The organism is Castellaniella hirudinis (genome assembly GCF_042651965.1).
Lineage (GTDB): Bacteria > Pseudomonadota > Gammaproteobacteria > Burkholderiales > Burkholderiaceae_B > Castellaniella > Castellaniella hirudinis.
The window spans coordinates 278501-333861 of sequence record NZ_JBHSDY010000010.1 but is presented as its reverse complement, the minus strand read 5'-3'; the positions used below and the strand labels follow the sequence as shown (position 1 = coordinate 333861).

Genomic DNA, 55361 nt, shown 5'->3' with positions numbered 1-55361 from the left:
GCGTCTGCCCAAGGATCAGGCGCCGGTTTATATGGCGGCACTGAAACACATCAAACAGGAGAAAAAAATGGGCCATATCCTAATCGCGGAGCGTATAGGGATGGAGAAGGGCCAAGCCAAGATGCTGCTGCAGCAGCTCCAGCACCGTTTCGGCCCGGTGGATGCCGAAACCACAGCACGTGTCCAGTCTGCGGAGCTTGACGAACTGGAAACCTGGTTGCTGAATATCCTAGATGCCACAACGCTGGAAGATGTGTTCCAGGGTTGATGTGTGGCATACGCCAGATGCGCAACGCCGTCGCGCATGGCTACTTCAAAGTGGACTTTGAAATCGTCTGGAAGACGATACACCTCGACCTTCCAGACGTGCGCTCAAAGGTTGAGAACGCGCTGGCCGGCATCCTCGACCAGTCAGTCGTTCAGCCCCGCGCCTGCGCGATCAAGCGATCCGCATACGCCTTCCAGCCGCCCGCCGCCTCGACGTCGGCGAACAGGCCTTGGGCGGCCAGCCCGGCGACCCAGTCCTGCTTTTCGGCCGTTGCGGCGGCCATCCAGGGTTCGAAACCGGCCTCGCGTACGGTGTTGGCGACTTCGCGCATTTCTTCGGCGCGGCGGCGGCCGTGCTGGACGACGCGGCTGTAGAAATAACGGCCCTGCTCCGTCCAGTCGATGGACGGGAACGTTTCCTGCAGCGTGGGCAGCACGTAGTCCTCGACGCCGTAGGCGCGTGCGGTCGTGTAGCTTTCGATCACCAGGGCCTCCAGGCCCTTGATCATCACGCTGCGGCACATCTTGATGGCCGAGGCCACGCCCAGTTCGGCGGACACGGCGGCGGCGTCCATGCCATAGGCGCGCAACTGCCCGGCCAGGGCCTCGGCGTGCGGGCCGCCCAGCAGCATCGGCACCCGGATGCCATAGGGCGGGACCGAGGTCATCACACCGGCCTCGACGTAGCGCCCGCCTGCGGCCTCGATCAGGCCGGCAGCCTCGCGCTTGGCCCCGGGCGACGCCGAATTCAGGTCCAGGAACACGGCGCCCGGCTGCAGGTGCGCGGCCGCTTCGCGGGCCACCGACACGGTGTTCGAGGCGGTCACGGCGGAAATCACCAGATTGCCGGCCGCGCACAGCGCCGCCGACGAATCGCACAGCGTCACGCCGTCACGCGCCGCGCGTTCGCGCAGCGGTGCGGCCGAGGCGGCGTCGGCCAGTTTCAGATCCCAGGCATGGACGCTGTCCACCTGCGTCTTCAGGCCGGCGCAGAAAATGCCGCCGACTTCACCGTAGCCGATCAAACCCAGTCGAGTGCCTTGCATCGCTTTCGAAGCTCCATTCAACGTTCAATGATGCCGATTCACACACCCATCGCATGAATCGCGCGCGCGGCCCGGCGCAAGCGCCCGGCCGTGAGGCGTCCTCAGGACGCCGGAAACTGTTCCGTATCGACGTCCGCCTGGGTGGCGGGGGTGTAGCGTTCGCCCGCGACCCGGTCACGGCCGAACAGCCGCGCCAGTTCAGCGCACGCCCCGGCATCCAGCCGCACGCCGGCCGCCCCGAGGTTTTCCTCCAGGTGCGCCAACCGGGTCGTGCCGGGAATGGGAATGACGTGTTCGCCCTGATGCAGCAGCCAGGCCAGCGCCAGTTGGCCGGGCGTGCAGTGATGGTCCTGCGCCATGCGCCGCAACGGTTCCAGCAGCGTCAGGTTGTGGGCGTAGGCTTCGGGCAGGAAACGCGGCATGCGCCGCCGCAGATCGTCGTCGCCCAGGACCGCCACGTCGGGCAGGCCGTCGGCCAGGAAGGCGCGCGCCAGCGGACTGAAGGCCACCAGGGCCGCGCCCAGTTCGCGGCAGGCGTCCAGGACGGCGATCTCGACCTCGCGCGACCACAGAGAATATTCGCTTTGGACGGCGGCGATCGGATGCACGGCATGCGCCCGCCGCAAGGTGTCCGCCGAGACCTCGGACAGGCCGATGGCGCGGATCTTGCCGGCCTGAACCAGGTCCGCCAGCGCGCCCACGCTGTCTTCGATGGGCACGGCTTTGTCCCAGCGATGCAGGTAATACAGATCGATCACGTCGGTGCGCAGGCGGCGCAGGGCATCCTCGCAGGTCCGGCGCAGGGTTTCGGGTCGGCCGTCGATGCGGCGCTGGCCGTTCACGTGGAAGATCCCGCATTTGCTGGCCAGCATGAAGCGGCTGCGATGCGGGGCCAGGATTCGGCCCAGCAGTTCTTCGTTGTGGCCGAAGCCGTAGAGCGCCGCCGTGTCGAACAGCGTCACCCCCCGGTCCAGCGCCCCCAGCAGCAGCGCCTCGGCAGCGGCCGGGCTCGCTGCCGGACCGTAGCCGTGGCTGAGGCTCATGCAGCCCAGGCCGATGGGAAAGACCGGAAACCCGGCGAGTGTGCGCGTCGTCATCATCGTCATAGCTTCCGATTATCCCCGGTTCCGGACGGCCCGGTAAGACCGGGCCCGTCACTAGCAGCTATGCCGGATTGCGATGGACGCCACGCACGGCTCGCACCCGGTTATTGCTTGCCCGGGTCCTTGACGGCCTGGATCGTGGCGAACTCCACGTTCTGCAGCACGCCATCCACCTTCTCGACCTTGCGGATGTAGACGTTCTGGATGATGTCGCGGGTCTGCGGATCGATTTCCACCGGGCCGCGCGGGCTGGTCCATTTCAGGCCCTTGACCGCCTCGATGAAAGCATCGCCGCCGGCGTCGCCCTTGGTCTTTTCCAGGGCTTCGCGGATCAAGCGCATGCCGTCGTAAGCCGCCACGGCCACCATATTCGGCCGCATGCCGGGATAGGCCTGGGTATAGGCTTTGACGAAGGCCGCGTTTTCCGGCGAATCGTGCGCCTGGGAATAATGGAACGAAGTGATCATGCCCAGGGCGTTGTCGCCCATGGCCGCGAGCACGTCTTCGGTAACCACGTCGCCGGTGGCCAGCAGCCGGATGCCGGCATCGGCCAGGGCGCGTTCCTTGTAGCTCTTGGCAAAGGCGACGCCTTGTTCGCCGTTGGGCACGAACAGGAAAATCGCGTCCGGCCTGGCGTCCTTGATCTTCTGCAGGAACGGCGCGAAATCGGGGCTGGTGAGCGGCGTGTGGACTTCGCCCACCACCTCGCCGCCGGCCTGGGTGAAGGTCTTCTTGAACTGGGCCGCCGCATCGTGGCCCGGACCGTAGTCGGCCACGGCGACGTAGACCTTGTGAATCCCGTTGGCCGCCGCCCAGCTTGCCATCGGAGCGGCCACTTGCGGCAGGGTCATGGACGTGCGCACGATGTAGGGCGACTTCTCGGTGATCGAGGACGTGGCGGCGTTCAGCACCACCATCGGCACCTTGGCCTCGGTCGCCAGCGGCGCGACGGAAAACGCGCCCGGGGTCAGGCCGAAGCCGGCCAGCACCTCGGCCTTGTCCTGGATCAGCAGGGTCTGCGCCTGGCGCTTGCTGATCGACGGAGACACGCCGGTGTCGTCTTTTTCGATCAGCACGATCTTGCGACCCGCCACCGTGTCGCCATGCTCTTGCAGGTAGAGCCTGGCGCCGTTCACCATCTGCTGCCCGGTCGAGGCGAACGGCCCCGACAGCGGCAGAATCATGCCGATTTTCAGATCCTGGGCCTGGGCCGCGCCCAGCCCTCCGGCCGCGAAAATGCAAGTGGCCAGCAGTTTACCGATCGTATGCTTCACGAGTGTCTCCTTGTCTTGTCGTCGTGAAATGCGGGAAAGCGGGATGAAGGCGCCGGCCCGTCTACAGGTCCAGCACCAGCATGGAGGTCCGCGCGCGCGAGCAACACGGGGTGAATTGGTCGTTGGCCGCGTGTTCGTCGTCGGTGAGATAGCTGTCGCGGTGATCGGGGACGCCTTCGCTGACACCGGTCAGGCAAGTGCCGCAAATGCCTTCTTCGCAGGACACCGGAATGAACACGCCCTGCCGGTCCAGGGCCGAGGTGACGGTCTCGTCGGCGGGGATGTCGAAGACTTCGCCCGTGCTGGCCAGCTTGACCTGGAAGGCCACGTCCCCTTCGACCGGGGCCGAGGGGTGTTCGTCCTCGCCCAGGGCGAAACGCTCGAAGTGCAGGCGTGCTTCGTCCACGCCGGCCGCGCGCCCCTGGTCCAGGATGTAATCGATGTAGCCCGACGGTCCGCAGACGTAGACATGGGCCTGCGGACCGGCCGCCGCCAGAACGGCCCGCGCGTCCAGCGCCGTTTCAGGTTCGTCATCGAAATGCACCTGGGCATGCGCGGCCAGATCCGGCCCCTGGATCTCGTCCAGAAAGGCGGCGCGGGTGCGGGACCGGCAGCTATAGTGCAGATCGAAGGCGGCGCCCGTCGCCTGCAGGCGGCGCGCCATGCACAGCAGCGGCGTGATCCCGATCCCGCCGGCGAACAGCAGGCTGCGTTCGGCGGCGACCAGCGGAAAGCGGTTGCGCGGCGCGCTGATGCGCAGCACATCGCCTACATGCACCTGGTCGTGCACGGCCGTCGAGCCCCCCCGCGACTGCGGCTCGCGCAGCACGCCGATCAGGAAATGGGACCGCTGCACGCAATCGTTGAGCAGGGAATATTGGCGGATGAAGCCGCCCGGCAGATGGACGTCGATGTGCGCACCGGGCGTGAATTCAGGCAGCGGGCCGCCGTCAGGGTCCACCAGTTCGAGGCTCACGACGTCCTGGGCCGCCTGGTGTTTGCCGGCGACCTGCACGGACAGGAGTTCGGTGATCATGTTGTGCTCTTTCCTATCGTCCGGTGAACAGGCCGGACTGTCACTCAATATTATGACGCGGCCGGGGCCTCGGCCTGGAGCAGGCCGTCCAGCACACGGCGCGCCCGCACGCCGCCGGCGTCGATATCCAGGGCCAGCAGCCGGCGGTCGGGGAAAAGGCTTTGGTTGCGCTGCTGCGCCTCCAGCACGGCCAGGTCCTGGCTGAAAATCCTGCCCTGCCCTTCGCGGATCGCGTCGGTCAGCGCGGCATCGTCAGGCTGGAAGTGACGCGCCATGCCCCAGAAATACCAGTGCGAGGATTCGGTTTCGGGCGTCATGAAGTCCACCACGATCGCCGAGACCTTGTCGTGGGGATCGGCGTCGTAGCCGCCCTTGCCCGCCAGCGCCACGCCCACGTCGATCAGCACGTGGCCCGGTGCGTGGAAGCGCGACATCTGCCAGCGGTCGACCGGCGCCTGATCATCCAGGCCGTGAGCCCGCATGGCCGCCTGCCAGAATGGCGGCGCAATGATGCCGTGCATGACGCGGCTGGTGACGACCTGATCACCTTCGACCCGGGTCTTGACCGGCGCCTCGTCGATCTCGCCCTGGCCGATGCTGTCGGTGTGCACGTAGGCTTCGTGGGTCAGATCCATCAGGTTGTCGATCATCAGCCGGTAATCGCAGCCGATATGGTACAGCCCGCCGCCATAGGCCCATTCCGGATGATCGGCCCAGAACAGATCGGGAATGGCCGCCTCGTCGGCTTGCCCAAAATCACCCGGCCAGATCCAGATGAAGCCGTGCCGCTCCACCACCGGGTAGCTGCGGATACAGGGGAACCCGCCTACCCGCTGCTTGGGCATGGAGACGGCCTTGCCGTCGCAGCCCATGACCAGGCCGTGATAGCCGCACATCAGATTGCCGTCCACGACCGAACCCAGCGACAAGGCTGCGCCCCGGTGAGGACAGAAGTCCTCCACCGCCGCAACGCGGCCCTCGGCGCCCCGGTAGAGCGCGACGGGCTGGCCGCAGATCGTGCGGCCCAGGGGCTTGTCCGCGATTTCGTCGGGCGTACAGGCCACGTACCAGGCATTCTTGGGAAACATCGTCAACCTCCCGGCCGGCCGCCCGGCAATCGCGCGGCCCGGTCCATCATTCATGAATTCATACGTCCAGATTGACATTCAGTACACTGAACATTCAGGCATATCCTATTTTTTCGGACGGCGCCGGCCTAGTGGTATTTACCCTTAGACCTTATTTGAAATGGGGTTTTTCGCAGTCGTCAGCGGCGCCCGGCTCTGGTGATTGTTCACGTCCACCAGTTTCTGCAGCAATTCCATGAACCGGGCTTCTTCCTGGGGCGAGAATTTTTCGAAGATGCGCTGGTGCAGTCGGCCGATGGCGTCGTTGAGCGCCTGCAACAGGTCCCGCCCCTGGTCGGTCAGCGTCAGGATCCGCTGGCGGCGGTTCGCCGGATCCACGCGCCGGGACAGCAGGCCTTTTTCCTCCAGCCGCGTCGCCACGCTGGCCGCCGTGGACGTGTCGATGGCCGCCAGACCTGCCACGGACACCTGATCGACCCCCGGATTGTCCAGCAGCACGCACAGCACGGCATACTGCATGGGCGTGACCTGACTGCCGATCTCGTCGTGGAAGATCGAGGCGGAAATCTGCTGCGCGCGGCGCAGCAAGTGGCCGGGCTGGGTATAAAGGGATTCTCGCAGGATCGGATCGGACATGCGGACATCTCGCCGGAAACCGCCGGGCATGCGGCCGGAAAAGGACACGGACGGGCGCCGCCCCTGCGCCCCGGGAAACGCACCCGACCCGTGCTCGGCGTCCGATCCGGTTCAGTGCATCCCTTGAAGGTTTCGATTATCGTTCAGACCGCGCCCGACGCGCGAACCGGCCCGTACAGCCCGGCGCCTGCCCTGCCCCGCCGCCCCCGTTTCAGGAGACTCCATGAATCACGAACGCCCCACCTTCGTCCTGCTGCACGGCCTGCTGTGCGACGCGGATACCTGGGCCGATTTCATCGGCCCGCTGTCGCGCCTGGGCCACGTCCTGTGCGCGAACCTGAGCAGCATCGACTCCCTGCCCGATGCGGCACGCAGCGTGCTGGCGCGCACGACCGGGCCGCTGATCGTCGTGGGACATTCGATGGGCGGGCGCGTCGCACTGGAGATGGCGCGTCAGGCGCCGGAACGCTGCCAGGCCCTGGTGCTGATGAACACGGGCTACCGGGGATTGGGCGAAGGCGAAACCGAAAAACGCCAGGCCCTGGTGAACGCGGCGCGGGCCGGCGGCGTGGAAGCCATCCTCGAGGACTGGCTGGACGGCATGATCGCGGACCTGACCCGGGACGACGACGCGCTGATGGCCCGGATGCGCGCCATGGTGCTGCGCTCGACGCCGGATTCCTTCGCCGGCCAGATCCAGGCCCTGATCGGCCGGCCCGACGCGACGGACCTGCTGGGCCGGATCGCCTGCCCTGTCCTGTTCATGAGCGGCACCGAGGACCGCTGGAGCCCGCTCGACCGTCATGCGGACATGACGGCCCGGGTGCCCGACGCAGCCCTGGAGGCCGTCCAAGGCGCCGGCCACATGGCGCCGTTCGAGGCGCCCGCGGCCTGCCTGTCCGCGATCACGGGCTGGCTGGCGCGGCGGGAGTTGGCGGCTTAAGCGGGCTCTAAGACCAGCAGACCCGTCGCCGTATTGGAGATCGGCACGTGGTAGTGCGCGTGGTGCTGTTTGACCGGCGTCTCGTCCAGCACGCCGCGCGCCGCCACCCACATCAGCAGTTCGATGCCTTGGGTGCCGGTCAGTTCGACCAGTTCTTCGTTGGAATACTGGGTGATCCAGGTCGGATCGGCCACCAGGCTGTCCATGAATTGCAGGTCGAAGGGCTTGTTGATGAAGCCGGCTCGTTCGCCGTCCAGTTGGTGCGACAGGCCGCCGCTGGCGATGATGAGCACGCGCCGGTCATCGTCCCAGGATTCGATGGCGCGGCGCAGCGACTGTCCCAGCCGGTAGCAGCGCGAGGCTGAAGGGTACGGCGCCAGCACGGTGTTGATGCAGACCGGCACGATTTCCACCGGCCATGCCCCCGCGTCCTTGCCTTCCGGCCAGAGCAGCGCCAAGGGCAGCGACACGGAATGGTCGACCAGCGCCTCCTGGCAGGTGGTGATGTCGAACTCGTCCTCGATCAAGGTCTCGACGATCTGCCAGGACAGGTCCACGCAGCCGCGCGCCTCGGCCAGCGGCGGAATGCCCCAGCCTTCGTCGGCGTTTTTGTAGACGTCCGCCGCACCCACCGCAAAGGTCGGCATCTTGTCGAGGAAGAAATTCAGGCCATGGTCGTTGTGCAGGATGACCACCACGTCCGGGCGCTCGCGTCCCAGCCATTCGCGCGCCTTGCCGTAGGCGTCGAAGAAGGGCTTCCAGTACGGGTCCTGCTGCTTCTGACGGGCCAGCGCGCCGCCGATGGCCGGCACGTGGGACGTGCTGATGCTGCCGATGATGTGTGCCATGTTCAAGCTCCTGCCGCAACGAGTTTGGCCTGGAAGGCCTCTTTGGTGACGCCGGTCTGCTGGGCGCCGATGTCCTGCATGTCCAGGCCGAAGATCCCGGCCAGCTTGGCCAGGTAATAGGGGTGTCCCCCGGCGGCGATCATCTGCAGGACCTGGCGGCTGCGCACGGCGTCTTTCTGCGCGTCCGTCAGGCGGTAGCGCGTCATGTAGGCTTCTTCGTCGCGCTGAAAGGCCTCGCGGCATTCGGCGGCATTGAAGCTGAAACACATGCGATTCAGGGCGTAGCCGATGCGGGCCAGGTCGCCGTCGAAGATCGCGGTGCCGGGGATGGACCGCCGGCACTTGCGGGTGGCTGTTGTCATGAGAAGTCTCCTTGAGATCGAAGCCGCCGCGCCGAAGTCGCGGCGTGCACGGACAGACTCATGATGGGCCCGGGCGCCCTGCCGGAGAATGGACTTTTATTCTTTAAAAATGTACATTTCGCAGATATCGTCCCCCACCCCAAAGAGCACGTCATGGAGCCTCTGACCCCGGCGCCGCCGGCCCGCGACCATACCGCCATCCCCATCTATAAACTGTATGGCTACGGCAATGTCTGGACGGCCTCGGACCCGCTCTACTGCGAAACCATCGCAGCACAGGAAAAATTGCACAATTGGCATGTGACGGCCCACAAGCACACGGACCTGTTCCAGGTCCTGTTCCTGGAGTCGGGCGGGGTCACGGTGCTGCTGGACGGTCAGGCGCGCGCGCTGGAACCCGGGCAACTGGTGCTGGTGCCGCAGCGGGTGGTCCACGAATTCATCTTCCGCCCGGGTTCGGGCGGCTACATCCTGACGCTGACCTATGCGCTGCTGCACGGCTTGTGCGCACGCTTCGGGCTGGCCCTGAGCGCCGCCACCGACCCCGTCGTGCTGACGCTGGACGCGGACGAGCCCGGCCGGCATGCGGCCCTGAGCTTCCACGCACTGGACCGCGAATACCGCAGCCTGCACAGCCCGCAACGCGGTCCGCTGCTGGAGTCGCTGCTGGCGGGCATCCTGGTCTGGATCCACCGCCAGGGTTATCCGGCCGGCACATCCGCCCCCGAGACCGATCCCGGCAGCCAGCATCTGGCGCGCTACGCCCGGATGATCGAGGCACATCACACCCGCCAGCACCAGGTGGCCTGGTACGCGCAGCGCATCGGTGTGACGCCCGCCCATCTGAACGCCATCGCCCAGGCCCTGGCGGGCAAGTCGGCGCTGGAACTGGTCCACGAGCGGCTGCTGCTGGAAGCCCGCCGCGAACTGATCTACACGACGCGCACCATCGGCGCCATCGCCGATTCGCTGGGATTCGCCGACCCCGGCTATTTCACGCGCTTCTTCAAACGCCTGGCGGGCGTGTCGCCCAAGGACTTCCGCCGCCGGGCGCTGGCGCCCGGCGAACACGCCCCGGCGGATCAGACCACCGGCTCGTAGGGCAGGCCGACGTAGTTTTCGGCAATCGTGGTCAGGCCGGCATGGGTGCTGGTGTAGTAGTCCTGCTCGGCCCGCTGGATGCGCTGGCTGAAGGCGTCGTCGTCGAAGGTGTGCAGCAGCATGCTCATCCACCAGGAAAAACGCTCGGCCTTCCAGACGCGGCGCAGGGCGATTTCCGAATAACGGTCCAGCAGCTCGGGGCGGCCTTCCAGGCAGGCGCCGCGCAGCGCGTGGTACAGCGTGTACACGTCGCTGGAGGCCAGGTTCAGGCCCTTGGCGCCGGTAGGCGGCACGATGTGCGCGGCATCGCCCACCAGGAACAGATTGCCGAACTTCATCGGCTCGGCCACGAAACTGCGCAGCGGCGCGATGCTCTTTTCGATGGAAGGACCGGTGACCAGCTTGCCGGCGACGTCTTCGGGCAAGCGGGCCGCCAGTTCCGTCCAGAAACGGTCGTCGGACCAGTCCTCGACGTGCTCGGCCAGGCTGCACTGGACGTAGTAGCGGCTGCGCGTGTGCGAACGCATGCTGCACAGCGCGAAGCCGCGCGGGTTGTGGACGTAGATCAGTTCATCTTCCACCGGCGGCGTGTCGGCCATCAGGCCCAGCCAGCCAAAGGGATACACGCGCTCGAATTCCTTGAGCTTGTCCTTGGGCGCCGACTTGCGCGACACCCCGTGAAAGCCGTCGCAACCGGCGATGTAATCACAGTCCAGCGTCTTTTTCTGCCCCTGGTGGGTGAAGGTGACGCGCGGCTTGCCGTCCAGGAAATCGTGCAGTTGCACATCCTCGGCTTCATAGTAGATGGGCGCGCCGCTGGCCTGGCGCGCATCCATCAGGTCACGCGTGACTTCGGTCTGTCCGTAGACCAGCACCGACTTGCCGGTCAGCGTCTTCATGTCGATATGCTGGCGCCGCCCCTGGAAAGCCAGGGTGAAGCCGTCGTGCACCAGGCCCTCGCGGTCCATGCGTTCGGACACGCCGGCCTCGCGCATCAGGTCGACGAAGCCATACTCCAGCACGCCGGCGCGGATGCGGCCCAGCACGTAGTCGGGCGTGTGGCGCTCCAGGATCACATTGTCGATGCCGCAGCGATGCAGCAATTGGCCCAGCAGCAGCCCCGAGGGACCGGCGCCGATGATGGCGACGCGCGTCTTGATGTTCATGGGAGATCTCCTCTGTTCTTGGTCATGGCGGCCGGACGGACGCCGAAGCGATGGCCTGCATCCGATGCCGGTCTTTCCCGGGACCCGGGCATGGTCTGAATCATGCGCCGCCCGGTGCGCTTTTTGAATGGATTTTTGAGGATTAAACTTGCCCATATGACATATTTCGATCATGCGCCGATCTTCAAGCTCTATGGCGGCCAGGAAGAATGGTCCCGGGCGGAGCGGGTGCACTGCGAGACCATCGCCTCGCGCAGCCGATTGCACAATTGGCATATCCGACCCCACCGCCATTCGGGCCTCTACCAGATCCTCTACCTGCATCGGGGACGGGCCGTCGTCTGCCTGGACGAGGCGCGGCACGCCGTCGCGGGCCCGGCGATCGTCGAGGTGCCACAGGCCTTCGTGCACGGATTCGAGTTCGACGAGGACTGCGCCGGACACGTCGTGACGATCGCCTATCCCCTGCTGGCGCGCCTGGTCCAGTTGCTGGGACCGCGCGCCGTCCTGCCCGCCCAGCCCCTCATCCATACGCTCGGGCGCGGTGCGGGCACGGGCCTGCGCGATGCCTTCGCGCACCTGAACGCCCAGTATCTGTCCCGCGACGATTTTCGCGACGCACGCATCGAGGCCTGGCTGACGCTGATCTACGCGCGGCTGCGCAGCCGCCGCGCCGCCACGGCACCGGATGGCCCGCCCCGCGCCCGGGGCCTGGAGCACCACGGCCGCTTCGGAGAACTGCTGGAAGCCAGCTACGCCGCGCACCACGACGTGGCCTGGTACGCGGACCGGATGGGCATGACGGCCGCCCACCTGAACGTGATCACCCGCGCCCACGCGGGCAAATCCCCGCTGCAACTGATCCACGAGCGGCTGGCGCTGGAAGCCGGACGCAGCCTGGTCTATACCTCCATGACCATCGGTGAAATCTCGGACGCCCTGGGATTCTCCGAACCCGCGCATTTCACGCGTTTCTTCCGCAAGACGGCAGGAGAGTCGCCGCGCGCCTTTCGCCAGCGGGCCTGGGACCAGGGGCGGCGCGCGGCGGGCCGGGATCAGATCCCGGCATCCTCCACGGGCGTCTCGGCCCCGGCATCGCCGCGCGCATAGACCTGCCGGTCGATGCCGTAGCGGCGCAGCTTGTCGTAGAACGTCTTGCGCGGCAGCCCCAGGGTTTCAAGCGTGCCCCGGATATCGCCCCCATGCGCGGCCAGGGCTTCGCGGATCAGGTCGGCCTCGTAGCGATCCACACGCTCAGGCAGGCTGCCGGCGTCCGCCGCCCGCGCGGGCGGATCCCCGGCCGGCGCCTGCTGCACGCCCAGCACGCAGCGATCCGCGAAATGCGCCAGTTCGCGCACATTGCCGGGCCAGTCGTGGCCCATCAGATGGCGCCACAGCGCGGGATCCGCCGGTGGCACCGGGCAGCCGAAGCGGCGGGCGGCCAGGCCCGCGAAATGGGCGAACAGCACCGGGACGTCCTCGCGGCGCTCGCGCAACGGCGGAATATTCACCGTCACGACATTGAGCCGGTAATACAGGTCCTCGCGAAACCGCGCGCGCATGGCCGGATCGCCCAGGTCAGCCTTGGTGGCCGCGATCACCCGCAGGTCCACGGCCCGCAGCTCGTTGGTGCCCAGCGGCGCGACTTGCCGCGTTTCCAGCACTCGCAGCAGCCGCACCTGCATCGCCGGCGACATGCTTTCGATCTCGTCGAGGAACAGGGTGCCGCCGTCGGCGTGCTCGATGCGGCCCACGCGGCGCTTCTGTGCGCCGGTGAAAGCGCCCGCCTCGTGGCCGAACAATTCGCTCTCGATGACCGTCTCGGGCAGCGCGCCGCAATTGATGGCGACGAAGGGCGCATCGCGCCGGCGGCTGAGCCGGTGCAGGACCTGGGCCACGACTTCCTTGCCGCTGCCCGTCTCGCCGCGCACCAGCACGTCCACATCCGCGTCGGCCACGTGCCGCAGCAGTTCGCGGATCCGCACGATGGCGGGCGCACTGCCGATCAGCAGCGATTCGGCGGCATCCCCGGGACCCGCGGCCTGCGCCCGCAACCGGCGGTTTTCCAGGACCAGCCGCCGCTGCGCGGTGCCATGGCGGATGGCGGCCAGCAGCCGCTCGGGCGCATAGGGCTTGGACAGGAAATCGTAGGCGCCCTCGCGCATGGCGCCCACCGCCATCTCGATGTCCCCGTGGCCGGTGATGAGGATCACGGGGATCTCGGGGTCCAGGCGCCGCACGTGGCGGAACAGCGTCAGGCCGTCCATCTCGGCCATGCGCACGTCCGTGACCAGCACGCCCGAGAAGGTGTCCGTCAGGATGTCCAGCGCCTCTTGCGCGCTCGCGCAGGCCCGCACGGACACGCCCTGGAGATCGAGCGCCTGCGCGTTGGCGTCCCGCACGTCCTCGTCGTCGTCCACGAACAGCACTTCCATCGGACTCATTCCGTCTCCTCCATCGGTTCCAGCACCACCTCGAACGCCGCGCCCGCCGGGACGTCCAGGGCCTCGAGCGTCCCGCCGAACTCGGCCAGGATGTCGCGCGAGATCACCAGGCCCAGTCCCACACCCTGCGCCCGGGTGGTGAAAAAGGGCGTGAACAGGCGCTCGCGCGCCGCCGGATCGACACCCGGCCCGTTGTCCTCGATCCGCACCCGGACCCGCTCACCGTCGCGTTCGACGCTCAGGCGGATGCGGGGCCGCGCGGTGTCCGCGAGCGCCTCCAGCGCGTTGTGCAGCAGGTTGACGAAGACCTGCTCCAGGCGCATGGCATCCGCCCGCACCCGGGGCGACGGCCGCCCGGCGCGCCCGTCCTCCAGGCGCACGCCCTGCCGGTCCAGGCGCGGCCCGGCCAGCATCAGCGCCCCATCCAGGGCCGCGTCGAGTTCGACGGCGCCGACGCTCGCCGCCCGCTTGCGCGAAAAAGCCCGCAATTCCTGCGTGATGCCGCCGATCCGCTCGGTCAGGCGGGCGATCGTCGACAGGTTCTCGCGCGCACGGTCGGCCTGGCCGCGCCGCAGGAATTCGCCGGCATTGTCGGCATAGGTCCGGATCGCCCCGACCGGCTGATTGATTTCGTGCGCCACCCCTGCGGCCACCTGCCCCAGCAACGACAGCTTGTTGGCCTGGACCAATTCGTCCTGCATCTCGTGCAGGCGCGCCTCGGTCCGGCGGTGTTCGTCCATCTCGGCGCACAGCCGTTCGTTGGCGTGCCGCAGCTCGCCGGTGCGCACACGGACTTCGGCCTCGAGCGCATCCCGAGCGGCCAGCAGCGCCCGGGCCCGGCGCCGGCGCTGCGCGGCCCACCACCCGGCCATGCCCAGAGCGGCCAGCGCCAGCAGGGTCAGCGCCTGGGCGGTCAGCGCGGCCTGGGCCAGATCGACCGACACGGGCTTGAGCAGATGCAGGTGCCAGCCGCTCATGCGCGCCACCGGCTGCTCGATGTGCAGGACGCGCGCGCCCTTTTCCAGGCCGGCCGCCGCGCGGGTCAGGCGCAGCAGGGGCGCCGGGGAGGCAACCCCGCTCACCGGCATCGGGTCCAGAGGCAGCGGGTCCAGGGGCGCCGCGCCGAACTGCAGACTGGCCCGGACCTGGACGGCCTCGGCCGGCGACATCGGCCGCGCCACCCGGTAATGCCAGTCCTGCGGATAGCCCAGCAGCACCACCTGGCGGTCGTCGGTGACGAATTGCGGCATGCCGCTGCGGGCCCAGGCGGATTCCAGGTCCCGGAAGCCGATCTTGAGCACGACCACGCCCAGCGGGCCCCGCGTTCCGTCGATCCGCCGCGACAGGTACAGGCCCGCCTCGTGGCTCACCACCCCGAGCGCGAAATGGGCTGCGTTCCGGGCGTCCATGGCGTCCCTGAAATACGGCCGGAAACGGTAATCGTGTCCCACAAAGGAGTCCGGCTCGCGCCAGTTGCTCGACGAGACCGTCCAGCCGGACGCGTCCAGCACGTAGAGGACGGAAGGGCCCAGTTCCCGGCCCAGCGTCTCCAGCCGGCGGTTCAGGTCCTCCAGCGCGCCCGGCGAGGGGGATTCCAGCACGGCTTCCAGCGCCGTGTCCTGCGCCAGCACGAGCGGAATGGCGCGGAACTTGTCGAGCTTGTGGCCCAGCGCGGTCAGGCTCAGTTGCGCCGACACGCGAGCCTGCGCCTCCAGATCCCGCAGGGCGCGGTCCCGCGCCCAGGCGCCGGCGCCCCAGAGCGCGCCCGCCAGCAGGGCCATGCCCGCGATCGACAACAGCCAGCGCACCGCCCAGGCAGAGCAGCGGCGCGTCAAGACGCGCGGATCGGCGGATGGACTCTGGAACGGCATATTCAACGTGGCGGATTTCCAGACATTCTACCTCATGAATGTGCGGAAATCCGCCAAGCCGGACACTCAAGCCGTGCCTGAGCACGCCCCAAGAACAAGAAAACACTTTTCCAATCAAGCAGATAAGAAATCATCTGAAAACCGGCGAAAACTGGCACGAGGTTTGCTTTGCTTTCTTCAGACGGGCCTGGACACAGGCGCCGCCTTCCTTTGAAAAAAATGCCGGCGCCGACGAAACAGACGCGTCCCGCCCGGCCTTGTCTGGAGACACAGTCATGCTCGACATCCCGTCCCCCGCCGCTCCCGCGCGCAAACTCCCGTTCTACCGGATCCTCTACGTCCAGGTGCTGTTCGCGATCGCCGTCGGCATCCTGCTCGGACACTACGCCCCCCAACTGGGCGAGTCCATGAAGCCGCTGGGCGACGGCTTCATCAAGCTCGTCAAGATGATCATCGCCCCGGTGATCTTCCTGACCGTCGCCAGCGGCATCGCCGCCATGAGCGACTTGAAGAAGGTCGGTCGCGTCACGGGCAAGGCCATGCTGTACTTCCTGACCTTCTCGACGCTGGCCCTGGTCATCGGCATGATCGTCAGCCACCTCGTACAGCCCGGCGCCGGCATGCACATCGATCCGGCGTCCCTGGACCAGGGCGCGGTGGCCACCTACGTGGCCAAAGCGCACGACTCCACCATCAGCGGCTTCCTGATGAACATCATCCCGGCCACGATGTTCAGCCCCTTCGTCAGCGGCGACATCCTCCAGGTCCTGTTCATCGCCGTGCTGTTCGGCATCGCCCTGGCCATCATCGGCGAGCGCGCCAAGCCCGTGCTGGACCTGATCACCGCCCTGGCCGGCCCGGTCTTCAAGATCGTGGAGATCCTGATGAAGGCCGCCCCGGTCGGAGCCTTCGGCGCCATGGCCTTCACCATCGGCAAGTACGGCATCGGCTCGGTGCTGAACCTGGCGATGCTGGTGGGTACGTTCTACGTCACGGCCGTGCTGTTCGTCCTGGTCGTCCTGGGCGCGGTGGCCCGCTACAACGGGTTCTCGATCCTGAAACTGGTGCGCTACATCCGCGAGGAACTGCTGCTGGTGCTGGGGACCAGTTCCTCGGAAGCCGCCCTGCCCACCCTGATGCAGAAGATGGAAGGCGCCGGCTGCTCAAAATCGGTCGTGGGCCTGGTGATTCCCACGGGCTATTCCTTCAATCTGGACGGCACCAACATCTACATGACCATGGCGGCGCTGTTCATCGCCCAGGCCTGCGACATTCCCCTGAGCCTGGGCGACCAGATCCTGCTGTTGCTGGTGGCCATGCTCAGTTCCAAGGGCGCGGCCGGCGTCACCGGCGCCGGCTTCATCACGCTGGCGGCCACGCTGTCGGTCATCCCCTCGGTGCCGGTGGCCGGCATGGCCCTGATCCTGGGCGTGGATCGCTTCATGTCCGAATGCCGCGCCCTGACCAATCTGGTGGGCAACGCCACCGCCACCGTGGTGGTGGCCCGCTGGGAAGGCGAACTGGACAAGCGCCGCCTGGACGCAGCCCTGTCCTCGGGCGCGGCGCCGCTGACCACCGACGCCCACGCCCAGCCGATCGTCCCCGCCGGGTCCGAAGGCCAGGCCCAGGCCGCCTGATCCGCCTGCCCGCCCAGGCGGGCGCAGGCGGCAAAACGCCGGCCCCGGGCCGGCGTTTTGCATGGCGTCCCGATCTGCTCGAACGTCAGAAGAACCCCAGCGCATCCGGGCTGTAGCTGACCAGCAGGCACTTGGTCTGCTGGTAGGCGTTCAGCGCCATCTTGTGGTTTTCGCGGCCGATGCCGGACTGCTTGTAGCCGCCGAAGGCGGCGTGCGCCGGGTACAGGTGATAGCAGTTGGTCCAGACCCGGCCGGCCTGGATCCGGCGTCCGGCGCGGTAGGCTTGCGCGCCGTCGCGCGTCCACACCCCGGCGCCCAGGCCGTAGTAGGTGTCGTTGGCGATGGCGATGGCCTCGTCTTCGTCCTTGAAGGTCATGACCGAAGCCACCGGGCCGAAGATTTCCTCCTGGAAGACGCGCATGTCATTTTCGCCGAACAGCAGCGTGGGCTTGACGTAAAAGCCTTCGTCCAGGCCTGCGCCGGGGGCATTGCGCGCCCCGCCCGTCAGGCAGCGGGCGCCTTCGTCGCGGCCAATGTCGATGTAGCCCAGGATCTTGTCCATCTGCGCCTTGGACACCTGCGCGCCCACCATGGTGCTGGCATCCAGGGGATGGCCGGTCTTCATGGATTCGACCCGCTTGATGGCGCGTTCGATGAAGCGTTCGTAGATCGATTCCTGGATCAAAATGCGTGAGGGGCAGGTGCAGACCTCGCCCTGGTTCAGGGCGAACATGCTCAGGCCTTCCAGCGCCTTGTCGAAGTAGGCATCGTCCTGGTCCATGACGTTGGCGAAGAAGATATTGGGGCTCTTGCCGCCCAGTTCGACCGTGCTGGGGATCAGGTTGTCGGCGGCCGCATGCAGGATCTGCTTGCCGGTCGGCGTGGAACCGGTAAAGGCGATCTTGGCGATGCGCTTGCTGGTAGACAGCGCCACACCGGCTTCCTTGCCAAAGCCGTTGACGATGTTCAGCACGCCCGGAGGCAGCAAGTCGCCGACCAGTTCCATCAGCACCAGGATCGAGGCCGGGGTCTGCTCGGCGGGCTTGAGCACCACGCAGTTGCCCGCCGCCAGGGCCGGACCGAGCTTCCAGGCGGCCATCAGCAGCGGAAAATTCCAGGGGATGATCTGCCCCACCACGCCCATGGGCTCGTGGAAATGGTAGGCCACCGTGGTCTTGTCGATTTCGGAGATCCCGCCTTCCTGGGCGCGAATGCAGCCGGCGAAATAGCGCAGGTGGTCGATGGCCAGCGGCAGGTCGGCCGCCATGGTCTCGCGCAGCGGTTTGCCGTTGTCGATGGTCTCGGCCACCGCCAGCAGGCGCAGGTTCTGCTCCATGCGGTCGGCGATGCGCAGCAGCACGCCGGCGCGTTCCGCCGCCGAGGTCTCCCCCCAGGCCTGGCGCGCCGCATGGGCGGCGTCCAGCGCGGCATCGACGTCGGCCGCATCCGAACGCGGGACTTCACAAAACACCTGTCCGGTGATCGGCGACAGATTGTCGAAATACTGCCCCGAGACCGGCGCCACCCAGCGCCCGCCGATGTAGTTTTCGTAGTGTTTTTTGTAGGGAAAGCCGATATCGATGCCAAAGTGCTTCAGGTCGGTCATGTCCATGTCTATCTCCTGGTCGATGAGCCGGACCCCGATCGGGCGGGACCCGGGCGCGACGCCGCGGCACGCGGCGGGCTCTCTTTCATCCAAGCAAGGAGCATGCCAACTGGGGGCGGATGCAGGGGGAAAGCGAGGCTTTCAAAGGCCGGACGGCGGTGGCATACTGGCACGAAACGGCTTTTAAAACATGGGCTTGTCGCATTTTGCGACACTTCACGCCGCATTCGGCGACAGTCTTTGCCGCGAACCGCGACAGGTTTGCGACACCCTCGGACGGAGGACTCCATGCAGACACCGCCCACGATCCATCTGGCGCCGGGCGCCCGCCCCCAGGCGGCGACGCGCGTCCACCAATCCTGGGCGCGCTGCGCCGAGCTGGACCCCGCCCTGCTGGCCGATCCCAATCCCCTGCCCCGCGCCGATCTGGATCTGCGCCGCGAGGCGCATCAGCACCTGATGCGCCTGGCCGAGCCCAGCCTCAGCGCCCTGGGCGCGCTGGCGGATTCGGCGCACAGCGTCGTGCTGCTGGCCGACGCCAGCGGTCTGATCCTGCACGAACGCGGCAGCCACAGCTTCCAGGACAAGGCGCGCCGCGTGGCGCTGCAGCCCGGCGTCAGTTGGGCCGAACCCGCGCGCGGCACCAATGCCATCGGCACCGCCCTGCATGACGGCCGCGCCGTGCGCATCCACGGCGCGGAACATTTTCTGGCCTGCAACAGCATCCTCAGTTGCCATGCCGCCCCCATTTTCTCGGCCACGGGGGACATCCTCGGCATCCTCGACCTGTCCGGTCCCGCCGATGATATGCACGACTATGTGTTGGCGCTGGTGCAGCGCATGGCGCGCGGCATCGCCGACCAGATACTGGGCGCCAGCCCGCTGCGCCGCCTGGACTTCCGCCTCGGCCAGGGGCCGGAGGACGACGGCCGCGCACTCCTGCTCCTGGATGACGACGCCCGCATCGCCGGCGCCAACGAGGCCGCGCTGCGGGCGCTGGACGCGGATTGGGGACGGCTCATCGGCACGCCCTGCGCGCAATGGATCGACGGCCCGCTGCACGCCCGGGACACCGCGCTGCACCGCCATGACGGCCGGCCGCTGACCGGCCGCCTGATCGCGCCGCCGCCTGCCCCCGCGCGTCCCCTCGCCGTCCCGCAGGCCCCCAGGGCCGCCCGGGCGGACGCACGCCCGGCGGCCCGTCCGCTGCCCGAACCCGACGCCGTCAGCAGCCCCCTGCTGGATCAGGCCGTACGCGCCCTGGATGCGGGCCTGGCCGTGCTGCTGTGCGGTGAAACCGGCACCGGCAAGGAAGTCCTGTCGCGCCACATCCATGCGCGCAGCGCCTGGCGCACCGGCCCCTTCGTCGCCATCAATTGCGCCGCCCTGCCCGAGCACCTGGTCGAATCCGAACTCTTCGGCTACGAGCCGGGCGCCTTCACCGGCGCGCGGCGCGAAGGCGCACGCGGCCTGCTGCGGCAGGCGCAAGGCGGCGTGCTGTTCCTGGACGAGATCGGCGACATGCCGCTGGCGCTGCAGACCCGCTTGCTGCGGGTGCTGCAGGAACGCGAGGTCCAGCCCCTGGGGTCGGACAAGCGCGTCCCGCTGGAGTTCGGCCTGGTCAGCGCCAGCCACCAGGACCTGAAGGCGCTGGTGGCCCAGGGCCGGTTCCGCGCCGACCTGTACTACCGGCTGCAAGACATGCCGCTGCACCTGCCGCCGTTGCGCAAGCGGCCCGATCTGGCGGCCTTCATGGACGAGGCCTATCGGGCGCTGGGCGGAACGCTGGCCGGGGACGCCCTGGCCGCGCTGGCCCGCCATGACTGGCCGGGCAACTACCGTGAACTGTTCAGCGTGTTGCGGCGGCTGCGCTGCCAGTATCCGGGGCCTGAATCCGTCACGGCCGGCGATCTCTCTCCGGACCCTGCACCGCCCGACGATATCCCCGACGCAGCGCCCTCGTTTCAGCCAGATCATCGCTCAGCAGACACTGCCGACCTGCGCGCCCTGGAACGCCAGGCCATCGAACAGGCCCTGCACGCCTGCCAGGGCAATGTCAGCCGCGCGGCGCGCCGCCTGGGCATCCATCGCAGCACGCTGTATCGCAAGCTGCAATGAAGACGGGCCGCCTGATGGCGGCCCGTCCCAGGGTCATCCGACGGCTGGAATCACTGCCCTTCGAGGAAGGACTTCAGCTTGTCCGCGCGGCTGGGATGACGCAGCTTGCGCAAGGCCTTGGCTTCGATCTGGCGGATGCGTTCGCGGGTCACGTCGAACTGCTTGCCGACTTCTTCCAGGGTCTGATCGGTGCTCATCTCGATGCCGAAGCGCATGCGCAGGACCTTGGCTTCGCGCGGGGTGAGCGAATCCAGGACTTCCTTGACGACATCCTGCATGGAGCCATGCAGGGCCGACTCCGACGGCGAGAGCGTGCCGGTGTCCTCGATGAAATCGCCCAGGTGGGAATCGTCATCGTCCCCGATGGGGGTTTCCATCGAGATCGGTTCCTTGGCGATCTTCAGTATCTTGCGGACCTTGTCTTCCGGCATGTCCATCTTCTGCGCCAGGGTCGCGGGATCGGGCTCGGCGCCGGTTTCCTGCAGGATCTGGCGGTTGATCCGGTTCATCTTGTTGATCGTTTCGATCATGTGCACCGGGATGCGGATGGTGCGCGCCTGATCGGCGATCGAACGGGTGATGGCCTGACGGATCCACCAGGTGGCGTAGGTCGAGAACTTATAGCCGCGCCGGTATTCGAACTTGTCCACGGCCTTCATCAAGCCGATATTGCCCTCCTGGATCAGGTCCAGGAACTGCAGGCCGCGGTTGGTGTATTTCTTGGCGATGGAAATCACCAGGCGCAGGTTGGCCTCGGTCATTTCGCGCTTGGCCTTGCGGGCCTTGGCTTCGCCGGTGGCCATGCGCTTGTTGACGTCCTTCAGGTCCTTCAGGGGCAGCACCACGTTGCGCTGCAGTTCGATCAGCTTCTGCTGGACTTCCTGGATCGCCGGGGCGTGGCGCGCCAGGGTCTCGGCATAGTCGTGGCCGGCGGCGATTTCCTCGTTCACCCACTCGAGATTGGTCTCGTTGCCCGGGAAGGCCTTGATGAAGTGGGTGCGCGGCATGCCGGCGCGGGTCACGCAGATCGACATGGCGGCGCGCTCCTGGGCGCGGACTTCCGCAACCTGGACGCGCAGGGCGTCGGCCAGGCGCTCGACCATCTTGGCGGTGAAGCGCACGCCCATCAACTGGCCGTGGATGGCTTCGCGCGCCTGGATGTAGGCGGTGGAGCGGTAGCCTTCGGATTCAAAGGCCACGCGCATCTTGTCGAACCAGGTCTCGACCTCGTCGAAGATCTTGAGGGCCTTGGCGCGCAGGTATTCGAGCTGCTTGCTGCTCATGCCGCCGGCCGGACCGTCGTCCTCATCCGAGGCCACGCCTGAACCGGCGTAGTCCTCGCCTTCCTCGTCGATCAGGCCGTCCACGACCTCATCGATCTGGGCGGAACCTTCACGCACGCGGCGCACGTGTTCCAGGATTTCGTTGACCGTGGTCGGGCAGGCCGCAATGGCCATGACCATGTGCTTCAGGCCGTCTTCGATGCGCTTGGCGATTTCGATTTCGCCTTCGCGGGTCAGCAGTTCGACCGTGCCCATTTCGCGCATGTACATGCGCACCGGATCCGTGGTGCGGCCGAAATCCGAATCCACGGTGGTCAGGGCGGCCTCGGCCTCGTCCTCGACGTCGTCGTCGCTGGCGGCCGAAGGCACGTTGTCGCTCATCAGCAGGGTTTCGGCGTCCGGAGCCTGGTCATAGACCGAGATCCCCATGTCGCTGAACGTGCTGATGATGCCGTCGATGGCCTCGGCGTCCACCAGGTCATCGGGCAGGTGGTCGTTGATTTCGCCGTAGGTCAGGTAGCCGCGATCCTTGCCCAGCTTGATCAGGATCTTCAGGCGGTTGCGCCGGGCTTCCTGTTCTTCGGGCGTCATCTGGCTGCGCGAGGGGCTGTCCTTTTCACCCTTGGCGCGCTTGCCGCCGCGCTTGGGCAGCGGCTTGAGGTCGGGGATGACTTCGCCGTCCTCGACATCGTCGTCCACGTAGTCGCCGCCGTCACCGCCGGCGTTCTTGGCCGGACGGCCGGGCTTGCGCCCCGAAGGCACGGCCTTGGCGGCCTTCTTGGCGGCCACGGGTTTTTCAGCAGCGGTCTTTGCGGCCGCTGTCTTGGTGACCGTCGACTTGCGGACAGCCTTTTTCGCCACGGCGGCTTCCGGCTCCGCAGCCACCCTGGCCGACTTCACCTCGGCCTCGGGCGCGACGCCCGCCGCCTTGGTTTTCTTGGCAGTCGTTTTTTTGGCAGCCGCAGGGGCCTTGCCAGTTCCTTGGGTCATGTGTGGGTTCCGTTCCGTAGACTTGAAGTCTGATTGCTGGACAGCGTATTGCTTAAAGCCTCAACGCATTGATCGCGACAGCGTATTGCGAGACAACTTATTGAAAACCATATAGTTTACTGCATTCATCAGCTTAGGACATCTTCAATCGGGCCAGGCGGCGGCTGAGCTCCTGGTAGCGGCGGCGGTCGTCGTCCGTCGTCAGCCCGGAAGCGATCAGCCGATCGCACTGTTCCTGCACCGACTGGCGCTCGATGGCGCGCAAGGCATCGTCCCATTCGGCCTGCGGGTCGGGCAGGTCCTGAGCCATCAGCTCGGTGGACAGATCCTGGATCGCCCGCGCCAGATCCGATTCCGGATCGGCCGCCTGCAACAGCGCCCCCGCGTGCGCGGCGCCGCAGGTGCTGGCCAGGCCGACAAGCTGCCTGACCAAGCCCAGATGGGGATGGTGGGCCAATAATTCAAGCTGCTGGTCCCCCAGCCCCGCCACCAGGGCGGGATGCGCCAGCAGCAGCCGCAACAGCCGGCGCGCCATGGGCGTGACCTGCCGCGACCCGCCGCCGCCCCGGCGCGACGCCCGGCCTGCGCCTCGCGGCGCCTGCGATGATGCGGCATCCGCCCAAGGCGGCGCCATTTCCAGATCCATGCCTGCGCCCGGGTCCTCATGGCCCGGCCACGGCATGCCCTCCGCCTCCGGCGCATGGCCGCTCTCCGGGCGGGGAAACCGCGCGGCGCCCTGCGTGCCGGGTCCCGCCGCACCGCTCTGCCCGGCCGGCCGCACCGCACCGGCAGACGGTCCGCCCCCCCCAAATCCCGGGCCTGCAGCGGCCAGCAACTGCGCCAGTTCCTCCGGCGTCAGGCGGACCTGGCGGGCGAATTCGCGCTCCAGCTGCAGCCGGAACCCGCCCTCGGGCATCTGCGCAAATAGCGGCCGGGCCTCGTGCACGCAGGCGGCGCGGCCCTCGGCCTCGTCCAGATCGTGGCGCGAACCGAGTTCGTCGAGCATGAAGCGCGACAGCGGCGCGGCCTCGTCCAGATAGGCGCGCAAGGCCTGCACGCCGTAGGCCCGCACATAAGAATCCGGGTCGTGGCTTTCCGGCAGGAACAGAAAGCGCATGGAAATGTCTTCGGCCACCCAGGGCAGGCAAGCTTGCAGGGCGCGCCAGGCGGCCTTGCGCCCGGCGCTGTCACCGTCGAAGCTGAAGATGATGCGATCGCTGGCGCGGCGCAGCTTGCGCAGGTGTTCCGGCGTAGTGGACGTGCCCAGCGTCGCCACGGCGTTGTTCAAGCCGTACTGGGCCAGAGCCACCACGTCCATATACCCTTCGACCACCAGCACGCAGTTCTCGGCGCGGATGCCGGCGCGCGCCTCGTGCAGGCCGTAGAGCTCGTGGCCCTTGGAAAACAGGCTGGTCTCGGGGGAATTCAGGTATTTGGGCTCGCCCGCTTCGATCAAGCGGCCGCCAAAGCCGATCAACTGGCCGCGCTGGTTGTGGATCGGGAACATGACCCGGCCGCGAAAGCGGTCGTGGCGCCGCCCGTCCTCGGACTCGATCACCAGGCCGGATTCCAGCAGCGCAGGATCCTCGTAGTGCGAAAACACCGTCGCCAGCCCACGCCGGTCGCGGCCGGCCCAGCCCAGGCCGTAACGGGCGGCGATCTCGCCGCTCAGGCCCCGGCGCTTCAGGTATTCGATGGCTTCCGGCGCCTGCTTCAGGGCGGCACGATAGTGCGCCTGGGCCTGGTCCAGGATGCGGTGCTGGCGCGAGCCTTCTTCGCGGCGCTCGCGGTCGGCGGCGCGCTGGCGGGGGCTGCGGGTTTCTTCGGGCACCGGCATGCCGACGCTGGCCGCAAGGCTGCGTACGGCCTCGGGGAACGGAGCCCCGGTGTGTTCGGTCAGGAAGCGCAGCGCGGTGCCGTGCGCGCCGCAGCCGAAGCAATGATAGAACTGCTTGGTCGGGCTGACGGTGAACGACGGCGACTTTTCATTGTGAAAAGGGCACAAACCCAATAGGTTTGCGCCCCCTTTGCGCAGCTTGACGTACCGGCCGACGACGTCGACGATATCGACGCGCGCAAGCAGTTCCTGAATGAAGGATTCAGGAATCAATCAATAGAGTCGCGGCGGCAGTTGTTGGCTGCGGATGCGCTTGTAGTGGCGCTTGACGGCAGCAGCGAGCTTGCGCTTGCGCTCGGCCGTGGGCTTTTCGTAAAACTCGCGCGAACGCAGCTCGGTCAGGAGACCGGTCTTTTCGATGGTGCGCTTGAAGCGCCGCAGGGCGGCCTCGAAGGGCTCGTTTTCTTTGAGGCGGACAATCGGCATGTAAATCCTTGAAAGCCTGTAGGGTCATGGCGGCGGATAAGCAGGCTATCCGATGCGCGCATGGTGAAGTTAAAGGAAAATTTCTGGTTAGACGAAAGATTCTATCATGAATCCTCCGTCATAGCCATGCTTTAAGGGATTACTTCGAATCCGGATACGCGGTGCGCACGCCCTTGCGGATCCAGGCTTCGAGCTGGTGCGGACGCAGGCTGTCGTAGTCTTCGAAGGGCTGATGGATCCAGGGGTTGGTGGGCAGATGTTCGACGAAATAGTCGGGCTGCACCTTGGCGTGGCCCTTCTGCCAGAGGACCGCCGTGCGCAGTTCGGTGATGCCCGGGAACTGCTGGATCAGGTGGTCGCGCACACGGGTGAAGGTCAGGCCGGTATCGACCATATCGTCCACCAGCAGCACCCGGCCGTCCAGCGTGCCGCGCGTGATGGTGATGAACTGGGCGATGTCGAGCTGGCCCTGGACCGTACCCGCCGCTTCGCGGTAGCTGCTGGTCGCCAGAATGCCCAGCGGCAGATCGAAGATGCGCGACAGCACGTCGCCCACCCGCACGCCGCCGCGCGCCAGACAGAGGATCTTGTCGAAGGCCCAGCCCGATTCATGGACCAGCAGGCCCAGGCGTTCGATCAGGCCGTGATACTGTTCCCAGCTGACCCAGAGGTCGCGTTCAGTGCTCGGTGGCATGCTCATCGGTGTTTCCCGTTCGTGTAGTGAGGCAAATGAAAAAACCGCAAGCGGGCTTGCGGTTTGGTTTTCTCTTGACGCATCAACCCTGGAAGGGGTTGCGCAGGACAATGGTTTCCAGCCGGTCGGGGCCGGTCGAGACCATGTCGATCGGCACGTCGCAGACTTCGGCGATGCGCTCCAGGTAGCGGCGCGCGTTGACCGGCAGCTTGTCGTATTCGGTGATGCCCACCGTGGATTCCGACCAGCCGGCCATTTCTTCCAGCACCGGCTCGGCCTCGGCGGCCGCATGGGCGCCGTAGGGCAGCACGTCCAGGAACTTGCCCTTGTAGCGGTAGCCCACGCCGATCTTGAGCTGCTCGACGCCGTCGAGCACGTCCAGCTTGGTGATGCACAGGCCGGTCAGGCCGTTGATCATGACCGAGCGCTTCATGGCCGCGCCGTCGAACCAGCCGCAGCGGCGCGGACGCCCGGTGACCGAGCCGAATTCCTTGCCCACCGTGGCCAGGCGCAGGCCGGTGTCGTCCAGCAGTTCGGTCGGGAACGGGCCCGAACCGACGCGTGTGGTGTAGGCCTTGGCGATGCCCAGCACGTAGTCCAGCGCCTGGGGGCCGACGCCCGAGCCGGCGGCCGCGGCGCCCGCCACGCAGTTGCTGCTGGTGACGAAGGGATAGGTGCCGTGGTCGATGTCCAGCAGCGTGCCCTGGGCGCCTTCAAACAGCAGGCTGTGCCCGGCGCGGCGCGCAATGTGCAGATTGCTGGAGACGTCGGCCACCATGGGTTCGAGCTGCGGCGCCAGATTCATGACGATGTCGTGCACCTGGGCGGCGTCCACCGGCTTGGCGCCCAGGTACTGGGTCAGCACGAAGTTGTGGTAATCGAGGACTTCGGCGAGTTTTTCGTCGAACACGGCCGGGTCGTACAGATCCTGGACGCGCAGGGCGCGGCGCGCGACCTTGTCCTCGTACGCCGGACCGATGCCGCGACCCGTGGTGCCGATCTTGCCTTCGCCCTTGCGGGCTTCGCGGGCCTGGTCCAGCGCCACGTGGTAGGGCAGGATCAGCGGGCAGGCGGCGGAAATCTGCAGGCGCGAGCGCACGTCCAGGCCGGCGGCTTCGAGTTCGCCGATTTCAGCCAGCAGGGCCTCGGGCGAGAGCACCACGCCGTTGCCGATGTAGCAGGTGACGTGCGGGTGCATGATGCCCGACGGGATCAGGCGCAGGATGGTCTTGCGGCCGTTGATCCACAGAGTATGGCCGGCATTGTGGCCGCCCTGAAAGCGCACGACGCCCTGGGCCGATTCAGCCAGCCAGTCGACGATCTTGCCCTTGCCTTCGTCACCCCACTGGGTGCCGATCACGACGATGTTCTTGCTCATAAGTCTTTCGAAAGGCGGCGGAATGCCGCCATGGGAAACGGGTTAGTTTATACCATTGGTGACGGGATTCGACGAACCCCGCCCTCAGGCGGCGCTGTCCAGGGGGCGCAACGCCCAGCCATCGCCGGTGGCGGTCAATTCCTGATCCACGAAAAATTCATCCGGACACTGGGGTTCACCCGGCAGCGCCTGGATCACGACACGGCCCTGGGCCCGCAGGTCGCGGACGGCCGCCGCCAGGCCGGGATCGTCCGACCAGGGCGCGCGGATGGCCTGGATGGGCTGCGCGTCGGGCAGGCCGGCGGACAGTTTGCGCAGATCCAGGCTGAAACCGGTGGCCGGCCGCGCGCGGCCGAATTTGCGGCCGATGCCGTCGTAGCGGCCGCCGCGCACCAGCGCGTCGTGCCAGCCCGCCGCGTAGATGGCGAACATCACGCCGGAGTGGTAGCCGTAGCCCCCGCCCATGTCGGCCAGATCCAGCGCGATCGGCGCGTCCGGCAATGCCGAACACAAGGTGCGCAGATCGTCCAGCGCAGCCAGCACAGCCGGCAGATCGGGCAGGCATTCGCGGGCCCGGTCCAGCACCGACTGATCACCGTACAAGGCGGTCAGCGCACGCAGCGCGTCCAGGGTGTCGGCGCGCGCGCCGACCTCGGCGCACAGCACCTGCAGGCCGGGCGCATCCTTGGCGCTGAGCAGCTCGAAAACCGCGTCGGCGACCTCGGCCAGGGCCGGATCGGCATCCACCAGCGCCCGCCCCACCCCGGGATGATTCAAATCCAGGCGCGGCTGGCGCACACCGGCCCGGCGCACGGACTCCAGCGCCAGGCGGATCGATTCGATATCCGCCTGCACGCCCGCATGGCCGAAGATTTCCGCGCCGATCTGCAGCAGTTCCCGGTCCGACATCAGGCCGGCCGCCCGCGCATGCACCACCGGCCCGCAATAGCACAGCCGGGTGACGCCTTCACGATTGAGCAGATGGGCGTCGATGCGCGAAACCTGGATGGTGATGTCGGCCCGCACGCCCATGGTCAGGCCCGAAAGCTGGTCCACCAGCTTGCAAGTGCGCAGACGCAGGGCCTCGTCGTTGGCCGGCATCAGGGAATCGAGGTATTCCACCAGCGGCGGCGCGACGAGCTCGAAGCCGTAGGTCCGATACAGGTCCAGCAGTTCGCGGCGTAATTCCTCGATGCGGCGCGCCTCGGCGGGCAGCACGTCCGACAGGTTTTCCGGCAGCAGCCAGCTTGACATCATGATCTGTCGATCCTCGCTCAGCGGGCGGCGGGCTTGTCGCCCCGGGCGCGATCCCAGAATCGGAAGAAGTCCGAATCCGGGCTCAGGACCAGGGTGCCGTTCTGGTCGGCGAAGGCCGAACGGTACGCGTCGAGGCTCTTGTAGAAGCTGTAGAACTCGGGATCCTGGCCGTAGGACTTGGCATAGATGGCGGCCGCCGTGGCGTCGCCCTCGCCGCGCTTGGCCTGGGATTCGGCATAGGCCTTGGCCAGGATTTCCTGGCGCTTGCGGTCGGCCTCGGCGCGGATGCGTTCGCTGTCGGCGGCGCCGCTGGCGCGCAGGCGGTTGGCTTCCTGCTTGCGCTCGGCTTCCATGCGCCGGTAGACGGATTCGGAAATTTCCGGCGCGAAGTCGATGCGCCGCAGGCGCACGTCGACCACGTCCACGCCCAGCGGCTGGGCGCGGCGCGCCACGGCGCTCTGGATTTCCTTCATGATGGTGTCACGGTCGGTGGCCACCACCTGCTTCACGGTGCGCACGTTGACGGCGGCGTTCAGGGCGTCGCGGATCTGCGCCTGGAGGCGCTCGACCGCCGCGTTGCTGTTGGCGCCAAAGGTGACGTAATACTGGCGCGGATCGGCGATGCGCCACTTGACGAAGGAGTCGATCAGCAGGTTCTTCTTTTCGGCGGTCTGGATGCGTTCCGGATCGCGCGTTTCGATGGTCTGCAGGCGCTTGTCCAGATAGACGACGTTTTCGAAAGGCGGCGGGAACTTGAAGTACAAGCCCGGTTTGGTGATGGTTTCACGGACTTCGCCCAGGGCGAACAGAAGCGCGGAATCACGTTCGCGCACGATGAACATGCACGAGGACAGCACCGCGATGAGCACGATCAGACCGACCAGGGCGGGGAAAAAGCGTTGCATCTTGGGCTCCTAGTCCTAGTTCGAGTACGGGCTGGTCATCAGGCTGTCCAGGCCGGACGGCACGCCGCGCGGCGCGGCGCGGCCGGACCCGGACTGTCCCTGGGCCGCCTGCGCGGCGCCGGCCGCGGCCGGCGTCGATCCGCCGGACGAGCCGGTGTCGCGCGGACTGGATGACGCAGCGCCGCCCGCCGAATGCGCGGCCTGGCCCATGATCTTGTCCAGCGGCAGGTAGAGCATGTTGTTGCCGACCGAAGCGTCGATCATGACCTTGGCGCTGTCGCTGAGAATGTCCTGCATGGTTTCCAGATACAGGCGTTCACGCGTGACGCCGGGCGCCTTGGTGTATTCGGCAGCGATGCTGTCAAAGCGCGAGGTGTCGCCCTGCGCCTTGCCGATGACCTGGGCGCTGTAGCCCTCGGAGTCCTGGATCATGCGTGCCGCCTGGCCTTCGGATTCGGGGACGACCTTGCTGGCGTAGGCATTGCCTTCGTTGACCTGGCGCTCGCGGTCCTGGCCGGCCTTGACGGCGTCGTCGAACGCGGCCTGGACCTGTTCGGGCGGCTGCACGTTCTGGATGGCCACGGTGGAAATCTGGATGCCGGTCTTGTAGCGGTCCAGGATGGACTGCGCCAAAGCCTGCACCTCGGAGGCGACCTCGGTACGGCCCGAATACAGGACGAAGTCCATGGGCTTGCGGCCGACGATCTCGCGCATGGCGGTCTCGGCCGCCTGACGCACGGATTCGTCAGGCTGGCTGGTGTTGAACAGATAGGCCGGCGCGCCGTCGGGCAGCAGCCGGTACTGCACCACGAACTGCACGTCGACGATGTTCTCGTCGGTGGTCAGCATCAGCGATTCAGGCAGCACCTTGTTGCGCGACGAACCGCGGAAGCCGACTTCGAAGGTCCGCAACTGGGCGATGTTGACCGGCTGGGCGGCTTCGATGGGATACGGCAGGCGCCATTGCAGACCCGGATTGAGCGTCTTCACGTACTGCCCGAAGCGGGTGACCACGGCCACCTGGCCTTCCTGGACGATCATGAAGCCGCTGCCCAGCCACAACAGCGCCGCGACCACGACCAGCAGCAGCACGAAGCGGGGCGACGGGCCGGGCAGCGACGGCAGGCCGCCCGACGGTTGCCGGGGACCGCGTCCGCCGCCCCGGCGGCCGAACAGGCCGCCCAGGCGCTTGCTGAAGTCGCGCCAGACTTCGTCCAGATCGGGCGGGCCGGAGGATTGATCGGGTTTGCCGCGCGGGTCGTCGTTATTCTGGTTCTGGTTGCCCCGTCCCCAGCCTGGATCATTCAGGTTGAACAGTTTCATCAAACGCATTGTTTCCCGTAGGCTCCCCACCAAATTCAACGATCGACTGCCGCAAACCGTCCAGCCCGCTGCGTTGCAGCGCACTGACGAAGACTCGCGCAATCGTACCATGTTCATTTCGCTCGACCCGGGGTTCATATCCCGCCGTGTCGATTTTGTTGTAGACCAGAATCTGCGGAATTTCGTGGGCCTCGATATCGCGCAGCACCTGATTGACCGCCGCCGCCTGCTCGTCGCGCTGCGGGCTGGCCGCATCGATCACGTGCAGCAGCAGATCGGCATGAATGGTTTCCTCCAGCGTCGCCCGGAATGCCGCAATCAGCATCGGCGGCAGAGAGCGGATGAAACCCACGGTGTCGGACACGACGATCTGACCGGCGCCTTCGATCCAGACGCGGCGTGTCGTGGTGTCCAGCGTGGCGAACAACTGGTCGGCGGCGTAGGCGTCGGCGCGGGTCAGCGCGTTGAACAGCGTGGACTTGCCCGCGTTGGTATAGCCGACCAGGGAGACCGACAAGGTCTTGCCGCGCACCCGGGCGCGGCGCTGGGTCAGGCGCTGGCGCTGGACGCGATCCAGGCGTTCCTTCAGGGCGCGCACGCGCACGCCGATCAGGCGCCGGTCGGTTTCCAGCTGCGATTCACCGGGACCGCGCACGCCGATACCGCCGCGCTGACGTTCCAGGTGGGTCCACATCCGGGTCAGCCGGGTGGACAGGTGCTGCAACTGGGCCAGTTCGACCTGGAGCTTGCCTTCGTGGCTTTTGGCACGCAGGGCAAAAATGTCCAGGATCAGCGCCACCCGGTCAACGACGCGCACCTCGAAGTGGCGTTCCAGATTGCGCTGCTGGGCGGGGGTGAGCGCCTGATCGAACAGCACAACCTCGGCGCCGGTGGCCTTGACCAGAGCAGCGGCTTCTTCGATCTTGCCCGAGCCGATGAAACCCGCAGCATCCGGCCGGCTGCGCTTGGCGGTCAGGACTTCGACGATGTCGGCCCCTGCCCCACTGGCCAGCATGAGGAACTCTTCGGCATGGGCGGCGTAGTCCAGGTCGCCCAGGTCGACGCTGATGACAAGGGACTTCATGTGTATGCGCAGCCCATCACAAAACGAATGCCCGCCGGAGCGGAGCGCGCGGCGGGCGAAAAAGCAGTCAGCGTCGGCTTATTCGGCAGAGTCGTCCACCTGGAAGGAAACGGGACGGGCCGGCACGACGGTGGAGATGGCGTGCTTGTACACCATCTGGGTGACCGTGTTGCGCAGCAACACGACGTATTGGTCGAATGACTCGACCTGGCCTTGCAGCTTGATCCCGTTGACCAGGTAGATCGAAACAGGCACGTGGTCCTTGCGCAAGGCGTTCAGGAATGGGTCTTGGAGAATTTGCCCTTTGTTGCTCATGGACGAGGCTCCGGTTATTGAAGTTATGGTGGAGGGTCTATTTTAATGCGTTTCAATATTGTTGCATCGCAGCGGCATGGCCGTCGGCTCAGGCCGACAGCAGCGCACGCAGCGCGTCGCACAAACGCGCACATTGTTCCGGCGTGCCCACGGTAATCCGCAGGTGCTGGTCGATGCGCGGCGCATTGAAATGCCGCACCAGGATGCCCGTCTCGCGCAAGCCGGCGGCAATGTCGCGGGCGTCGCGGCCCGGATGGCGGGCGAACACGAAATTGGCCCGGGACGGCAGCACCTGGAACCCCAGATCCTGCAGATCGAGCGCCAGTTGTTCGCGGGCGTCGATCACGGCCCGCCGGGTCCGGTCGAACCAGGCTTCGTCCTCGATCGCCGCCTGGGCGCCGGCCAGGGCCACGCGGTCCAGGGGATAGGAGTTGAAGCTGTCCTTGACGCGCGTCAGCCCCGCGATCAGATCGGCGTGCCCCAGGGCATAGCCTACCCGCAGACCCGCCAGGGAGCGGGACTTGGACAGGGTGTGGATGGCCAGGACGTTAGGGAAGCGGCCGATCAGCGCGGCGGCCGACTCGGCGCCGAAGTCCACATAGGCTTCGTCCACCACCACGGCGCTGTCGGGATGCGCCTGCGCGATGGCGGCGATCTCGTCCAGCGTCAGGGTCCGGCCGGTGGGCGCATTCGGATTGGCGAAGATGATTCCGGCGGGCTCCGGGTCGGCCGGACCGGTGTAGTCCGCCACGCGCAGGGCGAAATCCTCGTCCAGCGGGATCAAGCGGTGCGGCACGGCGTACAGGCGGCAGTAGGTCTTGTAAAAGCTGTAGGTCACGTCGGGCAGCCACAGGGGCCGGCCGCCGCGCAGGAACAGCGCATTGAAGACGTGCGCCAGGATTTCGTCGGAACCATTGCCCAGGAACACCTGATCCGGCGCCAGGCCGAAACGGTCCCCGATCGTGCGGCGCAGGTCCAGCGCCTGGTAATCGGGATACAGGCGCATGTCGTCCGTCAGGGCGGCGCGCATGGCCTCGATCGCCCGGGGCGAGGGTCCGTACGGGTGTTCGTTGGTGTTCAGCTTCAGCAGGTTCGGGATGCGGGCCTGCTCGCCCGGCACATACGGCACCAGGCCGGCGATGTGATCGCTCCAGAGCGTGCTCACGACTCGTCCTTCAGGTAGGGGTTATGCGAGGACTTGAATTCCACGGACAACGGCGTGCCGGCCAGTTTGAAGGCGTCGCGGAACTGGCCTTCCAGATAGCGGCGGTAGGAATCGGGCACCGCATCCAGGGCATTGCCGTGGATGATGATGCGCGGCGGATTCTGCCCGCCTTGGTGGGCGTAGCGCATCTTGGGCCGGAAAATGCCCTTGCGCGGCGGCTGTTGCTGTTCCACCGCCGCCATCAGCGTGCGGGTCAGTTTCGGCGTGGACAGTTTGGCAAAGGCGGCGGCGTGCGCGGCATCCACGGCCTTGAGCACCGGGCCGACCCCCTGCCCCTTCAGGGCCGACAGGTTCAGCACCCGGGCAAAGGACAGGAAGCGCAGCTTGCGATCGTATTCGCGCTGCACCCATTCGCGCTGCTCTTGATTGACCGCGTCCCACTTGTTCAGGCCCACCACCAGGGCTCGGCCCGTTTCGGTGATGAAACCGGCGATATGGGCGTCCTGGTCGGAAATGCCTTCCTGGGCGTCGATCAGCAGCAGCACGACGTTGGCGGCCTCGATGGCCTGCAGCGTCTTGATGACCGAGAACTTTTCCACGGTCTCGAAGACCTTGCCCCGGCGGCGCAGGCCGGCGGTATCGATCAGCGTATAGCGGCGGTCGCCGCGCTCGAATTCGATTTCGATGGCGTCGCGCGTGGTGCCCGGCAGATCGTAGGCGATGACGCGGTCCTCGCCCACCAGGGTATTGATGAGCGTGGATTTGCCGACGTTCGGCCGCCCGGCGATGGCCAGCTTGATGCGGTGGTCGTGCGCCCCGCCCTCGCCTGCGTCCGCCGCGTCCGGGTCCACGGAGGACTCGGACGCTTGCGCGGCCCGATCAGCCAGCAAGGCGGCCAGCGCCTCTTCGGCCAGGGTGGCCACGCCATCGCCGTGCGCGGCCGAAATCGGATGCGGCTCGCCCAGCCCCAGTTCGTGGAACTGGGCCAGGTCGGCGTGATTGCGCATGCCTTCGGTCTTGTTCACGGCCAGCAGCACGCGCTGGCCGGATTTGCGCAGCAGGCGGGCGATTTCATGGTCGTGGGCGTTGATGCCTTCGCGCCCGTCCACCAGGAAAATCACCACATCGGATTCGGCGATGGCCTGAGCGGTCTGGCGCGCCATTTCGACCAGGATGCCGCGCGTGGCGACCGGCTCGAAGCCGCCCGTATCGACCACGATATAGGGATGTTCGCCCACCCGCCCCTCGCCGTAATGACGGTCGCGGGTCAGCCCGGAAATGTTCGCCACCAGCGCCGCGCGTGAACGCGTCAGGCGGTTGAACAGGGTCGATTTGCCGACGTTCGTGCGCCCGACCAGGGCCACGACCGGCTTGAAACGCGTATCAGCCACCGACGCCCACCAGAATCAGCTTGCCGTCGCCCGTCTGCACGACCACCCCGCGCGGGGTGGGCACCAGAGCCGAAACGACCGGCCCGCCGCCCACTTGCAGGCGGGCCATCAGGGCGCCATTGTCACGCGACAGGAAATGCACATAGCCCTCGAAGTCGCCCACGGCCACGGCAGCGCCTGCCGGAGCGGGAGCGCTCAGGCGGCGGTTCAACAGCGCCGCCTGTTTCCAGAGTTCGTGGCCGTCGTGCAGGTCCAGGGCGTGGACCGTGTCGCGCCCGTCGGCCATGTAAAGGCGCTGACCGTCGGTGTTCATGCCGGTCGAAGAAGACACGTCCGCAGACCAGACGGCGCGGCCGCCCTGGGACACGTCGAAGCAGGTCGTGCGGCCCTGGTAGCTGACGCCGCACAGCGCGGGGCCGACGATGACCGGCGCGCCGACCACATCGGTAATGCGCTCCAGGTCCGAAGCCCCGCGCGAAGCGGAGACCGAGCCCTCCCAGCGCACGGCGCCGGACGCCGCGTCGATCACCATCAGACGGCCGTTGGGCATGCCGGCGATCAGCAGATTGGGCACCGACAGCATGCGGATGCTGGTGCGCAGCGCCAGGGCGGGGCCGGGACGCTGCACGTTCCAGCGCAGCTTGCCGGTGGCCGCGTCAAAGGCCTGGATGCGGTAATCGGTGGTACGCACCGCCACGATGCCGTTGCCCACGGCGGGCGGCACGTTGACGGCGCTGGCGGCCTGGCTGCGCCAGAGTTCCTTGCCCTGGGCGTCGTAGGCCACGACCATGCCGGTCTGGGTGACCACGGCGACCACCCGCCCGTCGCTGCCGACCCCGGCGGACAAGGCCCCGGCATCGGCGCGCCAGTGCAGCGCGCCGGAGGAGGCATTCAGCGCCGCCACGGTCCCGGAGGGCGTCGCCGCGTACAGGGTGTCGCCCACCAGTTCGGGAGAGAAACCGTAGCCGCCGCCGCTGCCGATCGAAGTCGACCAGCGCGCCGACACCGCCAGCGAGGGCGCATAGTCGGTCAGCGGCGCCGGATCGAAGCGGGCGTCGGTCTGGGAAAACATGCCGCAACCGGACAGCCCGACGGCGACCAGGCCGACGAGCGCTGCGCGAAACAGGCGGGAGGAAGGTCGCATGGACATGGGAATCAGGCTCCGTTCAGGGCGTCGATTTTCAGTTGGACGATCTGGGCGGCGGGGTCTGCGCCCAGGGATTTCAAGGCTTCTTTCCAGGCCTCGACGGCCTGCTTGGGCTGACCCTGAGCGGCCAGGATGTCACCGCGACGGTCGGCGTACAGGCCGGCGAAACCGGCAGGCGGCGTGCCCTGGAGCTGGGCCAGGGCGGGTTCATACTGCTGCTGGGCCAGCAGCACGCCGGCCAGGCGCAGGCGGGCCACCGCGCTGAGCGCCGGGGCGGTCTTGTCGCGCGTCAGCCATTCGAGCTGCTCGCGGGCGCCGTCCAGGTCCTTGCGTTCCTGCAGCGCCTGGGCCGCCACCAGCACACCGCGCGCGGTGTAGCCCGAACCGGCGTAATCGTCGCGCAGGGCCGTACTGGCGGCCTTGATGCGGGCCACCGCATCGTCGCCCGGCTGGGAGGCGGCGGCTTCGAGAGCCTCGTAGTAGCCCATGGCCTGACTGGCCTGGTGCGACTGATACCACTGCCAGCCGCGCCAGCCGGCGAAGGCGGCCAGCACAGCGAAGACCAGGGCCATGGAAAGCGTGCCGTAGCGTTCCCACCAGGCCTTCAGCGCGTCGAGTTTTTCCTGTTCTTCGAGATCGTATGCCATGCCTGTGTTCAGATCCTTTGTTGGAGTTGCTCGGCCAATTGGTCGAAAGCGACCGATTCCTGCTGCCCGTCGCCGGCATCACCGGCGCGCAGCCATTTCACGGTCGCCCGGCCCGAGGCCAGCTCGTCGCCGCCGATGATGACGGCGGCCACGGCGCCGCTGGCGTCGGCCCGGCGAAACTGTGATTTAAACCCAGTCGAACCGGCGTGGACAAGTGCCCGCAGCCCGGCGTCGCGCAGCGACTCGGCAAGCTGCGCCGCCCGCCGCTGGGCCTCGTCGCCCTGATGGACCAGATAGACCTGGCATTCGGCCGGGTCCTGGTCGGGCGCGTCCTGCTGCCAGAGGTCGAGCAGGCGTTCCATGCCGATGGCAAAACCCACTGCCGGCGCGGACTTGCCGCCCAGCAGTTCGATCAGGCCATCGTAACGGCCGCCGCCGCAGACCGTCCCCTGCGCGCCCAGGCGATCCGTCACCCATTCGAAAACGGTCAGATTGTAATAATCCAGTCCGCGCACCAGGCGCGGGTTCAGCGTGTAGGCGATCCCGGCGTCGTCCAGCCGGTCGCACAGGCCGCGATAGTGGGCCAATGATGCCTCGCCCAGGAAATCGAACAGGCGCGGCGCGCTGTTGGCCATGTCCTGCATGGCGGGATTCTTGGTGTCCAGCACGCGCAGCGGATTGCTGTGCATGCGACGGCGGGCTTCCTCGTCGAGCACGTCGATGTGCTTTTCCAGGTGCGCGATCAGGGCCGCGCGGTGGGCGGCGCGCTCGGCCGCCTGACCCAGGGAATTGAGTTCCAGGCGGATGTCCTTCAGGCCCAGCAGACGCCACAGGCGCGCCAGCATCAGGATCAGTTCGGCGTCCACGTCCGGCCCGGCAAAGCCCAGGGCCTCGACGTCGATCTGGTGGAACTGGCGGTAGCGGCCGCGCTGCGGGCGCTCGTGCCGGAACACCGGCCCCATGGCGTAGACGCGGCGCGGCCGGTCATAGAGAAAATTGTGCTCGATCACGGAACGCACGATGCCGGCGGTGAATTCGGGCCGCATTGTCAGGCGTTCGTCGTTCAGGGGATCGACGAAGGAATACATTTCCTTTTCGACGATGTCGGTGACCTCGCCGATGCCGCGCGCGAACAGGCGGGTCTGCTCCAGCACCGGGGTGCGCAGGTTCTGGTAGCCGTAACCGGCCAGCCAGTCGCGCACCAGGGCTTCGAGCTGTTCCCAGCGCGCCGTTTCCGGCGGCAAGACATCCTTCATGCCGGTCAGACCGGCGACTTTCTTGAACTCGGACATGGATTTCAGTGAATATCGCGCGCCACGACGCCCGGACGGCGCGCGGGCTCGGCGCCCTGCTGCTGTCCGTAGCGCCGGGCCACGTAGTTTTCGACGATGGCCTGGAATTCTTCGGCGATGGCGTCGCCCTTGAGCGTCACGGTGCGCTCGCCGTCCACGTACACCGGCGCGGACGGGATTTCACCCGTACCGGGCAGGCTGATGCCGATATCGGCATGGCGGCTTTCGCCGGGACCGTTGACGACGCAGCCCATGACGGCCACGTGCATGTTTTCCACGCCCGGATATCGGGTCTTCCAGACCGGCATCTGGGCGCGCAGAAAGGCCTGGATGCTGGCAGCCAGTTCCTGGAACACCGTGCTGCTGGTGCGCCCGCAGCCCGGGCAGGCCACCACCATCGGGGTGAAGGCCCGCAGGCCCATGGTCTGCAGGATTTCCTGGGCGACGACGACTTCGCGGCTGCGGTCGCCGCCGGGTTCAGGCGTGAGCGAAATGCGGATCGTGTCGCCGATGCCTTGCTGGAGCAGCACCGCCAGGGCCGCCGTGGAGGCGACGATGCCCTTGGAGCCCATGCCGGCCTCGGTCAGGCCCAGGTGCAGCGGATAATCGCAGCGGCGCGACAGTTCGCGGTAGACGGCGATCAGGTCCTGGACATGGCTGACCTTGCAGGACAGCACGATGGCGTCGCCGCGCAGCCCCAGTGCCTGGGCGCGTTCGGCGTTGGTGACGGCCGAGACCACCAGGGCCTCGCGCATCACGGCATTGGCCGACCAGGGTGCGGACCGGGCGGCGTTTTCGTCCATCATCCGCGCCAGGAGTTCGTGATCCAGGCTGCCCCAGTTCACGCCGATGCGGATCGGCTTGTCGTGGCGGCAGGCGACCTCGATCATCTGCGCGAAGTTGTCGTCGCGGCGCTTGCCGCCGCCCATATTGCCGGGATTGATGCGGTATTTGGACAGCGCCTGGGCGCAGTCCGGAAACTGGGTCAGCAGCTTGTGGCCGTTGTAGTGGAAATCCCCCACCAGCGGGACCGGCACGTTCATGCGGTCCAGGGCGTCGCGCAGGGCCGCGACCTGGGCGGCGGCCTCAGGGGTGTTGACGGTGACGCGCACCAGTTCGGAACCCGCCTGCCACAGTTCGCGCACCTGCAGCGCGGTGGCCTGGGGGTCGGCCGTGTCGGTATTGGTCATGGACTGCACCACGACCGGGGCGTCGCCGCCCACCCGGACCACGTGGCCGCCCCAGCGCACGGCGACGCCGCGGGTCGGGCGCCGGGGCGCGGCGGCCGGATCGGAAAGCACAGAATCGAGCGTCATGACCGTAAAGCCTTCAACCAATCGAACACCAGCCATTGTTCAGGCACCCAGCCCCGGTTGATCGCGTACACGCCGACCACGCAGAACAGCACCAGAATCAGCAGCAGCCAGGCCCAGGTGCGGTGGGCCGGTTCGCCCTTGGGGCTCATGTCGGCCTGCTGCAAAGCGCGGCGCGCGCCCAGAGGCGTGACGGCGGGCCTGGGCCGGGTCGGACCGACCGCGTCGTCCAGGAGCTTCAGGGCGGCGTCCACGTCGGTGCCCAGGAAGCGCGCATAGTTGCGCACCAGGCCGCGCAGGGGCACGCCGTCCGGCAGCCGCGACCAGTCGCAGGCTTCCAGGTAGCCCAGCTGCACGGCGGAATACTTGATCCGCGCAGAGACTTCGGACAGCGACAGGCCGCGCGTCTCGCGCATGGCCTTCAGCGCATCGCCCAGCGACAGCGCCTCCGGGCTCTGGGCCGCCTCCGGGCGTCGCAGGCCCTCAGGGGAGGTTTCGCTCATCCATGCTCCTTTTTGCGTATGACGATCTTGGCCCGGTCGGGCAGCCGTTCGGTAATGCGTGTCCGGTCGCGCACTTCCCCCGCCAGTTGACCGCAGGCGGCGTCGATGTCGTCGCCGCGCGTCTTGCGCACCGTCACCACCAGCCCTGCATCCGTCAGCAGATGGGAGAACAGACGGATGCGCGCCGCCGGGGAACGCCGCAGGCCGGACTGCGGAAAGGGATTGAAGGGAATCAGGTTGAACTTGCAGCGCACCCGCTTGGCAATGTCGATCAGTTGGCGCGCATGCTCGTCGGCGTCGTTCACGCCGTCGAGCATAATATATTCGAAGGTGATGAAGTCGCGCGGCGCATGTTCCAGATAGCGGTTGCAGGCGTCGAGCAATTCGTCCAGCGGATGCTTGCGGTTCAGCGGCACCAGCCGGTCGCGCAATTCGTCGTTGGGCGCATGCAGCGACACCGCCAGCGCCACCGGGCAGTCGCGCGCCAGGCGGTCCATCATGGGCACCACGCCGGACGTGGACACGGTCACGCGGCGGCGCGACAGACCGTAGGCATGGTCGTCCAGCATCAGGCGCAAGGCGCCCAGCACCTGGTCGTAGTTCAGCAGAGGTTCGCCCATGCCCATCATGACCACGTTGCTGACGGCCCGATGGGATTCACCCGGGCCGCCCAGCCGTGCCGCCGAGGGATCGTCGCGCAGGGCGCGGTTGGCATACCAGAGCTGGCCGATGATTTCGGCGGTATTCAGATTGCGGCTGAAGCCCTGGTAGCCCGTGGAGCAGAACGGACAGGCCACGGTGCAGCCGGCCTGGCTGGAAATGCACAGCGTGCCGCGATCGTCTTCGGGAATGAAGACGGTCTCGATGGCGTTGCCCAGCCCCATGTCGAACAGCCACTTGCGGGTGCCGTCGGTAGAGCGCTTTTCCAGGTTCAGGGGAGGCGCCTGCACGACGCACCGGGATTCCAGGCGCGCGCGGAAGTCCTTGGCCAGGTCGCTCATGTCCTGGAACCGGTCGACGCCGCGCTGATGCACCCACTGCGACAACTGGCGCGCGCGGAAGGGCTTGCCGCCCCACTGCGCCACGAGCGATTCGAGGGAGGCCGGGTCCAGACCCAGGACGTTTATGGTTTCGTCGGACATGTGCGGGTATTTCAGCCGGACCCCGGCTGTGCGGCCGGGGTCCGCGCCGCGATCAGCGGCTGTGGATGTTGCTTTCGGGGAAGAAGAAGGCGATTTCGACGGCCGCCGTTTCCGGGGCGTCGGAGCCGTGCACCGCGTTGGCGTCGATGCTCTCGGCGAAGTCGGCGCGGATCGTGCCCGGCGCGGCCTTCTTGGGATCGGTCGCGCCCATCAGGTCGCGGTTCTTGGTGATGGCGGATTCGCCTTCCAGCACCTGGACGAACACCGGGCCCGAGATCATGAAGTCGACCAGGTCCTTGAAGAAGGGGCGTTCTTTGTGCACGGCGTAGAAGCGCTCGGCGTCGCCGCGCGAGAGCTGGCGCAGTTGGGCGGCGACGACGGTCAGGCCGGCCTGTTCGAAACGGGCGACGATCTGGCCGATGGCGTTCTTGGCGACGGCGTCGGGCTTGATGATGGAGAGGGTACGTTCAATAGCCATGGAAGTTTCCGGTAAGCGAATGGAAAACGGGGTTTCCCGGTGAAAATGTAGAATGACACCGCCGCGGCCGCCCCGAAAACCGGGTCGGCGATTGGGTCTTGTGGTCAACCGCGCATTTTACCATGGGCGGTTTTCTTCCCATGCGCCTAAAATGATCGTTTTTCGCCGTCAGCCCCCTCTAGTCCCCTAGATCCCCCTCGATTCAGATTCAGAAGAACCCATGAGCGATTCCGCCTCCCCTTCCCTGCCCAAGAGCTTCGAACCCCAGGACATCGAGTCCCGCTGGTATGACGAGTGGAATCGCCGCGGCCTGTTCGCGGGCGGCCGGCACACCGAGCCGGTCGCGGGTCGGACGCCGGAATCCTTTGCCATTCAGTTCCCGCCGCCCAACGTCACCGGCACCCTGCACATGGGGCACGCCTTCAACCAGACGATCATGGACGGCCTGATCCGCCATCACCGCATGCGCGGCGATGACACGGTCTTCATCCCCGGCACGGACCACGCCGGCATCGCCACCCAGATCGTGGTGGAACGCCAGTTGGACGCCCAGGGCGTGTCGCGCCACGACCTGGGCCGCGACGCATTCCTGGAGCGCGTCTGGGCCTGGAAAGAACAATCCGGCAGCACCATCACCGGCCAGTTCCGCCGCCTGGGCTCGTCCTGCGACTGGTCGCGCGAATACTTCACCATGGACGAGCGCCTGTCGCGCGGCGTGGTCGAGGTCTTCGTGCGCCTGTACGAGCAGGGCCTGATCTATCGCGGCAAGCGCCTGGTGAACTGGGATCCGGTGCTGGGCACGGCGGTGTCCGACCTGGAGGTCGTCAGCACCGAAGAAGACGGCCACATGTGGGAAATCCGCTACCCCCTGGTCACGCCCGCCGGCGGGCTGACCCATCTGGTCGTCGCCACCACCCGCCCGGAAACCATGCTGGGCGACGTCGCCGTGATGGTGCACCCCGAGGACGAACGCTACGCCCATCTGATCGGCCGGAAGGTGACCCTGCCCCTGGTCGGACGCGAGATTCCCATCATCGCCGACGACTACGTGGACCGTGAATTCGGTACGGGCGTGGTCAAGGTCACTCCGGCGCACGACTTCAACGACTATGCCGTCGGCCAGCGCCACGGCCTGGACATGATCAGCGTGCTGACCCTGGACGCCAGGATCAGCGACGCCTCCCCCGAGGCCTATCGCGGCCTGGACCGCTTCGAGGCCCGCAAGCGCGTCGTCGCCGACCTGGAAGCGCAAGGCCTGCTGCAGCAAGTGCGCGCCCACAAGCTGATGGTGCCGCGCGGCGACCGCACCAACAGCGTGATCGAGCCGATGCTGACGGACCAGTGGTTCGTGGCCATGAGCCAGCCCGCGCCCGCAGACAGCCTGCATCCCGGCAAGAGCATCACCCAGGTGGCCCTGGACGTGGTGGCCGACGGCCGCGTGAAATTCGTCCCGGAAAACTGGACCACCACCTACAACCAGTGGCTGGAAAAGATCCAGGACTGGTGCATTTCGCGCCAACTGTGGTGGGGCCACCAGATCCCCGCCTGGCACGCGCCCGACGGCCGCATCTTCGTCGCCCGTTCGGCCGAGGACGCCGAGCGCCAGGCGCGCGAGGCCGGCGTCGACGGCCCGCTGACGCGCGACCCGGACGTGCTGGACACCTGGTTCTCGTCGGCCCTGGTGCCCTTCACCGATCTGGGCTGGCCCGACAAAACCCCCGACCTGGCGCGCTACCTGCCCTCCGGCGTCCTGGTCACGGGCTTCGACATCATTTTCTTCTGGGTGGCGCGCATGATCATGATGAGCATGCACCATACCGGCGAAGTGCCCTTCCGCACGGTCTACGTCCATGGCCTGGTCTGCGACATGGAAGGCAAGAAAATGTCCAAGTCCAAGGGCAATACCATCGATCCGGTGGACCTGATCGACGGCATCGCCCTGGATCCGCTGATCGCCAAGCGCACGGCCGGCCTGATGAACCCGAAGCAGGCCGACGCGATCCGCAAGCGCACCCGCAAGGACTATCCCGACGGCATCCCGGCCTACGGCGCCGATGCGCTGCGTTTCACCATGGCGGCCTACGCCACGCTGGGGCGCAACATCAATTTCGACCTGAAGCGCTGCGAGGGTTACCGCAATTTCTGCAACAAGCTCTGGAACGCCACGCGCTTCGTGCTGATGAACGTCGAAGGCCACGACCTGGGCACGCCCCAGCCGGGCGACCTGTCCTTTGCCGACCGCTGGATCATCGACGGCCTGCAGCGCCTGATCGACGAGGTGGACGCCGGTTTCGGCCAGTACCGCTTCGACCAGGTGGCCGACCGTCTGTACCATTTCATCTGGGATGAGTACTGCGACTGGTACGTGGAGCTGGCCAAGGTCCGCCTGCAGACGGGCGACGCCGCGCAGCAGGCTGCTGCGCGCCGCACCCTGATCCACGTGCTGGAAACCCTGCTGCGTCTGATCCACCCGATCATGCCCTTCATCACCGAAGAACTGTGGCAGAAGGTCTCGGCGGCAGCCGGCGTGCGCACCGAGGCCACGCCCGCCAGCATCAGCGTCCAGCCCTGGCCGGTCGCCCGCGACGACCTGCGCGACGCAGCAGCGGCCGAGCGCATGACCGCGCTGAAATCGCTGACCGACGCGATCCGCGCCCTGCGCGGGGAAATGAACCTGGCGCCGGGCCAGCGCGTGCCGCTGCTCGTCCAGGGCGCCGAGGCCGGCCTGGACGAGCTGGCCCCCTACCTGGTCGCCCTGGCGCGCCTGGAAAGCGTCCAGGCCGTGGACAGCCTGCCGGACCTGGGCGCGCCCGTCCAGGTGGTCGGCACCACCCAGTTGATGCTGCACGTGGAGATCGACGTGGACGCCGAGCGCGCCCGTCTGGACAAGGAAATCGACCGCCTGGAAAAGGAAATCGCCAAGGCCCGGGGCAAGCTGTCGAACGCCAGTTTCGTCGAGCGCGCCCCGGCGGCGGTGGTCGAACAGGAAAAGGCCCGCATGGTGCAGTTCGGCGAGACGCTGGAACGGGTGCGGGCGCAGCGGCTGAAGCTGTAGGCGGCTGACGGGCCGGTGGCCGGATCCCGGCCCGCCGGCCCCGGCGGTCAGAAGCCGCCGTACTCGGCCGCCCGATCGTAGACAAGGCAAGGCGCCGGCCCGCACCAGGCCTGGTGCAATTCCGCAGCCTCCGGGCCGCGCTCTCCGGCGCCCTGCGCCCCGTGGACCAGGACGGACACGCCGAGAGCTTCCAATTCACGCGTCAATGCATCGACCGGTCCCGCATGCGAATGCGCGCAGGGCCCGGACAGTTCGATGGACAGGCGCAGCGCCAGCGACGGGCGTCCGCCCAGATAACTCGACAATTCACGCCAATAGGCGTCGGGCCGGAAGGTCGCGGTCGAGATCGCGCATCCCACCCGGCGGGCCGGATCGATCTCCAGAAGGCTGACCAGCGTCCAGAGCACGCTCCAGTCCAGGCGCCGGACCAGCCCCAGCCGTTCCAGCGCCCGGCATGCCTCGGCGGCCGGCGCATCCGGGTCGGCCAGGCGTCGCGGCAGGGCCAGAAAATAGTCCAGGCGGGATTCCGGACGGCGCGCCGGGGGATGGCCGTCCGCCCCCCCGGCCCCGGCCGGGACGACGCGGCGCACGGGCTGGAAAGCCAGCGCCAGGCGTCCGCCCCGCAGGTCGTCCAGCCACTGCGCGGCCAGTCTCAGATCGGCCCCCAGACGCTGGTGCGCAAGCCCGGCATAGGCGCCGGCGGCCGGCGTCTCGTCCCGCAGATCCAGCTCCGGCCCCAGCCCCCACAAATCCATATGGACCGAGGGATAAAACCGCAAGGCGCCGCATTCGATGGGATCACGGTCCAGGTCCGCGCGCAGGCCGCGCCAGAGCTGATCCATCCGCCGGGGCGTGGCGGCGCCGCCAAAGGGCCAGGCCCGATCCAGATCGAGTTCGAGCGCCTGCCCGTTCAGGTTGATCGCATCACCGGGTATGCCGCGGCGGGCCAGACGCGCGCCCAGCCGGCGCAGGATGCCCACATGGCTGGACACGCCCTGCAGGGCGGCGATCTCGAGCAGATGGGCGACCCGGATCTCGGCCCGCGATCCGGCGCCTCCCGGCGCATCGGAACGGCCCCGTCGCGGACCGGACGCCCCCTTTCCAGGAAGGCCGGAAAGGTTCCTTTTTTGTATTCTTTGAAAAAATCAATTGCATCTATAATCTGATTAGATATTGACCGAATTGAATATATTTGATATTTGAACAAAAATCCTGACAATTCAACATCTTATCTTATTATCCCTTTATTTTCATTATCATAAAGTATCTTGGTGATATATGGACGGATCCCTCTGGACACAATGGAACCTTTATTGTCAAACCGCAGCCCTCATATCCACTGCTCTTCCAATGCACAAACGCTGTAAATATAAATAAGCAATTGTCCGAATCGTTTAATTAGAAACATTAAATTTTTATCCGTGGATGCAAATCATCGGGCGGGAGATCATCCCCGCCCAGTTTCATCGGGGCGCCCTATCCCGCCGGGCAACAGGTTGTCGACATGAAAACCGCTTCATCCGCCCCCGAAGGGAGGCTCGTGGGCTACGCCCGGGTCTCGACCGACGAACAACACCTGGGCCTGCAGTTGCAGGCATTGCGCGAGGCCGGCTGCAAGACCATCTACCAGGATCACGGCGTCTCCGGCGCCACGATGCGGCGCGAGGGCCTGGGACGCCTGCTGCAATCCCTGAGCAAGGGCGACAAGCTGATCGTCTGGCGCCTGGACCGGCTGGGACGCTCGCTCGGCGGCCTGATTTCCCTGCTCGAGCAGCTCGGCCATCGCGGTGTGCGCTTCTGTTCCCTGTGCGAACAGATCGACATCGACTCTCCCGGCGGCAAACTGGTGTTCCACATGATGGCCGCCCTGGCCGAGTTCGAACGCGCGCTGATCGGTGAGCGCACCCGCGCCGGCATGGCTGCCGCCCGGGCCCGCGGGATTCGCCTGGGACGCCCCCCTTCCCTGAGCCCGCCGCAATGCCTCCAGGCCCGGGCCATGATCGAGGCGGGCCATCCGCCCACGCAGGTCGCGGCCCATTACGGAGTCAGCCCGCGCACCCTGAAGCGGCTGCTGGAGGCGGCCGTCCCCCTGCCCGAGGGGTAAGGGACGGCCCCGCTCCCGGACCCCGCGGGATCACGGGCTCCGGGTATCGGCCGCATCGTGCGGCGAAAGAAATCAGCCCCGGGATTTCAGCGGGCAGGTGTTGATGCCCAGCACGGCGTACAGGGGGCAGAAGCGGAACAGGGCCGTGGCCACCGCCACCAGGCCCAGCCAGCCCCACCAGCCGATGGTGCCGTTGGCGGCCAGCACGATGAGGACGAGACCGAGGATCAGGCGCAGGATGCGGTCGATCGTGCCGATATTGAGTTTCATGAAGACTCCTTCGTAGGCTGAGGCTGCAGGGACGCAGCGGGAACGGCATCCCGGAACCGGCGGTTCCAGGGCATGCGCATGAGGACGCGGGCCAGGCCGCAGAATCCGGACAGGCCGGCGAACATCAGACCGGCGCCCACGAACCCGGACAGCAGCAGGAACCACGGCGACAGCCACGCGCCCGCGGCCGTCCCCGCCAGCACCAGGCCGCCGGCCGCGATCTGCACCTGGCGGGACAGTTCCAGGGGCCGGCCGGGGTCGGCCTGGACGGGCAGCCCGGCCCGCTTCCAGGCATCCAGGCCGCCTTCCAGGATGTAGGCCTCGCCCGCCGCGCAGGTTTCGAGCATCGCCGTTCCCATGCGGGTGCGGTTGCCCGAACGGCAGTAGAAGATCACGGCCGCGCCGGACGGCAAGCCGGTCCGGTCGCCCCGGGCCAGACGGTCCAGCGGGGCGCAGCGGGCCTGCGCGATGCGCTCGCGGGCGAACTCGTCCGGCGGGCGGACGTCGACCAGCACGGCGCCGCGCGTCAGGCGATCCCGCGCGGCTTCGGGTGTCAGGGTTGAAATACTCATGGCGTCTCCGGCAAAAAATCCGCGTCAAGGACAAAAGATCTGCTTCAAGGTCGCGATCAGCCGCTCCACGTCGGGATTGGCGATGCGGTAGTACAAGGTCTGCGACTCGCGCCGATAGGCCACCAGGCCTTCGTCGCGCATGCGGGCCAGGTGCTGGGACAGCGCCGACTGGCTGAGCGGCAGGCGTTCCAGCAGGGCCCCCACGGGCAATTCCCCCCATTCGATCAACAGGCACAGGACCAGCAGCCGGTGCTCGTTGCCCACGGCGCGCAGCAGCGCCGCCGCACGGGCCGCGCCCGCCTGCATGAAATCCAGGTTCTGCGATTCTTTTAGCATGTTCGACAAGGCGATTCCTTGTTTTAAATCAGTTTCTTCTAATTTAGCATTTGCTAAACTAACAAGCAAGACCAGGCCCCGCCGGGCGGTGCGGATGCTCCGCGCCGGGCGGCCGTTTCTCATGTTTTCGCCGCTTCGGCGCACCTCAAGGAGCACATCTCATGCACACCGGCCCCTATCGGGAACTGACCCAGACGATCAGCCAGAACCTCAAACCCCTGCGCGCGGGCATGCCGCACCTGATGCAGGGCTTCGGCGACCTGAGCAAGGCCGCGATGGCGGCCGGCGCGCTGGACCCGAAGACCAAGGAACTGATCGCGCTGGCCATCGGCGTGGCCACGCGCTGCGACGGCTGCATCGGTTTCCACACCCAGGCGCTGGCGCAACTGGGCGCGACGGAAGCGGAAGTCCAGGAAACGCTGGGCGTGGCGGTCTACATGGGCGGCGGGCCTTCCCTCATGTACGCCGCCGGCGCCCTCGCGGCCTTCGAGGAATGCCGGGCGCCTCGGGCCGCCTAGGGCCGGGCCGACCGGGCCGGGCGCAAAGGCCCGCCCGGATCAGAACGTCGAGGCGCAGTGCCCGCCGCTGGGGGCCACGCCCGAACCTGCCGCGATCAGCGGCGGCTCGGCGCGCACGTTGACCGGCGCGCTGTGCGTCCAGTCCCAGGCGAAGAAGCCCACGAGCACGATCCAGAAGGCGGCGGCCAGGAATCGGAAATGCATGCCGGCCCCCTCCTTCAGAAAGCGTAGCGGCGGCGCACGCGCACGCCGAGCAGGGAGCCCAGGAAGGCCATGGGCACCCAGATCCAGCCGTGCAGGCTGCCGGTGGAGATCCCGCTGACCATGGCGCCGATGTTGCAGCCGAAGGCCAGCCGCGAGCTATAGCCCAGCAGCAGGCCGGCGGCCAGGCCCACGGCCCATTGCGTGCCGTTCATGGGCTTGGCGGCGGCGGACGGCTTGCCCGCCGCGATCCACAGAGCGCCCGCCAGGATGCCGATGTTGGTGATCGAGGTCACGTCCAGGAACACCGACTGCGCCAGCGTCGCCGCATTGACCGGCTCGCTCCAGAAGGCGTTGGCCGACGGGTCGAACAGGTGCGCCGCCGCGGCCAGCTTGGCCGCCCACAGGCCGAAGCCGTAGACGATGCCCCAGGGCTGGCCGGCGATCACCAGGTTCAGCACCGCCAGCGCCGCCAGCAGCACGGCGCCCCACAGCAGCTTGCGGTTCCACAGCGGCGCCGCGCGGCCGGCCCAGCGCACCACGCCGACGCCGACCAGGGCCAGGCCCGCCAGCGTCAGCAGCAGCGCGACGGGCGCGCCGAAATGCGTCACCAGGCCATACGGCGGCAAGGCCCCCAGGGCCAGCCAGCGGTCCAGCGTGGCCGAGCCCAGGAAGCTGCCGATGGCGAACAGCGGCAGGATCGCCATGTTCAGGGGAATGCCCAGGCCCGCCTTGTACAGCGTGCCCGAGCCGCAGCCGTCGGCGACCTGCATGCAGGCGCCGAAGACGAAGGCGCCCACGATCAGGCTGACGCTGGGCGGCCCCAGAGCCGCGCCCAGGTCGGTCGGATAGGCGGCCAGCAGCGGCATGGACGCCGCCGCCGCGATCGCCAGCAGCACCAGTTGCGCCAGCACGCCGGACGGGTCGCGCTGCTCGATCAGGCGCCGCCAGCCGGTGGTGAAGCCGAAACGCGCGCCCGCCAGCACCGCGCCCAGGCCGATGCCGACCAGGAACAGCAGCGCCTGGCGCAAGGCCACCGACCAGGCCAGAAAGCCGCAGAAGACAAGGATCAGGACCGCGAGAGGAAGCCGTTTCATGAATCCGCCGCGATCAACCGAACACACCCTTCAGCTTGTCCAGGATCTGGCTGCCCCGGCCGGGCACATGCTCCATCGGCCGGTCCGGATCCTGGGACCATTCGGCCAGGGATTCGGGATACAGCCGCACGTTCTTCTGGCCCACGACCTCCGACAGCGCGAACCAGTCGGTCGCCGCCCAGTGGCCGGTATTGCAGAACGAGATCGTTTCGGACTTCGCCTCGGGCAGGAGTTCGGCGGCGATCTTGCGGGCCTCGTCCGGCGAGACGAAGATCGATGTGCCGGGCTTGAACCAGCGGCCGTTCTCCACGTTGACCGCGCCCTGGATGGTGCCGGGCACCTGCGCCGTCGGCGCCTTGACCTTGCCCAGGTAGAAATCCAGCGGCCGTGCGTCCACCAGTCGAGCCTGCGGGTTGCCGACCTGCGCGGCCACCTGTTCGGTGGTGGCGATAATGGAGGCGTCCAGCTTGGGCTCGAAGGCCGTCGCGGCAACCGTGGGCGCCGTCCGGTCCTGCGGCAGGCCGGCGTCGGCCCAGGCCTTCAGGCCGCCGTTCAAGACGGACAGGTTCCCCAGGCCCAGGTATTTCAAGGTCCAGTACACCCGCGCCGAGGCGCCGAAGTCGGTGCCGTCGGCCCCCGACGAAACCACCACCGCGTGCGTGTCCCGGTCGATGCCCAGGCCGCGCACCAGTTGCGTCAGCGTGTCCAGCGGCGGCAATTGACCGGGATTGTTCGCCGGGCCGCGCCATTGCGCATAGGGCGCCGACACGGCGCCGGGGATGTGGCCGGCGGCGTAGGCGTCCGGCGGACGGATGTCGATGACACGCACGGACGGCTGCTGCCGGGCGGCGTCCAGTTCGGACGGCGTCAGCAGCGGCTGGGCCGCCCAGGCGGCCGACGAGGCCCCGAAAGCGAGAAAAAGCGCCCCCAAGCGGGCGGACAGGCGTTTCATGATGATGCCTCTGAGGAATAAGGAAAAAAGCCCCCACGCCGCGCAGGCTGTGCCTGCCTGCCGCCCTCAAAGGGGGCATTTCTGCCTTGGGGCGGCCCGGCATAAAAAACGATCATTCATTCTCCCAGATTCGATCGTACGGCTGGAGATACCGATAGAACCTGGGGTTATGTAGGCGGCCGGCAGGCGGGCCGCGGCCGCCGCCCTCAGGTCCGCAACGGGCCGGCCAGATTGGCGGGAATCACCTGGATCACCCGGGCGGCGCTGTCGGTCGCGGCGGCCAGCGCCTCCATCGGCGCGGTGCCGCCGGCCCAGGCATGGACGAAGGCCGAGGCGAAGGCATCGCCCGCGCCGATGGTGGACAGCGGCGCGACGACCCGCGCGGGATGGAAATGGCCCTGTTCGCCGTCGTGGAACAGGGCACCGCCCTGCCCCAGCGTCACCAGGACGGACTGGCCGGGCCGGCGCAGCAGCCGGCGCGCCAGATCCCGGGCCTCGTCCGGCGCGGGGGCGTCGGTGTCCAGGGACATGTCCCCGCACAGCCGGGCGGCTTCGCGGGCGTTGACGCACAGCAGATCGGCCCGTTCCCAGAGGCCGCGCAGCGCCTGGGGATCGGCCAGCTGGCGCGCGCCGGGCGTCACCGCCAGCCGGCGGCGCGACGCGGCCATGCGCGCCAGGGCCTGTTCCAGCCAGGCCTGGGACTCCAGCGACAGGCCCGTCACGTAGACGACGTCCGCCGTCTCCAGGCCGGGAAAGCCCTGCTCGCCGACCCAGGTGCTGGCGCCGCGCTGCGCATAGGCGCGCGCCGCGCCGGCCTCGTCCACCATCACCACGGCCTTGCCCGTGGGCAGCGCATGGTCGGGGATGGCGGCCTGGATGCCGTGGCGCCGCAGGATGTCCCGCAGCAGATCGCCTTCCAGGTCGCGTCCCACGCAAGCATGGACCGTGACGCGGGCGCCGCGCGCGGCCACGTTCAACGCGGCGTTCACCGCCCCGCCGCCCGCGTACAGGCCGATGTGCTCCACATCCTGCTTGGCGGCGCGCATGGGCCGGACGCGGGACACGACGATGTCGACGATGGCCGCGCCGATGGTGGTGAATTGCATGGAATGTCCGTCCGGAAACAAAAATACTCAGGCGTTCAACACCTCCGCCGCCCAGTCCGCGAAGACGCGCATGCGCCGGGGCGGATGGCGGTGGTGGGGAAACAACAGATTAACCGGCATCGGCGGCGGCGGACAATCCGGCAGGACGCCGGCCAGTCCCGGCGCGCGGGCGGCGCTGGCCAGCGGCACCTGGACCAGGCCGAGGCCCGCCCGGCAGGCGGCGTCATAAGCCGCGCTGTTGTCCACGGTGACCCGGGATCGCATCGGCACCCGGACGACGCGGCCGGCGGCATCCTGGTATTCGAACGCCGCCGGACCGTCCGAGGGGTTGGGCCGGTAGTCCACCAACCAATGGCGCGCCAGATCGCCGGGGCCGAGAGGCCGGCCGTGGGCGCGCAGATAGCCGCGGCTGGCGAAATTGCCCAGGATCAACGCGCCCAGCGGGCGGCAGGCGAGCGATTCATCGACCACCGCGCCGACCCGGATGACGCAGTCGAGCCCTTCGACGATCATGTCGGCGCGCCGATCGGAGCTGGAGACCTCCACCCGCAAGGCCGGATGGCGCGCCAGGAATTCCGGCAGCCTGGCCATCAGCGGCCCTGCCGCCATGCCCAGGGGCATGCCGACCCGCAAGCAACCGTCCAGGGGCCCGTCCGGGCGCCGGAAGAAACCGCCGAGTTCGTCCAGGCCGTCCAGCACGGGCGCGCACCGGTCCAGGAAGGCCCGCCCGTCCCCGGTCAGGCCGACCCGCCGGGTGGTCCGCTGAAGCAGCCGCGCGCCCAGGCGTTTTTCCAGGCGCAGGACGGCCGTGGACACTGTCGCGCGCGGCAGCCTGAGCTGTTCCGCCGCCTGGGTGAAGCTGCCCAGGGCGGCGACCCGGACGAAGATCCGCAGGTCTTCGGCCGAAGGCGTGTAGGCGGGCGCGGGATCCGCTGGATCCTGATTGATCGAAATATTCGACATGTATTGTTGAATCAAGACTATTTATCCGCTCTGACTCAAACAATATAGTGTCTCCATCCGGCCCGCAAGCCCGTCGCGTCACGGGACGGCCCCGGGGCGGCCGGATCCGGCCGCCCCGACCGACCCCATCCACAGGAGATCCGCCATGACCACGTCCGCCCCCTCTTCCGCCGCGCCCGCGGCGCCCCCCCTCGCCTTCATCACCGGCGGCAGCCGGGGCCTGGGGCGCGCCTCCGCCCTGCACCTGGCGCGGACGGGATGGGACATCATCCTGACCTACCGGTCCCGCGAGGACCTGGCCCGGGAAACCGTCGCGGAGATCCAGGCGCTGGGACGCGCCGCGCACGCCCTGCCGCTGGATACGGCCCGGACGGCGGCCTTCCCCGCCCTGGCCGCCGCGCTGCCGGCGCTGCTGCGCGACACCTTCGGCCGGGACCGCCTGGACGCGCTGGTGAACAATGCCGGAACCGGTCTCGACGCCGCCTTCATGGAGACCACCGAAGCGCAGTTCGACCAGATGATGAACGTGCACCTGAAAGGCGTGTTCTTCCTGACCCAGGCGCTGGCGCCGCTGCTGGCGGACGACGCCCGCATCCTCAACGTCTCCAGCGGCCTGACCCGGTTCTCGCTCCCGGGCAAGGCGGCCTACGCCATGATGAAGGGCGGGATCGAGGTGCTGACGCGCTACCTCGCCAAGGAACTGGGGCCGCGCGGCATCCGCGTCAACGTCCTGGCGCCCGGCGCCATCGCCACCGATTTCGGCGGCGGCGTGGTGCGCGACGATCCGCAAGTCCACGCCGCCATCGCCGGCAGCACGGCCCTGGGCCGCGTCGGCGAGGCGGACGACATCGGCGGCGCCGTCGCGGCGCTGCTGGCGCCCGGCAGCGCCTGGATCAACGGCCAGCGGATCGAGGCATCGGGCGGCATGCTGCTCTGACCCACTCCGTCCTCCGGCCCGCATCGAGGCCGCTTTGGGGACAGCGGGCCCGGATCACTCGAAATCAGGGTTTCCCCTTAGTACAATGCAGGGTTTCCCCTCCGCCGGACCCTTCATGTCTCAACCATCCACTTCCCGTGCCAGACCGCAGGCGTCCGCCGGCCTGGTGATCTTCGCCCTGGCGATCGGCGCATTCGCCATCGGCACCACGGAATTCGCCACCATGAGCCTGCTGCCCTACTTCGCGCAGGACTTGGGGATCGACGCGCCCACGGCAGGCCACGTCATCAGCGCCTACGCCCTGGGCGTGGTGGTGGGCGCCCCGCTGCTGACCGTGCTGGCGGCCCGCGTGGCGCGACGCACCCTGCTGGTGGCGCTGATGGGGATGTTCACCCTGTTCAACGGCCTGTGCGCCTTCGCCTCCAGCTACGAATGGCTGCTGGTGCTGCGATTCCTGAGCGGTCTGCCCCATGGTGCGTACTTCGGCATCGGCGCGCTGATGGCCGTGTCGCTGGTGCCGTACGCCAAGCGCAATCAGGCGGTGGGCCGCATGTTCCTGGGGCTGACGGTGGCCACCATTCTGGGCGTGCCTTTTGCCAACTGGCTGGGGCACGCACTGAGCTGGCGCTGGGGTTTCGCACTGGTGAGCCTGTCCGGTCTGCTGACCATGGGGCTGGTGGCCTGGCTGGCGCCCCGCAGCCCGCCGGAACCGGGGGCCAGCCCCTGGCGCGAACTGGGCGCGCTGCGCCAGCCGCAGGTCTGGCTGACCCTGGCGGTCGGCGCCATCGGCTTTGGCGGCCTGTTCGCCGTCTACACGTATCTGGCGGACGTGCTGCTGGAGGTGACCGGGGTATCGCCCGACACGCTCCCCCTGGTGCTGGCGGTCTTCGGCGTCGGCCTGACCGTGGGCAACATCCTGGTGCCCTGGCTGGCCGACCGGGCCCCGATGCCGACGGCGGCGGGCCTGCTGCTGTGGAGCGCGGCCATGACCGCGCTGTTCCCCCTGGCGGCCGGAAACGTCTGGACGCTGTCGGCCAATGTGTTCTTCATCGGGTTTGGCGGCGCGCTGGGCACCATTTTGCAGACCCGGCTGATGGACGTGGCGCGGCATGCCCAGGGGCTGGCCGCGGCCTTGAACCATTCCGCCTTCAATTTCGCCAATGCCCTGGGGCCGCTGCTGGGCGGCCTGGCCATCGCGCACGGCTACGGCTGGACCTCGCCCGGCTGGGTCGGCACCGGCCTGGCGCTGGGCGGGCTGGCGATCCTGGGGGTGTCCTTGCGGCTGGATGAGTCCGGACACCGATCAGTCCCTGCGGACTGATCGGTGCCTGACGAATCGGAGCGCCTTGCAAGGCGCGACGTGGGCGATCAGCCCTGAATCTTGTCCTGGGTCCGGGTCTCGAAATCCGCCGCGTCGTGACGCTCCCAGAGCTGCCGGGACGGATCCCCGGAGGTGCGGTTCACCATCCGTCCGCGCTGCACGGCCGGGCGTTCGCCGATGGCTTCGGCCCAGCGCAGCACGTGGCGATAATCCCCGGCTGACAGGAATTCCGCCGCATCATAGACATGGTTCAACAGCACCCCGCCATACCAGGGCCAGATGGCCATGTCGGCGATGGTGTAGCGGTCCCCCGCCACGAACTCATGCTCGGCCAGGCGCTTGTCGAGCACGTCCAGCTGGCGCTTGGCCTCCATGGTGAAGCGGTTGATGGCGTATTCGATCTTCACCGGCGCATAGGCGTAGAAATGGCCGAAGCCGCCGCCCAGGAAAGGGCCGCTGCCGACCTGCCAGAACAGCCAGGACAGGCACATCGCCCGGGCCGCCGGCTCGGTCGGCAGAAAAGCGCCGAACTTTTCCGCCAGGTGCATCAGGATCGCCCCGGACTCGAAGATCGGAATGGGCGTCGGCCCGCTGCGGTCCACCATCGCGGGGATCTTGGAATTGGGATTGACGCCGACAAAGCCGCTGCCGAACTGGTCGCCCTGGCCGATGCGGATCAGCCAGGCATCGTATTCCGCCCCCGCATGCCCCTGCGCCAGCAGTTCTTCGAGCATGATGGTGACCTTGACGCCA

Annotated in this window: 53 protein-coding genes and 1 pseudogene (2 of these 54 running past the window's edge); 13 read left to right on the top strand and 41 right to left on the bottom strand. The window is 67.6% G+C overall.

Features of this window, described 5'->3' with window-relative positions; translation table 11 throughout:
* Positions 1-268, top strand: the 3' portion of a protein-coding gene (locus ACFO0J_RS15235; RefSeq protein ID WP_376813932.1) for a DUF4351 domain-containing protein. 797 nt of this gene lie to the left of the window's left edge; 268 of the gene's 1065 nt are visible here — the last part of the coding sequence; its start codon lies off the left edge, out of view; its stop codon occupies positions 266-268.
* Positions 268-372 (top strand): annotated as a pseudogene (locus tag ACFO0J_RS15230) (HepT-like ribonuclease domain-containing protein); the annotation flags it as partial. The gene ACFO0J_RS15235 and the pseudogene ACFO0J_RS15230, both read left to right, overlap by 1 nt.
* Before the next feature lie 47 nt (positions 373-419).
* Here the strand turns inward: ACFO0J_RS15230 and ACFO0J_RS15225 are convergent.
* The 6 genes from ACFO0J_RS15225 to ACFO0J_RS15200 form a co-directional block, all read right to left on the bottom strand.
* The gene (locus tag ACFO0J_RS15225) at positions 420-1313 is read right to left on the bottom strand and encodes an NAD(P)-dependent oxidoreductase (protein ID WP_376813931.1); all 894 of its coding nucleotides are present in this window, start codon (positions 1311-1313) and stop codon (positions 420-422) included.
* A gap of 101 nt (positions 1314-1414) precedes the next feature.
* Positions 1415-2410, bottom strand: coding sequence for an aldo/keto reductase (locus ACFO0J_RS15220; protein ID WP_376814173.1), 996 nt, complete (start codon positions 2408-2410; stop codon positions 1415-1417).
* A gap of 110 nt (positions 2411-2520) precedes the next feature.
* A complete protein-coding gene (locus ACFO0J_RS15215; protein WP_376813930.1) occupies positions 2521-3690 on the bottom strand; it encodes an ABC transporter substrate-binding protein in 1170 nt (389 codons plus the stop codon).
* Between the two features lie 61 nt (positions 3691-3751).
* Positions 3752-4726, bottom strand: coding sequence for a PDR/VanB family oxidoreductase (locus ACFO0J_RS15210; protein WP_376813929.1), 975 nt, complete (start codon positions 4724-4726; stop codon positions 3752-3754).
* Between the two features lie 50 nt (positions 4727-4776).
* Positions 4777-5814 (bottom strand): Rieske 2Fe-2S domain-containing protein, encoded by a 1038-nt coding sequence (locus ACFO0J_RS15205; RefSeq protein ID WP_376813928.1) that lies wholly within the window; start codon positions 5812-5814, stop codon positions 4777-4779.
* Positions 5815-5958: 144 nt separating this feature from the next.
* On the bottom strand, positions 5959-6450 hold the full coding sequence (locus ACFO0J_RS15200; protein ID WP_376813927.1) for a MarR family winged helix-turn-helix transcriptional regulator: 492 nt from the start codon (positions 6448-6450) through the stop codon (positions 5959-5961).
* Between the two features lie 223 nt (positions 6451-6673).
* Between ACFO0J_RS15200 and ACFO0J_RS15195 the strand changes: the two genes are divergently transcribed.
* Positions 6674-7393: an alpha/beta fold hydrolase gene (locus ACFO0J_RS15195; protein WP_376813926.1), complete on the top strand. Its 720-nt coding sequence runs from the start codon at positions 6674-6676 to the stop codon at positions 7391-7393.
* On the opposite strand, the gene ACFO0J_RS15190 is transcribed toward ACFO0J_RS15195, so the two are convergent.
* Positions 7390-8241, bottom strand: a complete 852-nt coding sequence (locus ACFO0J_RS15190) for a class III extradiol dioxygenase family protein (protein WP_376813925.1) — start codon at positions 8239-8241, stop codon at positions 7390-7392. The genes ACFO0J_RS15195 and ACFO0J_RS15190 overlap by 4 nt on opposite strands.
* A 2-nt stretch (positions 8242-8243) precedes the next feature.
* A complete protein-coding gene (locus ACFO0J_RS15185) occupies positions 8244-8603 on the bottom strand; it encodes a protocatechuate 4,5-dioxygenase subunit alpha (RefSeq protein ID WP_376813924.1) in 360 nt (119 codons plus the stop codon).
* 153 nt (positions 8604-8756) lie between these two features.
* Here ACFO0J_RS15185 and ACFO0J_RS15180 point away from each other — a divergent pair, with 153 nt between their 5' ends.
* Entirely contained in the window at positions 8757-9704 is a 948-nt protein-coding gene (locus ACFO0J_RS15180; protein ID WP_376813923.1) for a helix-turn-helix domain-containing protein, read from the top strand.
* On the opposite strand, the gene pobA is transcribed toward ACFO0J_RS15180, so the two are convergent.
* The gene (gene pobA, locus ACFO0J_RS15175; protein WP_376814172.1) at positions 9686-10864 is read right to left on the bottom strand and encodes a 4-hydroxybenzoate 3-monooxygenase; all 1179 of its coding nucleotides are present in this window, start codon (positions 10862-10864) and stop codon (positions 9686-9688) included. The two genes, ACFO0J_RS15180 and pobA, sit on opposite strands and share 19 nt — an antisense overlap.
* Before the next feature lie 162 nt (positions 10865-11026).
* On the opposite strand from pobA, the gene ACFO0J_RS15170 reads away from it, so the two are divergent.
* On the top strand, positions 11027-11980 hold the full coding sequence (locus ACFO0J_RS15170) for a helix-turn-helix domain-containing protein (protein WP_376813922.1): 954 nt from the start codon (positions 11027-11029) through the stop codon (positions 11978-11980).
* On the opposite strand, the gene ACFO0J_RS15165 is transcribed toward ACFO0J_RS15170, so the two are convergent.
* Positions 11926-13314 (bottom strand): sigma-54-dependent transcriptional regulator, encoded by a 1389-nt coding sequence (locus tag ACFO0J_RS15165; protein WP_376813921.1) that lies wholly within the window; start codon positions 13312-13314, stop codon positions 11926-11928. The genes ACFO0J_RS15170 and ACFO0J_RS15165 overlap by 55 nt on opposite strands.
* Positions 13311-15095: a sensor histidine kinase gene (locus ACFO0J_RS15160; protein WP_376813920.1), complete on the bottom strand. Its 1785-nt coding sequence runs from the start codon at positions 15093-15095 to the stop codon at positions 13311-13313. Before ACFO0J_RS15160 ends, ACFO0J_RS15165 begins: the two co-directional genes overlap by 4 nt.
* Here ACFO0J_RS15160 and ACFO0J_RS15155 point away from each other — a divergent pair.
* Complete coding sequence (locus ACFO0J_RS15155) at positions 15094-15399, top strand: hypothetical protein (protein WP_376813919.1); 306 nt, start codon at positions 15094-15096, stop codon at positions 15397-15399. The genes ACFO0J_RS15160 and ACFO0J_RS15155 overlap by 2 nt on opposite strands.
* 61 nt (positions 15400-15460) lie before the next feature.
* Positions 15461-16822, top strand: a complete 1362-nt coding sequence (locus tag ACFO0J_RS15150) for a dicarboxylate/amino acid:cation symporter (RefSeq protein WP_376813918.1) — start codon at positions 15461-15463, stop codon at positions 16820-16822.
* Positions 16823-16907: 85 nt separating this feature from the next.
* Here ACFO0J_RS15150 and exaC read toward each other — a convergent pair whose 3' ends face one another.
* Positions 16908-18434: an acetaldehyde dehydrogenase ExaC gene (gene exaC / locus ACFO0J_RS15145; RefSeq protein WP_376813917.1), complete on the bottom strand. Its 1527-nt coding sequence runs from the start codon at positions 18432-18434 to the stop codon at positions 16908-16910.
* Positions 18435-18716: 282 nt separating this feature from the next.
* Between exaC and ACFO0J_RS15140 the strand changes: the two genes are divergently transcribed.
* On the top strand, positions 18717-20546 hold the full coding sequence (locus ACFO0J_RS15140) for a sigma-54-dependent Fis family transcriptional regulator (RefSeq protein WP_376813916.1): 1830 nt from the start codon (positions 18717-18719) through the stop codon (positions 20544-20546).
* A 50-nt stretch (positions 20547-20596) separates the two neighbouring features.
* On the opposite strand, the gene rpoD is transcribed toward ACFO0J_RS15140, so the two are convergent.
* The 19 genes from rpoD to ndk all read right to left on the bottom strand — a co-directional run bounded on the left by rpoD (position 20597) and on the right by ndk (position 41176).
* Positions 20597-22819 (bottom strand): RNA polymerase sigma factor RpoD, encoded by a 2223-nt coding sequence (gene rpoD / locus ACFO0J_RS15135; protein WP_376813915.1) that lies wholly within the window; start codon positions 22817-22819, stop codon positions 20597-20599.
* 133 nt (positions 22820-22952) lie between these two features.
* Positions 22953-24929, bottom strand: coding sequence for a DNA primase (dnaG, locus tag ACFO0J_RS15130; RefSeq protein ID WP_376813914.1), 1977 nt, complete (start codon positions 24927-24929; stop codon positions 22953-22955).
* Positions 24930-25142: a 30S ribosomal protein S21 gene (rpsU, locus tag ACFO0J_RS15125; protein ID WP_298015764.1), complete on the bottom strand. Its 213-nt coding sequence runs from the start codon at positions 25140-25142 to the stop codon at positions 24930-24932.
* A gap of 139 nt (positions 25143-25281) precedes the next feature.
* Complete coding sequence (locus tag ACFO0J_RS15120; protein ID WP_376813913.1) at positions 25282-25842, bottom strand: phosphoribosyltransferase; 561 nt, start codon at positions 25840-25842, stop codon at positions 25282-25284.
* 76 nt (positions 25843-25918) lie between these two features.
* Entirely contained in the window at positions 25919-27214 is a 1296-nt protein-coding gene (locus ACFO0J_RS15115; RefSeq protein WP_376813912.1) for an adenylosuccinate synthase, read from the bottom strand.
* Positions 27215-27298: 84 nt separating this feature from the next.
* Positions 27299-28468 (bottom strand): ATP phosphoribosyltransferase regulatory subunit, encoded by a 1170-nt coding sequence (locus ACFO0J_RS15110; RefSeq protein ID WP_376814171.1) that lies wholly within the window; start codon positions 28466-28468, stop codon positions 27299-27301.
* A gap of 20 nt (positions 28469-28488) precedes the next feature.
* Positions 28489-29376, bottom strand: coding sequence for a protease modulator HflC (gene hflC, locus ACFO0J_RS15105; protein WP_376813911.1), 888 nt, complete (start codon positions 29374-29376; stop codon positions 28489-28491).
* A 15-nt stretch (positions 29377-29391) separates the two neighbouring features.
* A complete protein-coding gene (hflK, locus tag ACFO0J_RS15100; protein ID WP_376813910.1) occupies positions 29392-30708 on the bottom strand; it encodes an FtsH protease activity modulator HflK in 1317 nt (438 codons plus the stop codon).
* Entirely contained in the window at positions 30677-31783 is a 1107-nt protein-coding gene (hflX, locus tag ACFO0J_RS15095) for a GTPase HflX (protein ID WP_376813909.1), read from the bottom strand. Before hflX ends, hflK begins: the two co-directional genes overlap by 32 nt.
* Before the next feature lie 78 nt (positions 31784-31861).
* The gene (hfq, locus tag ACFO0J_RS15090) at positions 31862-32098 is read right to left on the bottom strand and encodes an RNA chaperone Hfq (RefSeq protein WP_043681925.1); all 237 of its coding nucleotides are present in this window, start codon (positions 32096-32098) and stop codon (positions 31862-31864) included.
* An 88-nt stretch (positions 32099-32186) separates the two neighbouring features.
* Positions 32187-33263 (bottom strand): histidinol-phosphate transaminase, encoded by a 1077-nt coding sequence (hisC, locus tag ACFO0J_RS15085; protein ID WP_376813908.1) that lies wholly within the window; start codon positions 33261-33263, stop codon positions 32187-32189.
* Entirely contained in the window at positions 33260-34654 is a 1395-nt protein-coding gene (gene der, locus ACFO0J_RS15080) for a ribosome biogenesis GTPase Der (protein WP_376813907.1), read from the bottom strand. Before der ends, hisC begins: the two co-directional genes overlap by 4 nt.
* Positions 34647-35804, bottom strand: a complete 1158-nt coding sequence (gene bamB / locus ACFO0J_RS15075; RefSeq protein WP_376813906.1) for an outer membrane protein assembly factor BamB — start codon at positions 35802-35804, stop codon at positions 34647-34649. The genes der and bamB overlap by 8 nt, the downstream gene beginning before the upstream one ends.
* 5 nt (positions 35805-35809) lie before the next feature.
* Positions 35810-36448 (bottom strand): YfgM family protein, encoded by a 639-nt coding sequence (locus tag ACFO0J_RS15070; protein ID WP_376813905.1) that lies wholly within the window; start codon positions 36446-36448, stop codon positions 35810-35812.
* 8 nt (positions 36449-36456) lie between these two features.
* Positions 36457-37740, bottom strand: coding sequence for a histidine--tRNA ligase (gene hisS / locus ACFO0J_RS15065; protein ID WP_376813904.1), 1284 nt, complete (start codon positions 37738-37740; stop codon positions 36457-36459).
* Between the two features lie 5 nt (positions 37741-37745).
* Positions 37746-39056 carry a flavodoxin-dependent (E)-4-hydroxy-3-methylbut-2-enyl-diphosphate synthase gene (ispG, locus tag ACFO0J_RS15060; RefSeq protein WP_376813903.1) on the bottom strand — a complete coding sequence of 437 codons (1311 nt, stop codon included), beginning with the start codon at positions 39054-39056 and terminating at the stop codon, positions 37746-37748.
* Positions 39053-39556, bottom strand: coding sequence for a helix-turn-helix domain-containing protein (locus ACFO0J_RS15055; RefSeq protein ID WP_376813902.1), 504 nt, complete (start codon positions 39554-39556; stop codon positions 39053-39055). The genes ispG and ACFO0J_RS15055 overlap by 4 nt, the downstream gene beginning before the upstream one ends.
* Complete coding sequence (gene rlmN, locus ACFO0J_RS15050; RefSeq protein ID WP_376813901.1) at positions 39553-40698, bottom strand: dual-specificity RNA methyltransferase RlmN; 1146 nt, start codon at positions 40696-40698, stop codon at positions 39553-39555. The genes ACFO0J_RS15055 and rlmN overlap by 4 nt, the downstream gene beginning before the upstream one ends.
* A gap of 52 nt (positions 40699-40750) precedes the next feature.
* Positions 40751-41176 carry a nucleoside-diphosphate kinase gene (gene ndk / locus ACFO0J_RS15045; protein WP_376813900.1) on the bottom strand — a complete coding sequence of 142 codons (426 nt, stop codon included), beginning with the start codon at positions 41174-41176 and terminating at the stop codon, positions 40751-40753.
* A gap of 220 nt (positions 41177-41396) precedes the next feature.
* Between ndk and ACFO0J_RS15040 the strand changes: the two genes are divergently transcribed.
* Complete coding sequence (locus ACFO0J_RS15040; RefSeq protein ID WP_376813899.1) at positions 41397-44231, top strand: valine--tRNA ligase; 2835 nt, start codon at positions 41397-41399, stop codon at positions 44229-44231.
* 47 nt (positions 44232-44278) lie between these two features.
* On the opposite strand, the gene ACFO0J_RS15035 is transcribed toward ACFO0J_RS15040, so the two are convergent.
* Complete coding sequence (locus ACFO0J_RS15035) at positions 44279-45223, bottom strand: hypothetical protein (protein WP_376813898.1); 945 nt, start codon at positions 45221-45223, stop codon at positions 44279-44281.
* Between the two features lie 512 nt (positions 45224-45735).
* Here ACFO0J_RS15035 and ACFO0J_RS15030 point away from each other — a divergent pair.
* Positions 45736-46335 (top strand): recombinase family protein, encoded by a 600-nt coding sequence (locus tag ACFO0J_RS15030; RefSeq protein WP_376813897.1) that lies wholly within the window; start codon positions 45736-45738, stop codon positions 46333-46335.
* 72 nt (positions 46336-46407) lie between these two features.
* Here ACFO0J_RS15030 and ACFO0J_RS15025 read toward each other — a convergent pair whose 3' ends face one another.
* The 3 genes from ACFO0J_RS15025 to ACFO0J_RS15015 are packed head-to-tail and all read right to left on the bottom strand — an operon-like array spanning position 46408 to position 47513.
* On the bottom strand, positions 46408-46605 hold the full coding sequence (locus ACFO0J_RS15025) for a YgaP family membrane protein (protein WP_376813896.1): 198 nt from the start codon (positions 46603-46605) through the stop codon (positions 46408-46410).
* Entirely contained in the window at positions 46602-47177 is a 576-nt protein-coding gene (locus ACFO0J_RS15020) for a rhodanese family protein (protein ID WP_376813895.1), read from the bottom strand. The genes ACFO0J_RS15025 and ACFO0J_RS15020 overlap by 4 nt, the downstream gene beginning before the upstream one ends.
* Before the next feature lie 24 nt (positions 47178-47201).
* The gene (locus ACFO0J_RS15015) at positions 47202-47513 is read right to left on the bottom strand and encodes an ArsR/SmtB family transcription factor (RefSeq protein ID WP_376813894.1); all 312 of its coding nucleotides are present in this window, start codon (positions 47511-47513) and stop codon (positions 47202-47204) included.
* 161 nt (positions 47514-47674) lie between these two features.
* Here ACFO0J_RS15015 and ACFO0J_RS15010 point away from each other — a divergent pair, with 161 nt between their 5' ends.
* A complete protein-coding gene (locus ACFO0J_RS15010) occupies positions 47675-48031 on the top strand; it encodes a carboxymuconolactone decarboxylase family protein (protein WP_376813893.1) in 357 nt (118 codons plus the stop codon).
* A gap of 39 nt (positions 48032-48070) precedes the next feature.
* Here the strand turns inward: ACFO0J_RS15010 and ACFO0J_RS15005 are convergent, their stop codons facing one another.
* From ACFO0J_RS15005 to ACFO0J_RS14985, 5 genes are all read right to left on the bottom strand, one after another.
* Positions 48071-48235: a hypothetical protein gene (locus ACFO0J_RS15005; RefSeq protein WP_368640682.1), complete on the bottom strand. Its 165-nt coding sequence runs from the start codon at positions 48233-48235 to the stop codon at positions 48071-48073.
* 14 nt (positions 48236-48249) lie between these two features.
* Entirely contained in the window at positions 48250-49329 is a 1080-nt protein-coding gene (locus ACFO0J_RS15000) for a YeeE/YedE thiosulfate transporter family protein (protein WP_376813892.1), read from the bottom strand.
* Positions 49330-49342: 13 nt separating this feature from the next.
* Complete coding sequence (locus ACFO0J_RS14995; RefSeq protein WP_376813891.1) at positions 49343-50281, bottom strand: sulfurtransferase; 939 nt, start codon at positions 50279-50281, stop codon at positions 49343-49345.
* A 206-nt stretch (positions 50282-50487) separates the two neighbouring features.
* The gene (locus tag ACFO0J_RS14990; RefSeq protein ID WP_376813890.1) at positions 50488-51387 is read right to left on the bottom strand and encodes a carbohydrate kinase family protein; all 900 of its coding nucleotides are present in this window, start codon (positions 51385-51387) and stop codon (positions 50488-50490) included.
* A gap of 27 nt (positions 51388-51414) precedes the next feature.
* A complete protein-coding gene (locus ACFO0J_RS14985) occupies positions 51415-52350 on the bottom strand; it encodes a LysR family transcriptional regulator (RefSeq protein WP_376813889.1) in 936 nt (311 codons plus the stop codon).
* 145 nt (positions 52351-52495) lie between these two features.
* Here ACFO0J_RS14985 and ACFO0J_RS14980 point away from each other — a divergent pair, with 145 nt between their 5' ends.
* Positions 52496-53287: an SDR family NAD(P)-dependent oxidoreductase gene (locus ACFO0J_RS14980; protein ID WP_376813888.1), complete on the top strand. Its 792-nt coding sequence runs from the start codon at positions 52496-52498 to the stop codon at positions 53285-53287.
* A gap of 115 nt (positions 53288-53402) precedes the next feature.
* Complete coding sequence (locus ACFO0J_RS14975) at positions 53403-54608, top strand: MFS transporter (protein ID WP_376813887.1); 1206 nt, start codon at positions 53403-53405, stop codon at positions 54606-54608.
* Between the two features lie 47 nt (positions 54609-54655).
* Here ACFO0J_RS14975 and yghU read toward each other — a convergent pair whose 3' ends face one another.
* A protein-coding gene (yghU, locus tag ACFO0J_RS14970; RefSeq protein WP_376813886.1) for a glutathione-dependent disulfide-bond oxidoreductase crosses the window boundary here: on the bottom strand, positions 54656-55361 show its 3' portion. The gene runs 164 nt beyond the window's last position; 706 of the gene's 870 nt are visible here — the last part of the coding sequence; the start codon falls outside the window, past its right edge; the stop codon is at positions 54656-54658.

What these genes read in the sequence shown, in the direction of transcription:
- ACFO0J_RS15225 (WP_376813931.1), bottom strand. Translation starts at nt 1,313, where the DNA reads ATGCAAGGCACTCGACTGGGTTTGATCGGCTACGGTGAAGTCGGCGGC.
- ACFO0J_RS15220 (WP_376814173.1), bottom strand. Translation starts at nt 2,410, where the DNA reads ATGACGACGCGCACACTCGCCGGGTTTCCGGTCTTTCCCATCGGCCTG.
- ACFO0J_RS15210 (WP_376813929.1), bottom strand. Translation starts at nt 4,726, where the DNA reads ATGATCACCGAACTCCTGTCCGTGCAGGTCGCCGGCAAACACCAGGCG.
- ACFO0J_RS15205 (WP_376813928.1), bottom strand. Translation starts at nt 5,814, where the DNA reads ATGTTTCCCAAGAATGCCTGGTACGTGGCCTGTACGCCCGACGAAATC.
- ACFO0J_RS15200 (WP_376813927.1), bottom strand. Translation starts at nt 6,450, where the DNA reads ATGTCCGATCCGATCCTGCGAGAATCCCTTTATACCCAGCCCGGCCAC.
- ACFO0J_RS15195 (WP_376813926.1), top strand. Translation starts at nt 6,674, where the DNA reads ATGAATCACGAACGCCCCACCTTCGTCCTGCTGCACGGCCTGCTGTGC.
- ACFO0J_RS15190 (WP_376813925.1), bottom strand. Translation starts at nt 8,241, where the DNA reads ATGGCACACATCATCGGCAGCATCAGCACGTCCCACGTGCCGGCCATC.
- ACFO0J_RS15185 (WP_376813924.1), bottom strand. Translation starts at nt 8,603, where the DNA reads ATGACAACAGCCACCCGCAAGTGCCGGCGGTCCATCCCCGGCACCGCG.
- ACFO0J_RS15180 (WP_376813923.1), top strand. Translation starts at nt 8,757, where the DNA reads ATGGAGCCTCTGACCCCGGCGCCGCCGGCCCGCGACCATACCGCCATC.
- ACFO0J_RS15170 (WP_376813922.1), top strand. Translation starts at nt 11,027, where the DNA reads ATGACATATTTCGATCATGCGCCGATCTTCAAGCTCTATGGCGGCCAG.
- ACFO0J_RS15165 (WP_376813921.1), bottom strand. Translation starts at nt 13,314, where the DNA reads ATGAGTCCGATGGAAGTGCTGTTCGTGGACGACGACGAGGACGTGCGG.
- ACFO0J_RS15155 (WP_376813919.1), top strand. Translation starts at nt 15,094, where the DNA reads ATGCCCGCGATCGACAACAGCCAGCGCACCGCCCAGGCAGAGCAGCGG.
- ACFO0J_RS15160 (WP_376813920.1), bottom strand. Translation starts at nt 15,095, where the DNA reads ATGGCCCTGCTGGCGGGCGCGCTCTGGGGCGCCGGCGCCTGGGCGCGG.
- ACFO0J_RS15150 (WP_376813918.1), top strand. Translation starts at nt 15,461, where the DNA reads ATGCTCGACATCCCGTCCCCCGCCGCTCCCGCGCGCAAACTCCCGTTC.
- exaC (WP_376813917.1), bottom strand. Translation starts at nt 18,434, where the DNA reads ATGGACATGACCGACCTGAAGCACTTTGGCATCGATATCGGCTTTCCC.
- ACFO0J_RS15140 (WP_376813916.1), top strand. Translation starts at nt 18,717, where the DNA reads ATGCAGACACCGCCCACGATCCATCTGGCGCCGGGCGCCCGCCCCCAG.
- rpoD (WP_376813915.1), bottom strand. Translation starts at nt 22,819, where the DNA reads ATGACCCAAGGAACTGGCAAGGCCCCTGCGGCTGCCAAAAAAACGACT.
- rpsU (WP_298015764.1), bottom strand. Translation starts at nt 25,142, where the DNA reads ATGCCGATTGTCCGCCTCAAAGAAAACGAGCCCTTCGAGGCCGCCCTG.
- ACFO0J_RS15120 (WP_376813913.1), bottom strand. Translation starts at nt 25,842, where the DNA reads ATGAGCATGCCACCGAGCACTGAACGCGACCTCTGGGTCAGCTGGGAA.
- ACFO0J_RS15115 (WP_376813912.1), bottom strand. Translation starts at nt 27,214, where the DNA reads ATGAGCAAGAACATCGTCGTGATCGGCACCCAGTGGGGTGACGAAGGC.
- ACFO0J_RS15110 (WP_376814171.1), bottom strand. Translation starts at nt 28,468, where the DNA reads ATGTCAAGCTGGCTGCTGCCGGAAAACCTGTCGGACGTGCTGCCCGCC.
- hflC (WP_376813911.1), bottom strand. Translation starts at nt 29,376, where the DNA reads ATGCAACGCTTTTTCCCCGCCCTGGTCGGTCTGATCGTGCTCATCGCG.
- hflK (WP_376813910.1), bottom strand. Translation starts at nt 30,708, where the DNA reads ATGCGTTTGATGAAACTGTTCAACCTGAATGATCCAGGCTGGGGACGG.
- hflX (WP_376813909.1), bottom strand. Translation starts at nt 31,783, where the DNA reads ATGAAGTCCCTTGTCATCAGCGTCGACCTGGGCGACCTGGACTACGCC.
- hfq (WP_043681925.1), bottom strand. Translation starts at nt 32,098, where the DNA reads ATGAGCAACAAAGGGCAAATTCTCCAAGACCCATTCCTGAACGCCTTG.
- bamB (WP_376813906.1), bottom strand. Translation starts at nt 35,804, where the DNA reads ATGTCCATGCGACCTTCCTCCCGCCTGTTTCGCGCAGCGCTCGTCGGC.
- ACFO0J_RS15070 (WP_376813905.1), bottom strand. Translation starts at nt 36,448, where the DNA reads ATGGCATACGATCTCGAAGAACAGGAAAAACTCGACGCGCTGAAGGCC.
- hisS (WP_376813904.1), bottom strand. Translation starts at nt 37,740, where the DNA reads ATGTCCGAGTTCAAGAAAGTCGCCGGTCTGACCGGCATGAAGGATGTC.
- ispG (WP_376813903.1), bottom strand. Translation starts at nt 39,056, where the DNA reads ATGACGCTCGATTCTGTGCTTTCCGATCCGGCCGCCGCGCCCCGGCGC.
- ACFO0J_RS15055 (WP_376813902.1), bottom strand. Translation starts at nt 39,556, where the DNA reads ATGAGCGAAACCTCCCCTGAGGGCCTGCGACGCCCGGAGGCGGCCCAG.
- rlmN (WP_376813901.1), bottom strand. Translation starts at nt 40,698, where the DNA reads ATGTCCGACGAAACCATAAACGTCCTGGGTCTGGACCCGGCCTCCCTC.
- ndk (WP_376813900.1), bottom strand. Translation starts at nt 41,176, where the DNA reads ATGGCTATTGAACGTACCCTCTCCATCATCAAGCCCGACGCCGTCGCC.
- ACFO0J_RS15040 (WP_376813899.1), top strand. Translation starts at nt 41,397, where the DNA reads ATGAGCGATTCCGCCTCCCCTTCCCTGCCCAAGAGCTTCGAACCCCAG.
- ACFO0J_RS15030 (WP_376813897.1), top strand. Translation starts at nt 45,736, where the DNA reads ATGAAAACCGCTTCATCCGCCCCCGAAGGGAGGCTCGTGGGCTACGCC.
- ACFO0J_RS15025 (WP_376813896.1), bottom strand. Translation starts at nt 46,605, where the DNA reads ATGAAACTCAATATCGGCACGATCGACCGCATCCTGCGCCTGATCCTC.
- ACFO0J_RS15020 (WP_376813895.1), bottom strand. Translation starts at nt 47,177, where the DNA reads ATGAGTATTTCAACCCTGACACCCGAAGCCGCGCGGGATCGCCTGACG.
- ACFO0J_RS15015 (WP_376813894.1), bottom strand. Translation starts at nt 47,513, where the DNA reads ATGCTAAAAGAATCGCAGAACCTGGATTTCATGCAGGCGGGCGCGGCC.
- ACFO0J_RS15010 (WP_376813893.1), top strand. Translation starts at nt 47,675, where the DNA reads ATGCACACCGGCCCCTATCGGGAACTGACCCAGACGATCAGCCAGAAC.
- ACFO0J_RS15005 (WP_368640682.1), bottom strand. Translation starts at nt 48,235, where the DNA reads ATGCATTTCCGATTCCTGGCCGCCGCCTTCTGGATCGTGCTCGTGGGC.
- ACFO0J_RS15000 (WP_376813892.1), bottom strand. Translation starts at nt 49,329, where the DNA reads ATGAAACGGCTTCCTCTCGCGGTCCTGATCCTTGTCTTCTGCGGCTTT.
- ACFO0J_RS14995 (WP_376813891.1), bottom strand. Translation starts at nt 50,281, where the DNA reads ATGAAACGCCTGTCCGCCCGCTTGGGGGCGCTTTTTCTCGCTTTCGGG.
- ACFO0J_RS14990 (WP_376813890.1), bottom strand. Translation starts at nt 51,387, where the DNA reads ATGCAATTCACCACCATCGGCGCGGCCATCGTCGACATCGTCGTGTCC.
- ACFO0J_RS14985 (WP_376813889.1), bottom strand. Translation starts at nt 52,350, where the DNA reads ATGTCGAATATTTCGATCAATCAGGATCCAGCGGATCCCGCGCCCGCC.
- ACFO0J_RS14980 (WP_376813888.1), top strand. Translation starts at nt 52,496, where the DNA reads ATGACCACGTCCGCCCCCTCTTCCGCCGCGCCCGCGGCGCCCCCCCTC.
- ACFO0J_RS14975 (WP_376813887.1), top strand. Translation starts at nt 53,403, where the DNA reads ATGTCTCAACCATCCACTTCCCGTGCCAGACCGCAGGCGTCCGCCGGC.